Annotated in this window: 48 protein-coding genes and 10 pseudogenes (1 of these 58 running past the window's edge); 22 read left to right on the top strand and 36 right to left on the bottom strand. The window is 68.8% G+C overall.

Annotated features, from left to right (window positions below; all coding sequences use genetic code 11):
- The 4 genes from ACFT7S_RS00290 to ACFT7S_RS00275 all read right to left on the bottom strand — a co-directional run.
- A protein-coding gene (locus tag ACFT7S_RS00290) for a PhoPQ-activated protein PqaA family protein (RefSeq protein WP_382724954.1) crosses the window boundary here: on the bottom strand, positions 1-1,231 show its 5' portion. Its footprint begins 122 nt before the window's first position; 1,231 of the gene's 1,353 nt are visible here — the first part of the coding sequence; its start codon is at positions 1,229-1,231; its stop codon lies off the left edge, out of view.
- On the bottom strand, positions 1,228-2,658 hold the full coding sequence (locus ACFT7S_RS00285) for an MFS transporter (RefSeq protein ID WP_382724952.1): 1,431 nt from the start codon (positions 2,656-2,658) through the stop codon (positions 1,228-1,230). The genes ACFT7S_RS00290 and ACFT7S_RS00285 overlap by 4 nt, the downstream gene beginning before the upstream one ends.
- A gap of 104 nt (positions 2,659-2,762) precedes the next feature.
- Positions 2,763-3,980, bottom strand: a complete 1,218-nt coding sequence (locus ACFT7S_RS00280) for an acyl-CoA dehydrogenase family protein (protein WP_382724950.1) — start codon at positions 3,978-3,980, stop codon at positions 2,763-2,765.
- Positions 3,981-4,003: 23 nt separating this feature from the next.
- Positions 4,004-5,563 (bottom strand): long-chain fatty acid--CoA ligase, encoded by a 1,560-nt coding sequence (locus ACFT7S_RS00275; RefSeq protein WP_382724948.1) that lies wholly within the window; start codon positions 5,561-5,563, stop codon positions 4,004-4,006.
- A 152-nt stretch (positions 5,564-5,715) separates the two neighbouring features.
- Between ACFT7S_RS00275 and ACFT7S_RS00270 the strand changes: the two genes are divergently transcribed.
- Positions 5,716-6,357: a TetR/AcrR family transcriptional regulator gene (locus tag ACFT7S_RS00270; RefSeq protein ID WP_382724946.1), complete on the top strand. Its 642-nt coding sequence runs from the start codon at positions 5,716-5,718 to the stop codon at positions 6,355-6,357.
- Between the two features lie 24 nt (positions 6,358-6,381).
- Here ACFT7S_RS00270 and ACFT7S_RS00265 read toward each other — a convergent pair whose 3' ends face one another.
- Positions 6,382-7,683, bottom strand: coding sequence for a PucR family transcriptional regulator (locus ACFT7S_RS00265; protein ID WP_382724944.1), 1,302 nt, complete (start codon positions 7,681-7,683; stop codon positions 6,382-6,384).
- A 169-nt stretch (positions 7,684-7,852) separates the two neighbouring features.
- Between ACFT7S_RS00265 and ACFT7S_RS00260 the strand changes: the two genes are divergently transcribed.
- Positions 7,853-9,280, top strand: a complete 1,428-nt coding sequence (locus tag ACFT7S_RS00260) for an alkyl sulfatase dimerization domain-containing protein (RefSeq protein ID WP_382724942.1) — start codon at positions 7,853-7,855, stop codon at positions 9,278-9,280.
- Positions 9,268-10,608, top strand: a complete 1,341-nt coding sequence (locus ACFT7S_RS00255; RefSeq protein ID WP_382724940.1) for an MFS transporter — start codon at positions 9,268-9,270, stop codon at positions 10,606-10,608. The genes ACFT7S_RS00260 and ACFT7S_RS00255 overlap by 13 nt, the downstream gene beginning before the upstream one ends.
- An 818-nt stretch (positions 10,609-11,426) precedes the next feature.
- Here the strand turns inward: ACFT7S_RS00255 and ACFT7S_RS00250 are convergent.
- The 18 genes and pseudogenes from ACFT7S_RS00250 to ACFT7S_RS00165 form a co-directional block, all read right to left on the bottom strand.
- Positions 11,427-12,230 (bottom strand): HEAT repeat domain-containing protein, encoded by an 804-nt coding sequence (locus ACFT7S_RS00250; protein WP_382725861.1) that lies wholly within the window; start codon positions 12,228-12,230, stop codon positions 11,427-11,429.
- Positions 12,231-12,280: 50 nt separating this feature from the next.
- Positions 12,281-12,719, bottom strand: a pseudogene (locus tag ACFT7S_RS00245) (GntR family transcriptional regulator); the annotation flags it as partial.
- Between the two features lie 562 nt (positions 12,720-13,281).
- Positions 13,282-13,702: pseudogene (locus ACFT7S_RS00240) on the bottom strand (ATP-binding cassette domain-containing protein); the annotation flags it as partial.
- Positions 13,703-13,717: 15 nt separating this feature from the next.
- The gene (locus ACFT7S_RS00235; RefSeq protein ID WP_382724938.1) at positions 13,718-14,824 is read right to left on the bottom strand and encodes an ABC transporter substrate-binding protein; all 1,107 of its coding nucleotides are present in this window, start codon (positions 14,822-14,824) and stop codon (positions 13,718-13,720) included.
- A gap of 229 nt (positions 14,825-15,053) precedes the next feature.
- Positions 15,054-15,155: a putative leader peptide gene (locus tag ACFT7S_RS00230; protein WP_382724936.1), complete on the bottom strand. Its 102-nt coding sequence runs from the start codon at positions 15,153-15,155 to the stop codon at positions 15,054-15,056.
- A 139-nt stretch (positions 15,156-15,294) separates the two neighbouring features.
- Positions 15,295-15,753: an RrF2 family transcriptional regulator gene (locus ACFT7S_RS00225; RefSeq protein ID WP_382724934.1), complete on the bottom strand. Its 459-nt coding sequence runs from the start codon at positions 15,751-15,753 to the stop codon at positions 15,295-15,297.
- Between the two features lie 82 nt (positions 15,754-15,835).
- Positions 15,836-16,735 carry a TauD/TfdA dioxygenase family protein gene (locus tag ACFT7S_RS00220; RefSeq protein WP_382724932.1) on the bottom strand — a complete coding sequence of 300 codons (900 nt, stop codon included), beginning with the start codon at positions 16,733-16,735 and terminating at the stop codon, positions 15,836-15,838.
- Between the two features lie 53 nt (positions 16,736-16,788).
- Positions 16,789-17,157, bottom strand: a complete 369-nt coding sequence (locus tag ACFT7S_RS00215) for a 4Fe-4S dicluster domain-containing protein (protein ID WP_382724930.1) — start codon at positions 17,155-17,157, stop codon at positions 16,789-16,791.
- Entirely contained in the window at positions 17,154-18,572 is a 1,419-nt protein-coding gene (locus tag ACFT7S_RS00210; protein WP_382724929.1) for an FAD-binding protein, read from the bottom strand. Before ACFT7S_RS00210 ends, ACFT7S_RS00215 begins: the two co-directional genes overlap by 4 nt.
- A gap of 82 nt (positions 18,573-18,654) precedes the next feature.
- A pseudogene (locus tag ACFT7S_RS00205) lies at positions 18,655-18,741 on the bottom strand (hypothetical protein); the annotation flags it as partial.
- Between the two features lie 29 nt (positions 18,742-18,770).
- The gene (locus ACFT7S_RS00200; protein WP_382724927.1) at positions 18,771-20,126 is read right to left on the bottom strand and encodes an LLM class flavin-dependent oxidoreductase; all 1,356 of its coding nucleotides are present in this window, start codon (positions 20,124-20,126) and stop codon (positions 18,771-18,773) included.
- A gap of 85 nt (positions 20,127-20,211) precedes the next feature.
- The gene (locus ACFT7S_RS00195) at positions 20,212-21,162 is read right to left on the bottom strand and encodes an ABC transporter permease (RefSeq protein ID WP_382724925.1); all 951 of its coding nucleotides are present in this window, start codon (positions 21,160-21,162) and stop codon (positions 20,212-20,214) included.
- Positions 21,159-22,007 (bottom strand): ABC transporter ATP-binding protein, encoded by an 849-nt coding sequence (locus ACFT7S_RS00190; protein ID WP_382724923.1) that lies wholly within the window; start codon positions 22,005-22,007, stop codon positions 21,159-21,161. The genes ACFT7S_RS00195 and ACFT7S_RS00190 overlap by 4 nt, the downstream gene beginning before the upstream one ends.
- Positions 22,008-22,011: 4 nt before the next feature.
- The gene (locus ACFT7S_RS00185; RefSeq protein ID WP_382724921.1) at positions 22,012-23,055 is read right to left on the bottom strand and encodes an ABC transporter substrate-binding protein; all 1,044 of its coding nucleotides are present in this window, start codon (positions 23,053-23,055) and stop codon (positions 22,012-22,014) included.
- 210 nt (positions 23,056-23,265) lie between these two features.
- Positions 23,266-23,349: a putative leader peptide gene (locus ACFT7S_RS00180; protein ID WP_106972604.1), complete on the bottom strand. Its 84-nt coding sequence runs from the start codon at positions 23,347-23,349 to the stop codon at positions 23,266-23,268.
- A gap of 180 nt (positions 23,350-23,529) precedes the next feature.
- A complete protein-coding gene (locus ACFT7S_RS00175) occupies positions 23,530-24,759 on the bottom strand; it encodes an acyl-CoA dehydrogenase family protein (RefSeq protein ID WP_382724919.1) in 1,230 nt (409 codons plus the stop codon).
- Positions 24,760-24,772: 13 nt separating this feature from the next.
- Positions 24,773-25,348, bottom strand: coding sequence for a winged helix-turn-helix domain-containing protein (locus ACFT7S_RS00170; RefSeq protein ID WP_382724917.1), 576 nt, complete (start codon positions 25,346-25,348; stop codon positions 24,773-24,775).
- Between the two features lie 251 nt (positions 25,349-25,599).
- A pseudogene (locus ACFT7S_RS00165) lies at positions 25,600-26,200 on the bottom strand (amino acid ABC transporter permease); the annotation flags it as partial.
- Between the two features lie 791 nt (positions 26,201-26,991).
- On the opposite strand from ACFT7S_RS00165, the pseudogene ACFT7S_RS00160 reads away from it, so the two are divergent.
- The 3 genes and pseudogenes from ACFT7S_RS00160 (at position 26,992) to ACFT7S_RS00150 (ending at position 28,872) form a co-directional block, all read left to right on the top strand.
- Positions 26,992-28,127 (top strand): annotated as a pseudogene (locus ACFT7S_RS00160) (LLM class flavin-dependent oxidoreductase).
- Complete coding sequence (locus ACFT7S_RS00155; protein WP_382724915.1) at positions 28,124-28,660, top strand: GNAT family N-acetyltransferase; 537 nt, start codon at positions 28,124-28,126, stop codon at positions 28,658-28,660. The pseudogene ACFT7S_RS00160 and the gene ACFT7S_RS00155 overlap by 4 nt, the downstream one beginning before the upstream one ends.
- A complete protein-coding gene (locus ACFT7S_RS00150) occupies positions 28,657-28,872 on the top strand; it encodes a hypothetical protein (RefSeq protein ID WP_382724913.1) in 216 nt (71 codons plus the stop codon). The genes ACFT7S_RS00155 and ACFT7S_RS00150 overlap by 4 nt, the downstream gene beginning before the upstream one ends.
- Before the next feature lie 117 nt (positions 28,873-28,989).
- Here the strand turns inward: ACFT7S_RS00150 and ACFT7S_RS00145 are convergent, their stop codons facing one another.
- Complete coding sequence (locus ACFT7S_RS00145; RefSeq protein WP_382724911.1) at positions 28,990-29,271, bottom strand: hypothetical protein; 282 nt, start codon at positions 29,269-29,271, stop codon at positions 28,990-28,992.
- A 424-nt stretch (positions 29,272-29,695) separates the two neighbouring features.
- On the opposite strand from ACFT7S_RS00145, the gene ACFT7S_RS00140 reads away from it, so the two are divergent.
- The 7 genes and pseudogenes from ACFT7S_RS00140 (at position 29,696) to ACFT7S_RS00110 (ending at position 35,578) form a co-directional block, all read left to right on the top strand.
- Positions 29,696-29,914 (top strand): hypothetical protein, encoded by a 219-nt coding sequence (locus ACFT7S_RS00140; RefSeq protein WP_382724909.1) that lies wholly within the window; start codon positions 29,696-29,698, stop codon positions 29,912-29,914.
- A gap of 367 nt (positions 29,915-30,281) precedes the next feature.
- Positions 30,282-31,241: a glutathione S-transferase C-terminal domain-containing protein gene (locus tag ACFT7S_RS00135; RefSeq protein ID WP_382724908.1), complete on the top strand. Its 960-nt coding sequence runs from the start codon at positions 30,282-30,284 to the stop codon at positions 31,239-31,241.
- A gap of 24 nt (positions 31,242-31,265) precedes the next feature.
- Positions 31,266-31,457, top strand: coding sequence for a putative leader peptide (locus ACFT7S_RS00130; RefSeq protein ID WP_382724907.1), 192 nt, complete (start codon positions 31,266-31,268; stop codon positions 31,455-31,457).
- Between the two features lie 74 nt (positions 31,458-31,531).
- Entirely contained in the window at positions 31,532-32,851 is a 1,320-nt protein-coding gene (locus ACFT7S_RS00125) for an LLM class flavin-dependent oxidoreductase (RefSeq protein ID WP_382724905.1), read from the top strand.
- Positions 32,848-33,969 carry an LLM class flavin-dependent oxidoreductase gene (locus ACFT7S_RS00120; protein WP_382724903.1) on the top strand — a complete coding sequence of 374 codons (1,122 nt, stop codon included), beginning with the start codon at positions 32,848-32,850 and terminating at the stop codon, positions 33,967-33,969. The genes ACFT7S_RS00125 and ACFT7S_RS00120 overlap by 4 nt, the downstream gene beginning before the upstream one ends.
- 16 nt (positions 33,970-33,985) lie before the next feature.
- Positions 33,986-34,537 (top strand): annotated as a pseudogene (locus tag ACFT7S_RS00115) (LLM class flavin-dependent oxidoreductase); the annotation flags it as partial.
- A gap of 258 nt (positions 34,538-34,795) precedes the next feature.
- Positions 34,796-35,578, top strand: coding sequence for a TSUP family transporter (locus tag ACFT7S_RS00110; protein WP_382724901.1), 783 nt, complete (start codon positions 34,796-34,798; stop codon positions 35,576-35,578).
- A gap of 854 nt (positions 35,579-36,432) precedes the next feature.
- On the opposite strand, the pseudogene ACFT7S_RS00105 reads toward ACFT7S_RS00110, so the two are convergent.
- Together ACFT7S_RS00105 and ACFT7S_RS00100 are read right to left on the bottom strand one after the other, a co-directional pair.
- A pseudogene (locus tag ACFT7S_RS00105) lies at positions 36,433-36,717 on the bottom strand (nucleotidyl transferase AbiEii/AbiGii toxin family protein); the annotation flags it as partial.
- A 78-nt stretch (positions 36,718-36,795) separates the two neighbouring features.
- The gene (locus ACFT7S_RS00100; RefSeq protein WP_382724899.1) at positions 36,796-37,044 is read right to left on the bottom strand and encodes a hypothetical protein; all 249 of its coding nucleotides are present in this window, start codon (positions 37,042-37,044) and stop codon (positions 36,796-36,798) included.
- A gap of 29 nt (positions 37,045-37,073) precedes the next feature.
- Here ACFT7S_RS00100 and ACFT7S_RS00095 point away from each other — a divergent pair, with 29 nt between their 5' ends.
- The gene (locus tag ACFT7S_RS00095) at positions 37,074-38,312 is read left to right on the top strand and encodes a SpoIIE family protein phosphatase (RefSeq protein WP_382724897.1); all 1,239 of its coding nucleotides are present in this window, start codon (positions 37,074-37,076) and stop codon (positions 38,310-38,312) included.
- A gap of 197 nt (positions 38,313-38,509) precedes the next feature.
- Here ACFT7S_RS00095 and ACFT7S_RS00090 read toward each other — a convergent pair.
- From ACFT7S_RS00090 to ACFT7S_RS00075, 4 genes and pseudogenes are all read right to left on the bottom strand, one after another.
- Positions 38,510-38,847: pseudogene (locus tag ACFT7S_RS00090) on the bottom strand (transposase); the annotation flags it as partial.
- A 59-nt stretch (positions 38,848-38,906) separates the two neighbouring features.
- Positions 38,907-39,146, bottom strand: a pseudogene (locus tag ACFT7S_RS00085) (CorA family divalent cation transporter); the annotation flags it as partial.
- A 1,043-nt stretch (positions 39,147-40,189) separates the two neighbouring features.
- Positions 40,190-40,969 (bottom strand): class I SAM-dependent methyltransferase, encoded by a 780-nt coding sequence (locus tag ACFT7S_RS00080; protein ID WP_382724895.1) that lies wholly within the window; start codon positions 40,967-40,969, stop codon positions 40,190-40,192.
- Positions 40,970-41,290: 321 nt separating this feature from the next.
- Positions 41,291-42,112 (bottom strand): polysaccharide deacetylase family protein, encoded by an 822-nt coding sequence (locus ACFT7S_RS00075; protein WP_382724893.1) that lies wholly within the window; start codon positions 42,110-42,112, stop codon positions 41,291-41,293.
- Positions 42,113-42,394: 282 nt separating this feature from the next.
- Between ACFT7S_RS00075 and ACFT7S_RS00070 the strand changes: the two genes are divergently transcribed.
- On the top strand, positions 42,395-43,561 hold the full coding sequence (locus ACFT7S_RS00070; RefSeq protein ID WP_382724891.1) for a sensor histidine kinase: 1,167 nt from the start codon (positions 42,395-42,397) through the stop codon (positions 43,559-43,561).
- Entirely contained in the window at positions 43,558-44,202 is a 645-nt protein-coding gene (locus ACFT7S_RS00065; RefSeq protein ID WP_382724889.1) for a response regulator, read from the top strand. The genes ACFT7S_RS00070 and ACFT7S_RS00065 overlap by 4 nt, the downstream gene beginning before the upstream one ends.
- A 100-nt stretch (positions 44,203-44,302) precedes the next feature.
- Here ACFT7S_RS00065 and ACFT7S_RS00060 read toward each other — a convergent pair whose 3' ends face one another.
- Entirely contained in the window at positions 44,303-44,743 is a 441-nt protein-coding gene (locus ACFT7S_RS00060; protein WP_382725915.1) for a hypothetical protein, read from the bottom strand.
- On the opposite strand from ACFT7S_RS00060, the gene ACFT7S_RS00055 reads away from it, so the two are divergent.
- Together ACFT7S_RS00055 and ACFT7S_RS00050 are read left to right on the top strand one after the other, a co-directional pair.
- Entirely contained in the window at positions 44,627-45,202 is a 576-nt protein-coding gene (locus tag ACFT7S_RS00055; RefSeq protein ID WP_382725857.1) for a DUF6300 family protein, read from the top strand. The genes ACFT7S_RS00060 and ACFT7S_RS00055 overlap by 117 nt on opposite strands.
- Before the next feature lie 452 nt (positions 45,203-45,654).
- Positions 45,655-46,023 carry a hypothetical protein gene (locus ACFT7S_RS00050; protein ID WP_382724887.1) on the top strand — a complete coding sequence of 123 codons (369 nt, stop codon included), beginning with the start codon at positions 45,655-45,657 and terminating at the stop codon, positions 46,021-46,023.
- Positions 46,024-46,466: 443 nt separating this feature from the next.
- Here ACFT7S_RS00050 and ACFT7S_RS00045 read toward each other — a convergent pair whose 3' ends face one another.
- Positions 46,467-47,447, bottom strand: a complete 981-nt coding sequence (locus tag ACFT7S_RS00045; protein ID WP_382724885.1) for a GNAT family N-acetyltransferase — start codon at positions 47,445-47,447, stop codon at positions 46,467-46,469.
- 964 nt (positions 47,448-48,411) lie between these two features.
- On the opposite strand from ACFT7S_RS00045, the gene ACFT7S_RS00040 reads away from it, so the two are divergent.
- A complete protein-coding gene (locus ACFT7S_RS00040; protein ID WP_382724883.1) occupies positions 48,412-50,376 on the top strand; it encodes a HelD family protein in 1,965 nt (654 codons plus the stop codon).
- A gap of 107 nt (positions 50,377-50,483) precedes the next feature.
- On the opposite strand, the gene ACFT7S_RS00035 is transcribed toward ACFT7S_RS00040, so the two are convergent.
- The 3 genes from ACFT7S_RS00035 to ACFT7S_RS00025 form a co-directional block, all read right to left on the bottom strand.
- Complete coding sequence (locus ACFT7S_RS00035) at positions 50,484-52,214, bottom strand: Tn3 family transposase (RefSeq protein WP_382724882.1); 1,731 nt, start codon at positions 52,212-52,214, stop codon at positions 50,484-50,486.
- 702 nt (positions 52,215-52,916) lie between these two features.
- Positions 52,917-53,357 carry a DUF1877 family protein gene (locus ACFT7S_RS00030; RefSeq protein WP_382724880.1) on the bottom strand — a complete coding sequence of 147 codons (441 nt, stop codon included), beginning with the start codon at positions 53,355-53,357 and terminating at the stop codon, positions 52,917-52,919.
- A gap of 182 nt (positions 53,358-53,539) precedes the next feature.
- Entirely contained in the window at positions 53,540-54,025 is a 486-nt protein-coding gene (locus ACFT7S_RS00025; RefSeq protein WP_382724878.1) for a hypothetical protein, read from the bottom strand.
- Between the two features lie 508 nt (positions 54,026-54,533).
- Between ACFT7S_RS00025 and ACFT7S_RS00020 the strand changes: the two are divergent.
- A pseudogene (locus ACFT7S_RS00020) lies at positions 54,534-54,951 on the top strand (IS5 family transposase); the annotation flags it as partial.
- 50 nt (positions 54,952-55,001) lie between these two features.
- On the opposite strand, the gene ACFT7S_RS00015 reads toward ACFT7S_RS00020, so the two are convergent.
- Positions 55,002-55,517: an MmpS family transport accessory protein gene (locus ACFT7S_RS00015; protein WP_382724876.1), complete on the bottom strand. Its 516-nt coding sequence runs from the start codon at positions 55,515-55,517 to the stop codon at positions 55,002-55,004.
- Between the two features lie 345 nt (positions 55,518-55,862).
- Here ACFT7S_RS00015 and ACFT7S_RS00010 point away from each other — a divergent pair, with 345 nt between their 5' ends.
- Together ACFT7S_RS00010 and ACFT7S_RS00005 are read left to right on the top strand one after the other, a co-directional pair.
- On the top strand, positions 55,863-56,300 hold the full coding sequence (locus tag ACFT7S_RS00010) for a hypothetical protein (RefSeq protein ID WP_382724874.1): 438 nt from the start codon (positions 55,863-55,865) through the stop codon (positions 56,298-56,300).
- A gap of 55 nt (positions 56,301-56,355) precedes the next feature.
- Positions 56,356-57,275 (top strand): DNRLRE domain-containing protein (locus ACFT7S_RS00005; RefSeq protein ID WP_382724872.1); only part of this gene is annotated, 920 nt, incomplete at its 3' end.

The following is a 57,275-nucleotide window of genomic DNA, read 5'->3' as shown; positions in this document are numbered from 1 at the left end:
GGTATGTCCCGTCGGCTGTCGGTGTCATGGCGGTCAGGGACCACTTGGCCTGGCGCCAGTCCGTACCTGGGATGCGGGCAGTGGCGAGGTGGGCTGCCGTGATCGGAATGTCTGTGCGTGTGGTCACGGTGAGGTGCTCGGCGGAACGGTCGACTGGCAGGTCGTCGAGGGTGGGGAGGGGGTGTCCGTGGGCGAGGTGGTCCAGCCACATCCGCCAGGCAGCGAGGATCTTCTGCGAAACCCAGGTGTGGGCGAGGTTTTCGACGGCGAGGAGGGTGGTCGGTCCCTTCGCGTGCCGCATGCTCTGTGCGACGTCCACGGCGAAGAACGGGTCGTTCGTGCCGTTGACGACGAGCCATGGCGTCGTGATGGAGTCGCGCCAGAAGTACGGGTCGAATCGCTTGAGCGCCTCGAAGCCGAGCGGGGTGTTGAACATTCTCAACTGTGCGTCGGCGGGGAGGAATCCGAGGCCCTCCCTGCGCGTCGAGGGGCCGGCGATGTCCATGCCGAGCTGGCCGATCTTGCGGGCGGTGGCCTCCAGCATGTTCATCCCGTTGGTGCCCGTCGTCACGATGCCTGCGAGGCGGTCGGGGTCCACGCCTGTTGCGATGCTCGAGCCGATGCCGCGTTTGGAGTGGCCGAACAGTACGGCCTTGCGGACGCCGAGTCCCGGGAGGGTCGTCAGGAGGGTGATGGCGCGCAGATAGGACGTGGCGACGGGGTAGTAGCCGTACCAGGTGAAGTCGCCCGTCTCGAAGAACTTTCGGTTGCTGTAGCCGTTGAGGTCCGACTCGTTCATGTCGATGGGGAGTTCGGGAGGGGTTGCGAAGATCATGACTGGGATGCCGAGATCGACGGCGACACCTTCCGCGTACTCCCTCTCCGTCTCCTGGCCGGTCTCGGGGATGACGCGGCGCTCGTGGCCGGGAGCGTTCCAGAAGTCGGCCTCGGTACCGATGATGCCCGCGATTCCGTGGTCCGGGGGGTACTCAAGGGTGTGGGCAGGGGCGTAGACGTGGACAGGGTGACGCCAGGTCATGCCGTGCCATCGCTGGCTGGTGAAGGCGAGGACGATCTTGCGCACGTGGGCGCCGGGCCGGGCGGTGCTCTTCTCGACCGCGTCCTTCTCGATCACTACGTCGAGGCTCTTGGTGTCGTACAGCTCGCCGAGGTCGAAGAGGCCGGCGGGACCGACGTGCTTCCAGGCGTTGGCACTGGCCGAGGCGGTCATACGTTCTCCATTGTGGTGTCGGTACGAGTAGGGCATGTGGCCGGGGCTGGTGTCGTGTTCCCGCCGGAGGCGGCGTCCTCCAGGCTGACGCCCGTGGAGCGCGGCCCGAAGAGGTACACGGCGCATCCGCCCGTCGCGGCCAGGGCGGCGAGGAGAACGAAGACGGCCGTGTAGCCGAGACCTGCGTAGACGGCGGTCACCAGGACGGGGCTTGCGAAGTTGACGATCCGGGAGAGTGCGTTGGCGGTGCCGGAGCCGACGGCGCGGATCCGGGTGGGGAACACCTCGGCGGAGTAGACCTGCATGAAGGGCACGGCCATCTGGAACAGCATGCTGACGGCGAATCCGAAGACGAGGATCGTCGCGTGGGATCGGGCCACGCTGAACAGCAGCAGCACCGTCGCGCTCAGGGCGCCGAGGACCAGTTGCGTCGTGCGTCGGTCCCAGCGGTCGATGAGCGGTGCGGCGACGAGCGCGCCGATGGGGGCCGCCGTGGCGAGGACGGCGGACAGCAGCAGGGTGTCGTCGAGTGTGAGGCCGTTGTCCGTGAGGAGGGTGGGGGTCCAGGTGTTGAAGGAGGAGTACGCGAGAAGGCCGGTGGTCCACAGGGTCGTCACGATGAGGAACCTGCGCCGGTACGCGCCGGTGATCAGGTCGCCCGCGCGGACGCGGGGCCTTGCTCCGGCAGCGGACCGGGCGCCCTCCGGAGGCAGTGAGGGTGCCGGGTCCGACGGTCTCACCCCACAGGCGCGTTCGATGTCGCAGACGATCTCATGGGCGCGCTCCGTCTGTCCTTGAGCGGCCAGCCAGCGCGGGCTCTCAGGCACCCATCGCCACACGAGCACGGCGAAGACGGCCCCGCACGCTCCCAGCCCGAACAGCACGCGCCATCCCCAACTCCACTGGGGCAGCAGGAAATACCCCGACCAGGCGGCGATCGGGATGCCGAGTGACCCGAGAGCCACCTTGTACGTCTGCATGCGTCCGCGAGCGGTGGCGGGCACGAACTCGGAGAGGACGACGATGGCGACCACGGCCGTGCCCTGCGCGCCGAACTGCACGGCGGTGCGTGCCACCAGAAGCTGTTCCGGCGACTGCACCAGCGTGGCCGACAGGGCGGCCAGGCAGTAGACGACGGCGAAGGCGAGGAGCGTGCGCCGTCGCCCGACCCGGTCGGCCAGCCAGCCGCCCAGGACGCCGCCGGTGAACGCGCCGAGTGAGCTGACCGCGACGACTGCCGCGAGCCCGGAGATCGGCAGGTCCCACTGTTCGCGCAGAATCGGTGCGGCGAATGCGAAGGAGTGGGTTTCGATCCACTCGAAGAGGATCATTCCGGCCAGCGCGACGACGAGTCTGCGGTGGAACGAGGTGAGAGGGAGCCGGTCGAGCCGGTCTCCCACGCTGAGGGCGGGGACGACACTGTCCACGGTGTGCTGACCTCCGGTGCGGCGGGGGCGGGGTGGTGTGAGGACGGAGCTGGGTGGATCGGGCCTTTCATGTACCGGAGCCGGGCCGGTCGGGACGTGGAGGGTCAGCCGCGTGGCCGGTCGCCGAGAAGCAGCGAGCCCGCGATGGCGTTCCGCTGGATCTCGGAGGACCCGGTGAGGATCCGGAACATCCGCAACTGCCGGAACAGCAGCTCCACTTCGGAGCCGCGTACGAGCCCGGCCTTGCCGTGGATCTGTACGGCCTCGTCCGCGATCCGGAATGCGCTCTCGGCGACCTGGAGCTTGCACATGAACGCCTCCGTCTGCGGCTCGGCGCCGGCATCCAGGGCGGCCAGCGCGTCGTACGTCATGGAGCGCGCCGCGTAGTAGGCGGTGGCCATGTCAGCGAGCTTGTGCTGGATGGACTGCAGGGCGCCGAGCGGGGCGCCGAAGACCTGCCGGGTACGGGCGAAATCGACGCTGAGCGCGAGGGCACGGCGGGCGCCACCGAGGGCGGTCGGGCAGTGCAGGAGGCGGTTGGTGGTGACGCGGCCCAGACCGATGCGCAGGCCGTCACCGACGTTGCCGAGGAGCTGTCCGGGGCCGACGTAGCAGTCGTCGAGGATGATGTCGCTCTCGATGTGCTCGCCGGACATCGGGGTCTCGCCCGCTTCGACGGTGACGCCGGGCGCGTCGAGGTCGACGAGGAACGCGGAGAACCTCGGCTTGCCCGGCGGGGTGCCGTCCTCGGCCGCCGCCTCGGCCATGCGCGCGATGAGGACGGAGAAGTCGGCGAAGGGCCCTGCGGAGGAAAACACCTTGTGGCCGGTGATGCGCCAGCCCTCGCCGTCCGGGGTTGCGGTGGTGCGCATGGCGCGTACGTCGGAGCCCGCATCGGTCTCGGTGAGCGAGAAACAGCAGGCTCGCTCGCCACGGATGACCGGCAGCAGGTACCTCCCCAACTGCTCGTCGGTGGCGTACTGAAGGATGGAGCCGGCCCGCAGCGGCCCGCCCATGTCGCCGAGCACGCTGTGCTGAAGCACCCGCCCGGAGGCACCCACCTCCTCCTTCAGGGCGGCAAGTTCGGTGAAGGTCAGGCCCTGGCCGCCTTGCTCCGCGGGCAGATGGATGCCGTAGAAACCGAGCTCGCGGCTGCGCTTCCAGACGGGTTCGAGCACCGAGCGGGTGTAGACGGACTCGTGGGTCAGGCCCAGGTCGGATTCGTAGGCGGCGAGTTCACCGTCGAGGTACTCGCGCAGGCGGCCGACGAGATCGGCCAGACGGGGATTGTCGTCGTAGGCGGGGGTCAGAGAGAAGGGCATGAGTGATCGGCTCCGGTGGTAGGTCAGTGGACGTTGCGGGCACTGCCGGACCAGTAGCGGTCGCGTACGGCGCGGCGGTCGGTCTTGCCGTTGCGGTTGACGGGGAGGGAGCCCACGAAGTCGACCGACTTGGGCTTTTTGATACGGGCCAGTCGCTCGACGCAGAACTCGATGAGTTCACCCTCGGACAGCGCCGCGCCCTCGCTCCGTACGACGACCGCCTTGACGGCCTCGCCCCACTCCTCGTCGGGCACACCCACCACGCATGCCTCGGCTACGGCTGGGTGCTCGTAGAGCGCGGCTTCGACCTCGCTGCAGTAGATGTTGAAACCGCCGGAAATGATCATGTCTTTCTTGCGGTCGACGATGAACAGGTAGCCGTCTTCGCGCAGGTAGCCGATGTCGCCGGTGTGCACCCAGCCGTCGCGGAAGGTCTCGGCGGACAGCTCCGGCTCTTTCCAGTACGCGCGCACGCAGTCCGGTCCGCGCGCGACGATCTCGCCGTGGCTCCCGGCCGGTACGGGCTCGCCGCTGTCGTCGACGACTCGCACCTCCGTGTCGAAGACGGGACGCCCGCACGACATCAGCAGGTCGGGGTCGGTGGTGATACCGGCCGCCACGTCCTCGGGGGTCAGCACGGTGATGCCGCTGGTGGTCTCCCCGAGTCCGTACCCCTGCATGAGCACTGGCCCGAACGCGTCGACCGCCTGACGCAGCCGCTGTGGTGACACCGGAGCGCCCCCGACGCGCACAGAGGTCAGGGACGACAGGTCGTGCCCGGCGAGATGCGGGTGGGCCAGGACCATGTTCAGCATGGTGGGCACCAGGAAGGTCGTCGTGATCCGTTCGGCCTCGATGGTGCGCAGGAACAGCTCCGCGTCCCACTTGGGCAGGACGACGACGGTGGAGCCCCGGGACAGGGACGCGAGCAGCCCCATGCCGGTGGCGTGTGTGATGGGTCCGGCGGCGAGATAGCGCTCGGCCGTGGAGGGACCGCCGCCCGGGGTCATCAGGAGCTTGCGCATGTTGGCGAGCCGGTTGCCCTGGGTCTGCACGGCGGCCTTGAGCTTGCCGGTCGAGCCCGAGGTGAAGTTCAGTACGGCGGGATCGTCCTCGCGCACGTCGACGGCGACAGGCTCGGAGGCAGTGCCCTCGGCCAGCAGGGCGCTGTAGTGCGTGACACCTTCGACGCCGTTGTCGTAGTCGACGACCAGGCAGTCGGCGCCTGCGCGGGCGACGGCACGACGAGCGGTCTCGGCGTGCGCGCTGTCGGTGAACAGGACACGTACGGCGGCGTAGTCGAGGATGTGCTCGACCTCCTCGGCGGCGAGGCGCGAATTGATCGGCACGCGCAGGAAGCCGCCCTTGCACAGGGCCATCTCCGTCTCGACGAGCTGCCCGCAGTTGCCCGCGAAGGTCGCGACGGCCTGCCCCGGCCGGATGCCACGTACGAGCAGAGCGGACGCGAGCCGGTTGGTGGAGTCCTCCAACTCCCGGTAGGTCCATCGCTGTTCCTCGCAGACCAGAGCCTCATGCTCGGGCCAGAACGTACTGCTGCGGCTGAGGTAACTGCCCAGATTCACTGGCGAATCACATCCCTACTCTGCACTCGGTGCACTCATATGACCTGGCAGCTATTTGCCTTGACGGCCAATGCTGGACAGCGTGTCCAGAAACTGTCTGGGTGTCAATGGGGGTGTAGTCTGCAATCCGATCAAGACTGTGAGGAGGGCCGATGTCGCCAGAGGTGGGGGATCGCCGCGTACGACGCAGCCGACGTCTGCTCAGAGACGCGCTGGTGTCACTGGTGTTGGAACGGGGCTACGCGGACGTCAAGGTCGAGGACATCACCGAGCGCGCCGACCTGGGACGCGCGACGTTCTACAGCCACTACACGGACAAGGACGACCTGCTCGGCCAAGTCGTGGCCGATCTCCAGGAGGAGCTGGACCGCCGGCTCCGGCCACTCGTGCCCACCGACGCGCAGGGCTTCACCGGCAAACCGGTCCTGGAGATGTTCCGCCACGCCGACGAAGAACGAGACGCCTACCGGGTCGTGCTACGCGGTGAAGGCGACGGGCGGGCGCTGCGCCGGCTCGTGGAGGCACGGACACAGGCGGCGGCCGCGGTGTTCAGTGCCCGCGCCGAGCACTTCGGAGTGACACCCCGCATCGACGTCGAGGTCCTCGCCCGCGCCTGGGTCGGCGAGCAGATCTCCGTACTCCAGTGGTGGCTGGAGACCGATCCGCGCCCGCTGTCGCCCGAGGCGGTCACCGAGATGCTTCTCGACCTGTCGCTGAGGGGGCGGTACTGGGCGAACGGATTCGAGGGGCAACCACCGGCAGTCGGCGCGGAAGGCGGACAGGAGCGTCGGTAGCAGGGGCTGGTGAGACCGAGGCCGCTACGGCCTCCGCCGTGCGCCATCGTCTGTTTGCCCGGCATGATCCGGATGAGAGCCCCCGGTCCCCCCGGGCACGTTGCCACGCAGCAGCAGGGCGGCCAGTGCCAAGGCGCTTCCGCGCGCGGAGGCGATGTCGAGGCCGGTGAGCTCGGTGATTCTGGCCAGTCGGTTGTCCACGGTGTTGGGGTGCAGCCCGAGGTGGCGTGCGGTGCTGCGCCGGTCGTGCCGGTGTTCGAGGTGGACGCGCAGGGTCTCGATGAGTTCGGGCCGGTCGCCGACAGGGTCGAGGAGGGCGGCGATGCGGTCGCTGCTCTCGTCGTGGCGGGAGAGGTGGTATTCCAGCAGGACGTCGTCCATGCGGTGCAGGCCGGCGGGTCGTCCGCAGGCGCGGGCGACCCGGACGATGTCGGTGGCGGTGCGGGCGGCAGCCGGTACGTCCTGGGGAGTGGCAGCGGTGACCGCGGCCAGCCGGACGTTGTCCCCGCAGACCTGCCGGAGCCGGGTGGACAACTCCTCGCAGGTACGGACGCCGTCAGTGTCGTCGGCCGGCTGCGGAGCGATCACGTGACCTCCGCCGACGCCGAGCAGCGACACCGCCTCGGTGCCGAGTGAGCGGTCGAGAACGGTCTGGACGCGGCGGACCTGGCGGCGGTCCGCGACGTCCGAGGTCGCCAGGCCCTGCTCCTGCGCGACATGCAGGTGAACAACGAGGGAGTGGCCTTCGAGGCCCAGCTCCTCGAAGGCACGGGCGGGAGGCAGAGAGCCGTCCAGCAGCCCGCGTACCAGGGAGCGGTGGTGCTCGCGGCGTTCGGCGAAAAGTGCGGCCTGCTCATCGAGGTAGGTCTCGGCCACGGCGCCGATGATGGCTTCGTGGCCGCGCAGGAGGAAGTCGACGAGTTCGATGAGTGCGCCTTCCTCCCCGTCGGCGGCCTCGTCCCTGAGGGCTTGCCACAGGACATAGACGCCCGTGGAGTGGCTGCGCAGCAGCGTGTGCAGGGGCATGCCTTCGTCGGCGCGCTGGGCGGCGCGTTCGCGGAAGAGGCTGTAGTCCCCCGCGCGGCCCTGGGTGTCGCGCACACGGCGCAGGAAGAGGCGTAGCCCGTTGCGGACCGTCGCGGCGATCTCCACGTCCTTCACATCGGCGGGGAGCTCGGTGTATCCGGGCAGCCGTTCGAAGGTCTCGCGGGCCATGTGGCGGGCGAGCTCGTTGACGCGGCTCTCGCACCGGGCGGCGAGCGCCTGAGCGGCGGGTGACAGTGCCGGATGCGCGCCGTGGCGTTCGGGCGGCAGGTTGTTCGGCACCGGGGGCCCCTCCCTGAGGTTGTGACACATCACAGAGTACGTCGGCTTCGACTGTGAGGGCGGAGGGTGTCTCCCGGCCGGGCTCCGACGCAGACTCTACGGACATCAGCGGGCCACCGCAGCGGGCAGAGGGGTGGTCCCCAGCGTGACGCACGAGGAGCCGGACGTTATGACGGAAGACAATTCCAGCGGTTACATGGGGTACGCGGACCGGGTCTGGTCCGGCGAGGAGTCGCTGCTGGCCCATTTCACCGGGCAGTTCGCCGACGGCGGTCTTGTCCACGTCGGCGATCGGACCGGGTTCTTCCCGGCCTTCGCGAATGTGGCGGTGTTCGACACCGGGGACGGCTTGGTGCTGGTCGACTCGGGCGACTTCCGTACCGCGTCCCAGCTGCACGAGTCGGTGCGCAGCTACTCGTCGGCTCCGGTGAGCGCGATTGTGTACACCCATGGCCATGTGGATCACGTCTTCGGCGTGGGGCCCTTCGACAGGGAGGCCGCCGACGCCGGGACGGGGCGCCCCGAGGTCGTTGCGCACGAGGCGGTGGCTGCGCGCTTCGACCGCTACCGGGAGACGGCCGGTTACAACACGTGGATCAACCGGCGGCAGTTCGGCGTGCCCGCCCTGGAGTGGCCGACGGAGTACCGCTACCCGGACACAACCTACCGCGACCGGCTGACCGTGCGCAGGGGAGAGCTGACCTTCGAGCTGGTGCACGCCCGCGGCGAGACGGACGACCACACCTATGTGTGGATCCCGGAGCTACGGACCCTGTGCACGGGCGATCTGTTCATCTGGAACTCGCCCAACGCAGGCAACCCGCAGAAAGTGCAGCGCTACCCGGTGGAGTGGGCGCACGCGCTGCGTGACATGCAGGACCTCGGAGCCGAGGTGCTGCTCCCCGGTCACGGCGTGCCGATCCTGGGCAACGGCCGCATCCGTCAGGCCCTCGGCGACACGGCGGAGCTCCTCGAGTCCCTGTGCAACCAGACGCGCGACCTGATGAACGCGGGCGCGCGCCTCGACGAGGTGCTGCACGGTGTAAAGGTCCCGCCGGGACTCCTGGAGAAGCCGTATCTCCACCCGGCGTACGACGAGCCCGAGTTCGTTGTACGGAACCTCTGGCGGCTGTGGGGCGGCTGGTACGACCAGAACCCGGCGAACCTCAAGCCTGCCCCCGAAACCGCGCTGGCCGCCGAACTCGCCGAGGCGGCGGGCGGCGCGCGGGCGCTGGCGGGCCGGGCGGAGCAGTTGCTCGGCCGCGGGGAACTGCGCCTGGCGGCGCACCTGGCCGAGAACGCCGCGCTGGCTGCGCCGGCCGACCGCGACGTGGCCCGGATCCGGGCCGAGGTCTTCGCCCGCCGGGCCGAGCGCGAGACCTCGACGATGGCGCGCGGCGTCTTCAACTGGGCGGCCGCGGAATCCGCAGCCGTGGCGGCGGGCACGGACGTTGCCACCGAACTGACGCGCAGTGACGAGGGGCGGCGGCGGGCCTCAGGAGCCATCAGCGTGGGCATCGTCGACGAAGACAGCTGCGGATGCGGCGCACCCATGGACGACAGCGCACAGCAAGGGGTGCGCCCGTGGGAACAGTGACTGCCGCAACGGGGCGCACAGGGCCGACAGGCCCACCGGCCGGCGGCCGACAGGCATGGACGACCACCTGGCTCTTGCTGGCCTTCATGCTGGTGAACTTCGCCGACAAGGCCGTCCTGGGACTCGCCGGGCCGGAGATCATGAAGGAATTCGGTCTCAGCCGCCAGGAGTTCGGCACGGCCCAGGCCGCGTTCTTCAGTCTCTTCTCACTGTCCGCACTGGGCGTGTCGTTCCTGACCCGCAAGGTGCGCACATCGGTGCTGCTCCTGGTGATGGGCCTGCTGTGGTCGGCCACCCAGCTGCCGATGCTCTGGGGTGCGGCGGGCTTCGGGACACTGATCGCGACGAGGGTGCTGCTCGGCATCGCCGAGGGGCCCGCGGCGCCCGTGGCGGTCCACCATGTGCACGGCTGGTTCGAGCAGCGGGAGCGCACCCTGCCCACGGCAATCCTCATGGTGGGCGCGGCGGCGGGGGTCGCGGTGGCGGCGCCCGCCCTCGGGGCGGTGATCTCCCACTTCGGTTGGCGCTGGGCCTTCGGGGTGGCGGGTATCGCGGGACTGCTGTGGGCAGCGGTGTGGACGGTGAAAGGCAGAGAGGGGCCGCTGGCCCCGCCCGTGGGCCGTAGCGCACGCATCGCGGACGGCGGAGGCGGGGCCCCAGAGGTACCAATGCGTGCCGTCTTCCTTTCCGGCACGTTCATCACGGCGGCACTGGGCGCGTTCGCGGCCTACTGGGTGATGAGCGCAAAGCTCACCTGGCTGCCGGACTATCTCCAGACGGTGGTGGGCTGGGACCTCGGGCAGGCCAGTGCTGCGGTCGGCGGGGGTGCTGTGGCCAACGGTGTGGTCCTGCTGGCGCACGGGCTGCTGGCGCGCAGGGCCGCTCTGCGCGGCACTGGAGGAAGGCTGTCTGCCGGTGCCGGTCTGCTGCTGGTGGCCTCGGCGGGCGCGGTGACTGTGTTCGCCACCGTCGACGCACTATGGATCAAGGTCCTGATGATGTTCGGTCCGATGGCGGTCGCCCTGGTGATGATCACTGTCGCGCAGACGGCCATCGACCGGATCACACCGCCCTCCCAGCGCGGCGTCGTACTCGGCGCCCTCGTGGCGGTCTTCTCCCTGGGCGGCATCGTGTCGCCTCTGTTCCTCGGCTGGGTCGTGGACAGCGCGGAGTCGGCGACGTCCGGCTACGAGAAGGGCTGGCTCGTCACTGCTGCCCTGTTGCTGGTCACCGGCATCCTGGCGGCCCTGTTCATGCGGCCGGAAAAGGATGCCTTGCGCCTCGGCGTACCGGAGTCCCCGGGTACCGGGGTGCCTGTCAGCCACTGAGAGGCGTGCCGTGCCGCTCCGCGCGGTGGCAGCGGGGCGCGCGGACGATCCAGCCGGGGCAGGGACGTCAGGGGGTGACGACGGTTTTAGTGCTTTGAGGTTCGTGTACATGTGCTGCGCGCCTCATGTCTCGCCATTGAGTCGGACCGGAAAGCTGTAACGCTGAGACACGGGGAGAGACGCTGGGAGAGGTGGACCGGCGGCCGGGGGCAGGGGCCGCGGCAAGACGCGCCCAGCGCTCTGTCCGAGCTGGCGGTACCGGCTCGTCACGGCACCGACACCGCGTGGGAGGTGCGGTCGTTCGGACGGCCTCCGGACCGGCTCGCCGCGCTCGGCCACGCCTGAGGCACTGCGGTCGCGACTGAGGCGGGTGCAGCAAACAGCTGAGTGTCGACACTTCGCACGTAGCGCCCACTCCGCACGTAACGCACATCGGCCTTGTGCCCGGTTCGTGTCGAGCAGGCGTAGGACCTGCGGTTTCCTCTCACGTGTTTTCGATACACATGATTCGCGTGACCTCGCACGTGGAGTGCGCGGCGATTCGGGAGCCTGTCGATATAGGCCGCTGATCTGCGGTTTGATAGGTACGCATCGTGTGCGCCAAGAGTGACTTCTTGATGCTGGGATGATGCTCTCGACGGTTTCGTGACGCTCATCCGACGCTCGTCCTGATAGTGCGTCAGGGCCGTCCTTCGGGGGTTGAGCGGGATCGCGGTGCGAACGCGCGCTTCGGGGTCCTGGCCGCCGGGCCGGGGCGCCCCATGCCCTGACCTGCGTGGTGGAAATGGCGTCGGTCCTCGCCGTCGGAACCGCGGTGGTCAGGAGACCGCGCGGGACGCGTAGGCGCGGATGTCGGCGTCGGGATCGGTGGTGAGCGTTGCGAGGGCGGTGCGGGCTTCGGCGTCGGCGCGGTGGGGGATGAGGGAGAGGACAGCGGCCTTGCGGACGTCCGCGTTGGGGTCGGCCAGGGCTTTGGCGAGAGCGGGGACGGCCTGGGCGGTCGCGGCGCCGGCTCGGACCTGCCAGGCGGAATGGTCGAGGGCGGCCGCGGCCAGCGCGGCGTAGTGGGGCGGGCACCCGGTGGCGGCCAGCGCGGCCAGCGCGGCGCCTCGGACGAGCGAGTCGGCGTCGTCCAGCAGCGGGTCGAGCGGTGCCGGGGCCGGGGCATGCACAGCCGCAAGGCCGCGGGCCACCGCGACCCGGACCTCGCCGGCCGGGTCGGTGGCGGCCACCGCCAGTTCCGTGACTGAGTCCACCGAGACCAGGGACCGGACGGCGGTGATGCGGACTTCCATGTCGGTGTCGGCGAGTGCGGCGGCGTACACCCCGGCGTCGCCCAGCCGCAGGGCGCGGAGCACGTCGAGTACGGCGGCCCGGACGGCCGGGTCGGGGCCGCCCAGCGCCTCCCGCAGCCCCGCCCCCAAATCGGCCTCGGCGGGCAGCACTTCGACCAGCTCACGCAGGGCGGCCGCGGCGGCGGCCCGGACCTGCGGTGCGCTGTCCCGCAGGCGCTCGGCGAGCGCGGGCCCGGCGCCGGCCGGCACCGTCTCGCCGAGGGCGGCCACGGCGGCTGCCCGCACCGCCGGGTCGGCATCCACGAGGTAGGGGCGGAGCGCCTCCAGGTCGGGGGTCTCCTCGGTGAGGGAGAGGAGGCGGAGGAGGGCAGGGCTGGGCGCGGCCGCTCGATGCAGAGCACGTCGGTGTGCTCGGGCAGGCCCAGTCGATGCGCCACCGGGCCAGGGGAGGTGACCGGCCCGACGGTACGGACCTCGTTGGTGACCCGGCCGTGCTCGTGCAGGGTCTCGGCCAGGCCCTGGAGGCGGTCCAGTCCGTGCGGGTACTTCTCGCAGACCACCACGGTGCCGACACCCGGTTGCCGGTTGACGAGCTGCTCGTCGCGCAGCAGGTCCAGGGCCTGCCGGACGGTGTTGCGGTTGGCCCGGTAGTCGGCGGCGATGACGTCCTCGAGGGGCAGGATCCCGCCGGGGAAGCCCCCCCGCCAGGATCTGGTGCCGCAGCAGGTCTGCGATGTGCCGGGCCCGGTCCGCACGCAGCCGTCGGCGGCGCGCGGCGGCTACCGGGAGGGCGGCGGGGGCGGGTTCGGCTGGCATGACAGGGAACGTACAAGGAGATGCGCTCCGGTGGTGTTGCCGCAGTATTGCGCCACCTGACGCCCCCTGCACACCCATCTGAGCTGCGGTTTCATCAGCAGAGCGCCGAGATCCGCCACTCTGTCGCCCATATCGTGGACTCCACGTGTCCACGATGCAGCGGTGCCCTCGCCTCGCACACCGCAGGTGGAGTCCGCGCCGGACCGACTCGCCCGCCGACACGCTCTGGAAGCGGTTGCCCTGGCGCATACCGCGCTGTGCTCATGAACCCCGGGGTTGCAGTGAGGCATGGCTCTTCGCTGCCCGCCCGGCACCGGCACACACGACCACGCTCGGTCGATCGGCGCGCTTCACCACGGTGGCGTGCGAACTGACGGAGAACGCACTCGTGGTGCGCCTCCCTCCGAGGGGTGAAAGTCCCTGGAGCTGACCGAAGAGGGCGACCGCCGGTGGAGGATGCACCCGGTGAGAGTGGCGGCTGGACCCACAGTGCTCCCACCGTGTCCCGCAGGCCACGGGCCACGATCCGCGGATCGTGGCCATCCGCAACGGGGGTTACGCCCCGAGACTGGCCGCGTCGTCGCCGCACCCGCTTGCGGTATGCGCCTTGCAGCCGTACGAGTTCCAGCAGCCGTTCCGCCTCCTGCCTGCGCTCCTGCTTGGCGACCCCGCGCAGCTTCAGCGCGAGCTCGATGTTCTTGCCCACGGTCAGCCACGGGAACAGCGCGTGTTCCTGGAACATCAGGGCGGGCCGGCCGTCGCGATCGAGCCGGCGGACGGCCGGTCCAGTCCCGCGACCAGGTTGAGCAGGGTGGACTTGCCGCAGCCCGAGGCCCCCAGGAGGGTGACGAACTCACCCGGCGCGACATCGCGGGGAAGGACTTCGAGACGTGCTCGATACGGGCGGCGTGCGTCACCGCCGTGGCGTCCTCGGCAGCCTTGGCGATCGTGGTGGCCATGGTCGTCACCTCCTGGGAACTCATCGTGTCCGGTTGTGGTTACTCGGCGCCGAGACCGGCGTCGTCGACCTCGTCCTTGCCCGCGGCCTTGAGGACCTTGTTGAGCGGCGCGAGGTCGTAGATGCCCTTCAGATCGGGCTCCTCCACCAGACCGGCCTTCACCGCGTGCTCCGCCTCCGTGCTGAGGGTGGCGGCCAGCGGGTCGTCGAGGAAGGTGATGGACTTCCAGGCCGGGTCGATGACCTCGGCGGGCAGGGCCTTGCCGGACTCCTCCTTCAGCGCCTCGTTGGCGGACGCCTTGGCCTTCTCCGGGTTGGCGTTGATCCACTCGTTGGTCTTCACCGAGCCGCGCAGTACGGCCTCGACGACGTCCGGGTGCTCCTTCAGGAACGACTGCGACACGATGATGTTCGTGATCACGAACTTCTTGTCCGGCCACAGATCGGCCTCGTCCAGCAGCACCTTGCCGCCCCCCGCCACCAGCTTGGACGCGGTCGGCTCCGGCACCCAGGCGCCGTCGATGGAGCCGGATTTGTAGGCGTCCGGGGTGATCTTGTTGTCCGTGCGGACGACCGAGACATCGCCCTTGCCGCTCTGTGCGTCGACCTTCCAGCCCTTCTCCGCGATCCAGTTGAGGAACGCGACGTCCTGGGTGTTGCCGAGCTGCGGTGTGGCGATCTTCTTGCCCTTGAGGTCGTCCAGGGACTTGATCTTGTCCGGATTGACGACGAGCTTCACGCCGCCGGAGGCGGAACCGCTGATGATGCGCAGGTTCTTGCCCTCGGACTTGGTGTAGCCGTTGATGGCAGGGGAGGGGCCGATCCAGCCGATGTCGATGGAGCCGGCGTTCAGCGCCTCGATCTCGGAGGGGCCGGCGTTGAAGGTCGAGGGCTTGATCTTGGTGCCGCCGAGCTCCTTCTGGAGCAGACCCTCCTGGACTCCCACCAGAGCGGTGGCGTGCGTGAGGTTGGGGAAGTAGCCGATCTTCACTTCGTCGGCGGAGAGCTTCTTGGCGTCCGCCGCGACCTCGGTCTGCTTGTCGTCGTCAGCGGAATCGGAACCGTAGCCGCAGGCGGTGAGTACGAGAGGAAGCGCGGCTATGACGGCGAGGGTGCGCAGGGCGCTGAGCGGTCTTGCGGCAGACACGGAGGTGTCCTTTCCGGGGATGGGCGATCAGGGAGGTACGAAAATGCGGAGGCGTACTGCTTCTCGGCACGCACCAACACTCCACTCCTCGGCCGTCGACGGCGGGCACGCCGTCGCGGGCCGAGAAGGGGAATCTGGGGGCGTAGTCAGCCGAGGGATGTCCGATCCGCCGGCAGAGGTAGGGCGGTGGGAGACAGCGTTGGTTCGGCGAGAGTCAGGTTCTGTGGCGTCAGAGGGGTCGACAGATGGCACTGGACGTACGGCCGAGGTCGATGTGACGACGCGAGGTCAGAAGGAGCAGCAACTGGTCTGCGCGGTCGAGCGCTCTCATGGCCACCCCCACAGATCCCTAGTTTTCCTACCTGGTTGCTAGGGATCGTGGCAGAAGGTGGCGTCCACCCCAAGGGGTTGTTCGCATTCTGGATGCCGCTATCTCGCTTTTTGAGACGTGCGGCGAGTGGCCCAGCGTGTCAGGGGTTTACCCAGGCGCCCGGGACGTCGGTCAACGCGGACACGGCGGCGGGCAGTTGGGCCGACGCGACGTCGGCGAGCGACACGCCATCCAGGATCTCGCGGACATTGGACCGCAGTGCGACCCACAGGGGGAGCAGCGACTCGGCGGGGCCGGTGTAGGACAGCTCTGGGGGGCGTACCCCGCGTACCGAGACCAGTGGTCCGTCCACGACGCGGATGACGTCGGCGATGCTGATGGACCCGGCGGGCTTGGCCAGCCGGTAGCCGCCGTTGCCGCCGCGCTGGCTGAGCACGAGACCACCCCGGCGCATGTCGTTCAGGATGCTTTCGAGGAATTTGTGCGGGATGTCCTGGGCGTCGGCGATGGCCTCGGCCTTCAGTGGCCCGTCATCCCGTGACGCGGCGAGCTGCAGCGCGGCACGTACCGCGTAGTCCGCCCTGGCTGAGATCCTCATGTGCCCATTATCCCGCGTAGCTCGGTCGGTGTCCGGGGCGGGGGCCGCAGGGCAGGGTGCTCCTGCCCTGCGGCCCCGGGGCTCAGGCCGCGGCGGGGGTGTAGTGGGCGGCGTCGTCGCCCTCGATGACGTGGCTGAGGGTGCCGTCGACACCGGCGGGGGCGTCGCCCGCGACGGTAACCCGGTGGAGCAGGCGCGGCAGGTCGCCGTAGTCGTCTGGGGCGTAGTGCTGGGTGATGCGGTTGTCGAAGAGGACGAGGTCGCCCGGTGTCCAGGCCACGCGCACGATGTTCTCGGGGCGGGTGACGTAGGACTGGAAGATGCGCAGCAGGTCCCGGGAGTCGGAGGGGCTGAGGCCGACGATGCTCTGGGCGAAGCCGCCGATGAACAGCCCGCGCTCCCCGGTCTCGGGGTGGACGCGGACGACCGGGTGGGCGGTGCGGTACTTGCGGGAGACGAACCGCTTGCGGTGCTCGGCCGCCTTCTCGTTCTTCGGGGCGGCGTAGTCGTAGTCGTTGGTGTGTACGGCCCAGAGCTTGTCGGCCAGCTCGCGCAGCGGCTCGGGAAGGTCCCGGTAGGCGGCGGCCGAGTTGGCGATGAGGGTGTTTCCGCCGTACGGCGGGACCACGATGCTGCGCAGCGTGGACGCCTTCGGGGGAGTACGGACGAAGGTGACGTCGGTGTGCCAGTGGTTGGCGCGGATGCCCTCGTCGCCGTCGACAGGCAGGATGTGGGACTGGCCGTCGACGGACGCCACGGTGGGGTGAGCGGTGGTGAGCTCGCCGAAGAGGGAGGCGAAACGGAGCTGGCTCGCGTCGTCGAGGTTCTGGTCGCGGAAGACGAGCGCCTTGTGTTCCAGGAGCGCAGAGTTGATCTCCGTGACGACGGCGGGGTCGAGTTCGGTGGACAAGTCCACGCCGAGGATCTCGGCGCCGATACGGCCGCCGATCCTGCGGATGTCGAAGCCGGTGCTGGTGCTCATGTGCGGGTGTTCCCTTCAAGAGGTGATCAGCGGGGAGGTGATCAGTCGGGTCATCAGGAGGTGATGGGCAGGGAGGTTCCCTTGGACCCTGGTGGTCCGAGGGGAGGGCCGACGGCCCGCAGTGCGCCAGGTGTGCGGCCTCGTCCCCAGCCGATGTGCCGGCGGTAACTGCCGAGCAGGCCGGTGAGGTCCAGATGCTCCTCGTCCCGGGCGGTGGGGTCGTCGGGCAGTGGGCGGGTGAGGGGTGCGACGTAGAGCGCGTCGGCTGGGCAGTTCGCCTCGCACTGGAAGCAGGTCTGGCAGTCGTCGCGGCGGGCGAGCACCGGGATGCCGTCCTCGCCGCGGTCGAAGACGTTGGTCGGGCAGACCTTGATGCACTTGTCGCAGGTGATGCAGCGTTCCGCCGAGACAATTTCGATCACGAAGCCACCTCCAGTGGTGCGGCCGGTGCCGTCGATGCGGTTGGCGCGGTCGTCAGGGGCTCGGTGCGGGTCCACACCTGGTCGAGGCCGCCCGTCACGATGCGGTGGTGCTGCCCGGGATCCTGCGCCGGGAAGTCGAGTCGTTTGGCCATGCCTCGGGTCTCGGTGCGCGCGAGAGCTGAGGTGTACATCCAGCGGGCGTGCGCCGTCATCGCCACAGCCTGCCGGGCCCGTTCGGTGTTTCCCCCTCCGTGCAGTGAGGCGCGCGACTCCTTCCAGAGGCTGTCGAGCACCTCCAGCGCTGCGGCGAGCCGGTCGCCGTGGCGCAGATAGTTCTTCTCGTACGGCAGCACCTCGCCCTGGACCGCGGCGACGACTTCGCGAAAGCCGTCGGCCGGACCGGGTGTCCCGGTGGGCCGGAGCCCGGCGCCGCCCGCTGCCGTCAGGCGCCTCGTAGCGGCGCGGGCGCCGAGTGAGCGGGCGTGGCGGACCGCGCCCCCGCCCGCCCAGGTGCCGGACGAGATGGCCCAGGCGGCGTTGTGGCTGCCCCCGCCGGTGAAGCCGCCGCAGATCAGCTCACGGGTTGCCGCGTCCCCGGCCGCGTACAGCCCGGGGACGGTGGTGGAGCAGTCGTCGCCAGTGATGCGGATGCCGCCGGTGCCGCGCACGGTGCCCTCGGCGAGGAGCGTGACGGCGAAGCGCTGGGTGAAGGGGTTGATGCCGAGCCGGTCGAAGGTGAGGAAGAAGTTGGGCTGGGCCAGCCGCATGGCCTGCCGGGCAGCAGAGCCCGCCCGGTCCAGGCGGCAGTACACCTTCTCGTTGAGCAGCGTACGAGCGATGACGGACCGGCCGCCCTGGCTGGCCGCTCCCTCAAGGACCGTGCCGTCCTCGCGGTAGAAGGTCGCGAAGGAATAGAACGCGGTCTTGGTGACGGAGGTGCCCTCGGGTGCGATGCCGTACGCGTTGGAGAACTCCATCCCGGACAGCTCCGCGCCCACCTCGGCGGCGAACAGCGCACCGTCGCCGGTGTTGACGTTGCAGCCGAGCGCGCCGCTGAGGAACGCGCAGCCGCCGGTGGCCAGGACGACCGCCCCGGCGCGCACCCGGTACGACTGACCGGCTTGCCGCCGGTGGCCTCTGGCCCCGGCGACCGCTCCGGAGGGGGCGGTGAGCAGTTCGGTGACCGGACTGTGGTCGAGGATGCGTACCCCTGCCCGCTGGACGCGGATCCGCATCCTGCGCATGTACTCCGGTCCCTGCAGGCCGTTCCTGAGCTGCTTTCCGTCCGGCCCTGTGGGGAAGGGGTAGCGTCCGGCCGCCGCCAGCTCGTTCATGCCCGCGTACGTCTGGTCCAGCACCCGGGTCATCCAGCGCCGGTCGGCCAGGAAACCGCCCAGTGCCTCCCGGCTCGCCATGGCGGCCTCCCGCGCGGCGGGCCTCCGGGGGGACGTACCAGACGCCGGTGCCGGCGGAGGCGGTGGCGCCGCTGGTGCCGCAGTACCCCTTGTCGGCGAGGACCACGTCCGCTCCGTCCTGGGCCGCCTTGAGCGCGGCCCATGTGGCGGCGGGGCCGCCGCCGACCACCAGGACGTCCGCGGTGAGTTCCAGCCCGGTCACGCGGGCCCTCCCGCTACTGCGCCCGCCGGGGCCAGCCGGTTGGCGGGGCGGGCCAGGCCGTAGTTCTCGCGCAGGGTGCGGCCGGTGTACTCGGTGCGGAAGAGGCCGCGCCGTTGCAGGATCGGAACGACGTGGTCGACGAAGTCCTCCAGGCCGCCCGGCAGATGGGGCGGCATGATGTTGAAGCCGTCGGCGGCACCCTGGGTGAACCACTCCTCGAGCTGGTCGGCTATCTGCTCGGGGGTGCCGGCGAACACCCGGTGGCCGCGGCCGGCCCCGAGGCGGGCGATGAGCTCGCGCAGGGTGAGGCCGTCGCGGCGGGCGAGGTCGGCGACAAGCGTGAAGCGGCTCTTGTTGCCGTTGATGTCCCGCTCCTCGGGCAGTTCGGGCAGTGGCCCGTCCAGTGGCAGCCCGGTCAGGTCGGTGCCGAGCATCCCGGAGAGCTGGGCGAGCCCATACTCGGGTACCTGGAGGTCCGTCAACTCCTGCTCCAGCGCGCGGGCCTCGGCCGCGGTCGACCCGATGACGGGGGCGATGCCGGGCAGTACCAGCAACTCATCCTCGGCGCGGCCGTAGCGGGCGAGCCGTGACTTGAGGTCCTTGTAGAAGGCTTGGCCGTCGGCGAGGGTCTGCTGGGCGGTGAAGACGGCCTCGGCGTACTGGGCGGCGAACTTTTTGCCGTCCTCCGAAGAACCGGCCTGCACCAGCAGCGGGTATCCCTGGGGGGTGCGCGGTACGTTCAGGGGTCCCTGCACCCCGAAGTACTCTCCGCGGTGGTTGATCTCCCGCACCTTGTCGGTGTCGGCGTAGACGCCGCGTTCACGGTCGAGCAGGATCGCGTTGTCCTCCCAGCTGTCCCACAGCTTGGTGGTGACATCGACGAACTCCCGTGCCCGCTCGTAGCGCAGTCGGTGCTCCAGTTGCTCGTCCTGCCTGAAGTTGCGGGCCTCGTTCACGGTGCTGGAGGTGACGATGTTCCAGCCGGCCCGGCCGCCACTGATGTGGTCCAGGGAGGCGAACTTACGAGCGGTGTGGAAGGGCTCGTTGAAGGTGGTGGAGACGGTGGCGATCAGGCCCACGTGCTCGGTGACCGCCGCGAGGGCGGACAGCAGGGTGAGTGGTTCAAAGCCGCCGAGCGCGTTGTGGCGGACCTTGCCCCACAGGGCGAGGCCGTCGGCGAGGAAGACCGAGTCGAGCAGGCCGCGCTCGGCGGTCTGCGCGAGCTGCTGGAAGTAGCGCAGATCGGTGACGCGATCGGGCTGGGTGCGGGGGTGGCGCCAGGCGGCGTCGTGGTGCCCGGCGTTCATGAGGAAGGCGTTGAGGTGGAGCCGACGGGGGCTGGTCGCGGTCATGAGGTTCCTCGGATCGGGGGGCAGCGAGACGATCGGGAGAAGGAAGAACTCGGGGAAGACAGTGGAACGAGAGGGCGGCCGGGAGTCAGCCGCCGACTGGTAGGCGCCAGGAGCTGAGCCGCCGCTCGACGGCCACCAGGATCTGGTTGAAGGTCACGCCGATGGCGGAGATCGTGATGATGCCCGCGTACATCTGCGGGATCGCGAAGTTGTACTGCGAGGCGTTGATCAGATAGCCGAGGCCGGCCTTGGCGCCGATCATCTCGGCGGCGACCAGCACCAGGATGGACACCGCTCCCGCCAGCCGGATGCCGGTGAACATCACCGGCACCGAGGAGGGCAGGATGACCTTCTGGAACAGCCGGGGCGCGGACAGGTCCATCGACTTCGCCAGCTTCAGCAGGGTCGGGTCGACGTTGCGGACCGCGCTGATGGTGTTGAGCAGGATCGGCCAGGTGCACGCGTACACGACGATGGAGATCTTCGAGGTCTCGCCGATCCCCAGCAGCAGTACGAACACCGGCAGCAGGGCCAGCGCTGCGGTGTTGCGGAACACCTCAAGGAGCGGTCCGAGGAGGTCGGCGACCGGCCGGTACCAGCCGATCAGCAGGCCGAGCGGCACGGCGACGGCCACCGCGAGTCCGAATCCGCTGAACGAGCGGACCAGGCTGGCGCCCGCGTTGTCGGCGAGTTGACCGTCGACGGCCAGCCCCCACCAGGCACGGGCGACCTCGCTGAACGGCGGCAGGAAGATCCGGTCGACCAGGCCGAGTCGCGGTGCGGTCTCCCACAGCAGCAGCAGCGCTACGATCGCCGCGGACTTGGTCGCCCCCTTGACCAGCAGGTGCGGCAGTCGGCGGACCGCCCGGCGGACCCGGGCCGCCGTGGAGGGGACTTGGCGCACTCTCGACGGCGATGCGTCATGTGGCGGGGACGCGGCGGACGTAGCAGAGGAAGGGGCCGGGACGGGCTCGGCGGCGCTCACCGAGTCCGGCGCCGTGGTCTTCTCGGTGGCCGTGCCGGTTATGGGGCTCATACGGAAGCCTCCTCCTTCTCCAACTGCTGGGCCCTGGCCACCTCGTCGTGCAGCAGCGACCAGATCTCGTGCCGGTGTCGTGCGAACTCGGGACTGGAGCGGAGGTCGTCCGTCGCCGTACGGGAGTCGAAGGCGACCGGCACGATCTGTTTGATGCGGCCCGGCCGGGACGTCATGACGGCGACGCGCTGTCCCAGGTAGACGGCCTCCTCGATGCCGTGCGTGATGAAGACCACGGTCTTGCCGGTGCGCTGCCAGATGCGCAGCAGTTCGTCCTGCAACGACTCCCGGGTCTGGGCGTCCAGCGCGGCGAACGGCTCGTCCATCAGGAGTACATCGGGGTCGTAGGCGAGGCTGCGGGCGATCGCCACCCGCTGCCGCATCCCGCCGGACAGCTCATGCGGATGGCGGTTCTCGAACCCGGTCAGGCCGACCAGATCCAGGAACTCCCGGGCACGTGCGGCCCGTTGATGCCGTGGGACGCCGGTGGCCTCCAGGCCGAACTCGACATTGCCCTGCGCCGTGCGCCACGGCAGCAGCGCGTACTGCTGGAACACGATGCCCCGGTCCAGGCCCGGGCCGGTGACGGGTTGGCCGTCCAGCAGGATCCGTCCGGTGGTGGGTTGGGCGAGGCCGCCGAGCAGCTCCAGCAGCGTCGACTTTCCGCAACCGCTGGGACCGACCAGGACGATGAACTCGCCGGCCGCTATCTCCAGATCGATGCCGTCGAGAGCGGTGAAACGGGTGGTTTGCCGATCCCCCCTGCGGTTCTTGACAGTGAAGTCCTTCCGTACGTCCTCAAACACGATCTTGGGCGTCGTGAATTGCGTGGTGGATTCCGGCATGGGATCAGCTCCCGCTCTTCGTAGCGGAGGAGGACTCCCGGTTGCCGTTGAACTCATTGGTGTAGAGGTCCGACAACGTGACCTGACCCTTCTTGATGTCACCGCGGTCGGCCAGCCAGTCGATCCACAGCTGGAGTTCCTTGCCGGTGATCAGGCCCGCCTGCTCGGCGACGCCGTAGGAGCGCCAGTACTTCAGGGCTGCGGTGTCCTCGGTGCGGCCGCGCTTCTTCACGATGTCCGTCATCCGGGCGATGACCTCTTCGTGTGGAGTGGAACGGGACCACTCGATGGCCCGCCCCACGGCGGTGACGAAGATCCGGGCCGTGTCGGGGTTCTGCTTCAGGAAGCGGTCCGTCATCACGTAGCTGCCTGCGCTGAATGCGCCGAGCAGTTCATAGTCGGTGAACAGCGGGCGGATGCCCCCGGTCGCCAGTGCCTTGTCGCGCAGAATGCCGCCGAGTACGGCCACGTCGATCTGCTTCTGCCGCAGCGTCTGCTCGGTGTTGACCGGTGGAACCACGAGTGGCTCGACTTTGCCGATCTCCGCCCGGGACAGGCCGCCTCGCTCCAGATAGATGTCGAGCATGGCTTCGGAGTGGGCTCCGAGTGTGTTCATCCCGACCTTCTTGCCGTTCAGATCCCTGGCCGAGCGGATCGGGCTGTCCTTAAGGACGTAGAAGCCGTTGTAGGCGTACTTGTCGGCTCCGTAGTAGCTGATGACGGCCTTGATGGGGGCGTTGTTCGCGGCCAGTTTGACGACCGCGCCGTTGAACGCGCCGCCGAAATCGACCTGGCCCGTGGCCGCGGACTGGATGTCCTGCGGTCCGCTGATGGTGTTGCCGACCCACTTCAGTTTCACGTCCTCCAGATGGCCGAGATCCTCGGCCAACTCCGGCAAGGTCACCTGACCCGCCCAGCCCTGGTACCGGAGCGTCTTGATCTGGCCCTTGCCGGAAGTGGCTCCGGCGGTCGTGCCGCAGCTCACGGCCACCGCCGAAAGACCGAGCAGGGAAAGGAACTGGCGTCGGGTCGATGCCGTAGTGGCCATGGAAAGGTCCTGTTCACACGAATGGGGATCGATGGCGTGAAGAAGCCATAAGCGAGAGGGGTGCTTGGCAATTGGGCGCAAGCAAGGCGGACACCGAAAGGGGAATGAGACCCACTAGCAATGCCTTCTAGGAATCAGCCGTCTACGCCGACAACGGTCGTGGTGGCCGACTGTGAAAATGGAGCGGGAGAGTGGCGCCCGTCAGCGCGTTCAGCGGCCGACGGCACAGATGGCGCTGGCCTGACGTCGCAGATCGACGTGCAGGCGCGCGGCGAGGTTCTCGGACTTGCTCACAGCCAAGAGAGTTGCAGCGAAATTCGGCCAAGTCAATGTCGCCTGCTCGAGCGTCTCGTATTCTCAACCGCCCGACATGTGAGTGAAGTGCAGCGTTCACAATTGTCTGGATGCCGGGTTGCGTGGCGAATACCGATCATGACGAGTCCGCCGGGAAAAAGACGAGCGGGCATCGCAGGGTCAGACAGGCAGGACGAACGGAGGGTGCGCACCGTTGAGGAAATAGTCCCCGACATCGCGGAGCCGGTGAGCGACGGGCTCGTACAAGCTGTGGGTCCTGGCATTGCGCCAGAAGCGGTCGAAGCCCAGCCGCGAGGACGCGGAGCGGGAGCCGATGATGTCGAGGGCGCGGGTGGTGGATTCCTGCGCAGCCCTGGAAGCGGCGGCTTCGGCCATTGTCACGAGGACAGAGATGTCCGCGTACTCGTCGTAGGTGAGGTCTTCGCCGTGTGCCAGCCCGCCGTGCACGGCTTGTAGTGCTTGATCGGCGAGTGCGGACGCGGAGCGGGCGAGGACGGTGAGTTCTCCGTAGGCGGTCAGCACCTGAGGGTCCTGGGGAGAGCCGAGCGGCCAGTCCGGGTGCCAGGGTGAGTGGCCCGCCCTGCTGTACTCACGGGCTTCGGCGAGCACTCCCTCAGCCATGCCGAGAAGGAGCTGGACCGAGAGAAGACGCCCGACCGGCGATGCCAGAGCGGCCAGGGGTGACAGAACGTCCTCGTCCGCGGACAGGGAGCCGAGTACGTCGTCCGCAGCGACCGGTACGGCGTCGAACTCCACGCTCCCACCGGCCGCGAGCCGCTGGCCGAAGGTGTCGGCGTCGCCGTCGATTCCCACGCCGTGATGGGCGGAGTCGACGACGACGGCGAGTGGTTCGCCGGTGTCGGCCCGCTCGGCCCGCACGGCGAGGCGGTCGGCGACCAGGACCCCGGTGAAGTAGCTCTGCCGACCGTCGAGCACATAGCCACTGGCTTTCCTGGCCAGCGTCAGAGGCAGTTCCTGACGGGCGAAACCACCACCCCAGCACCACTGCTCCGCCGCGGACTTCCGCTCGACCTGAGCGGCGAGGGCGGGCTCGGCGAACAACCGGGCGCTCCACGACAGGAAGTAGTGACAGCCGAGCAGTTGACCGATCGCGCCGTCGGCGGCGGCGATCTCCCGGACGACGGCATAGGCCGTGGGCCAGTCCGCGCCGCCTCCCCCGAGCTCGGCCGGTATGAGGAGCGTCAGCAGTCCCGCCTCACGCAGTCGGGACACCTCGTCGAACGGGGCCTTCCCTGCCTGCTCCCTGCCCGCCGCGTCCGTGGCCAGGTCATCCGCCGTCTCGCGAGACACGCGTAGCCAGTGCGCACGGCCGGGCCCGATCCGGTCGGAATCCGAGGTGGGTCCGGACGGCGCAGTGGCAACGCCCATGGCGGTGGTCTCCTCAAGCTCGGCGGCAAGGTGCGGTGTTGGGGCCCTCTTGCTGGTCGGGCACGTACTTGTAGCCCACGCGCCGTACGGTGACGATCCGGTGCCGGTGATCCGTGCCCAACTTGCGGCGCAGCCGCGCGATGTGGACATCCACGGTTCGGCCGTCGCCGATGTGGTCGTAGCCCCAGATGCCGGCCATCAACTGCTCGCGCGAATGCGCATGGTGGGGACGCAGTACGAGATGGGCCAGCAGCCCGAACTCCAGGTAGGTGAGGTCGAGTTCGCGTCCGTCTACCTCTGCGACATGTCGCGCGGGATCGATGCGCACGACACTGCCTCCCGCTTCCGCCTGCTGCACGGGCGGCGAGTCCGTGTAGGCGACCGGTCGGATCTCCGGCCGTGTCACGTCCTTGGCGAAGAGCTGGGCGGGATCAGTGCCCTCGGGGACGAGCACGAGGTAGCCGACGAGGGGTGCGGAACCGTTTCCCTCGTCGCCGATCTGCGCGGTGTCGCCCACGAGGCGGAGATGGGGAATGTCGGGGAGTGGCGAATCCGATGCAGTGGCCTGGGCCGGAAGTGCCGTGGTCATGGCGGTCGTCCTTCAGAAGTGCGTCGGGTCATCAGGCGCAGTGGGTGGGTGCGCCTGACCACCTGGGATGAGAGAGAAGGAGCGGAGTGGCACGCGCAACGTGTGAGCCGCGTGCCTACACGCGACAGCAGGCGGCGCTGACGACGTGACCAAAGTCGACATGCCGACGACGAACGAGTCGCTGCTGCGTGTGGGACATGTGCATCATCCTGCGCACCCGCTGGGCGGAACGTCAATGCTTTCCTAGTAAATCAATAGGAAATGCAGGGAAGGCAACGCCGCGGGTGGGCACACCGATCACCGTCGACTGCCGGGCGGGCGTCGGGCACCGTCGCCCTGTCCAGCCGGGCAACGCAGCGCGGCCAGACGGACCCTGAGCCTCTGCAGAGGAGTGGGCGGCAGCGCGCGGGCGGAGCCACGCGCGTAGTGGCGCTCGACGTAGAACTGTCCCGCGATGAGTACGGTCGTGACAGCGATGTACCAGAGGGTGGCGACCATCAGCAGCGGGATGGCCTGGTAGGTCTGGTTGTAGACCAGTTGCACCGAGTGCAGCAGGTCGTGCACGGCCAGCACGCTGACGATGCTGGTGCCCTTCAAGGTGCCGATCAGCATGTTCCCCGCGGTCGGGACGATGGAGCGCATCGCCTGCGGGATGACGATCCGGCGCAGGGTGCGCCGTCTGCCGATGCCGAGGGCCTGGGCGGCCTCTGTCTGGCCGGCGTCCACCGAGAGGATGCCGCCGCGCACCACCTCGGCGGCGTAGGCGGCTTCGTGCAGGGTCAGGCCGATGACGGCGGTGCGGGTGGGGCCGAGCAGGTTGACCGTCTTGATCGTCGTCGGGGCCTGGGGGCCCGGGGCGTAGCCGGAGGCTTTGAGGTGTCTTTCGGGTGGGACGGATTCGGTGACGCGGGAGGGATCTGTGATGCCGGATGGCGAGACCATCAGAAGGATCTCCAGGGGAGGGAGGCGCGGGCGTCGGTGACCACCGGCGGCGCACGCTCGTGGACTCCGAGCAGGCACAGTGCGGGCACGGGGTGGTGGGGCCGGGTTTCGGCGTCATCGCGCTCGCCGCGTCCCTCAACGCGGCCGGTACGGCTGCCGCGCGCGGCGTAGCCGGTCCGTCCTCGATCGTTTGGGCGCACCACGCGCACGTGTCAACCACGCACAGGAACTGCTCAACGCCAGTCCGGCATCCGGGCCGTAGTTGACGAGAAGCGAGATGTACTGCTCAATTAATCGCATGAATGCCGAGCAGCGCCTGGTCACCCGTGACCACATCGACTTCGGTCGGGTGTGGTCCGCCGCGTGTTGCGCCTGACGCGGCAGCGGGCAGTCTGACCGGCCCTTCCCTCCCTCGGTGACCCCGTCGCGGGCTGAGTTCCTCCCTTCGCAGCACCGTCGTACGCATGCGCTGAACACACGCTGAATCCGCGTATGGACGGTCCTGCGAGACCTGACACGCGCTGCCGCCGCCCTACCTCGCCCGAGGCCCATGCCCCGGCGTCATCACACCTGCTCACCACCTGGCTCCCAGCACCTTGAAGCGCAGTCACACCCGGCCGCACCGAGGGCTGCTCCGCCGTGCCCGCCTGCTGCCCACGGAACGGCCCGGCCCCAGAGGACTTGAGGAAAGGCCATCTCCCATGCCAGTGGAATTCCTTGGCATCGCCGCCACCAACGACGGCTCCGAAACGATCCCGCGCTCTGGCGCCGCCTTCGACAAGGAGTTCACACTCCGGCTCGCCCGGGCGCATGAGGACCACGGCTGGGACCGCGTGTTGTTCGCGTACGGTTCCGGATCGCCGGACCCTGCGCTCGCCGCCGCGTACATCGCGAGCAGGCTGGACCGCCTCCAGATCCTGCTGGCCCACCGGCCGAACGTCTCCTACCCGACGTTCGCCGCGAAGACCTTCGCCACCCTCGACCAGATCAGCGATGGCAGGCTGACCGTGCACTTCATCACCGGCGGCAACGACCGCGAGCAGGGCCGCGAGGGCGACACCCTCACCAAGGACGAGCGCTACGCCCGCACCCGCGAGTACATCCGGATCGTCAAGAAGATCTGGACCAGCCACGAGTCCTTCGACCACGAGGGCGAGCACTACCGCTTCCACGACTTCGTAAGCGACGTCTTCCCGGCCCAACAGCCCCGCCCGAACGTGTCGTTCGGTGGCTCGTCGCCTGCCGCGTACGCCGCGGGGGGCGCCGAGGCCGACATCTACTGCCTGTGGGGCGAGCCCCTGGCCAAGACCGCTGAGCAGATCGAGAACGTGAAGGCCGCAGCCAAGGCCGCGGGCCGCACCGACGTACCGCGCATCCAGGTGGCGTTCCGCCCGATCATCCCCCGACCGAGGAACTGGCCTGGGAGAAGGCCCACCACACGGTCGGCGCGATCAAGGCCCGCAAGGCGAAGGGCGAGGCGATCACCAAGCGCCACAACGGGCATACACAACCGCAGAACACCGGCTCGCAGCGACTGCTGGCCATCGCCGAGGCGGGGGAGCGCTACGACCGGGCCCTGTGGACCCCGACGGCCGCCGCCACCGGTGGCGCGGGCAACTCCAACGCCTTGGTCGGCACCCCCGAGACGGTCGCCCAAGCCCTCCTGGACTACTACGACCTCGGAGTGGACACCCTCTCCGCCCGTGGCTACGACCTGCTGGGCGACGCGATCGACTTCGGCCGGTACGTGATCCCGATCGTCCGCGAGGAGGTCGCCAAGCGCGACGCCGAGCGGGCGGCCCGCGGCACGCAAACCCTCGCGGCGGTGAACGGATGACCTCCCTCGAACAACCTCCCTCAGCCGCAGCCGAGCTGGCGGTCATTCAAGTGACCGTGTCCGACCCGCGGGTGAGACCGCTGCTGCGCGAACTCGGCGACGAGTACTCGACGCGCTACGGCAAGGACGCCCACGCCGAACTCGCCCGCTATCCCGACGAGGAGTTCACCGCCCCGCACGGCGGGGCGCTGCTCCTGCTCCTCGAACACGGCGAGCCTGTCGCGGGCGGCGCCTTCCGCCGGTACGACGAGACCACGGCCGAGCTGAAGCGGATCTGGACGCACTCCGCCCACCGGCGGCGCGGACTGGCCCGACGCGTCGTCGCCGACTTGGAGCACGAGGCGAGCGCCCGCGGCTACCGGCGGATCTACCTGACCACCGGCCCGCGCCAGCCCGAGGCCCGCGGCCTGTACCTGACGACTGGCTACACTCCGCTCTTCGACACCGAGGCCGACCCGGAAACCATCGGCCCCCTGCCTTTCCAAAAGCACCTGCCGGCCGCACCAAACCAGGGAAAGGCAGCAAACCTGTGAGTGTCCGTGGCATCAGAACACGTCTGCGCATCGCCGCCCTGCTGCTCGCCGACGCCCGCAAGGCGGGCACGCTGCGGGTCGGCAGCTCGATCGGATTCCCGCCCGGGGCGTACTACCCGAACGGGCAGGACAAGGCGCCCGCCGGCCAGGACATCGACATCGCGGACGCGGTGGTCAAGGTCCTCGCAACGACGGCCAGGGCTTCGCGGTGAAGAAGGGCAACACCATACTCAAGACGAAGGTCACGGACCTCACCCAGCTGTGCGGGCTGACCATCGGCACCGGAGTCGGCACCACCTTCGAGCATCAACGGCCTGAGCTACCAGGCGTCATAGCCCGCGTAGCAGACCGCCTTCCTCGGTGAGTACCACCGCCTCGACGTCGGCTTCGCCTTCAGGAAGGGCTCCCCGCTCACCAAGGCGTTCCAGGCCGCCGTCAACGAGCTGATCAAGGACGGCACGTACGCCCGGATCCTCAAGTGGGGTACCTCCCCCTCCGCGATCGAGACGTCGCGGATCAACCCGCCCACCGTGCAGCCCGGCCGCAAGACCCGGTTCACCGCCCACGGCGCCCAATTGCTGGAAGAAGCACGGCTGATCGTCGGTGCGCACGACGCCGCTGTCCGACGCCTCCTGGGCGAAGAAGGGGGGCAACAGTCGCAACCGTCGTCATCGGTGCCACCGAACACGGCGCCGCAGATCCTCCCGGCGCTTACCGAAGCCGTCCGCGAGAGGTCCGGCCGGACGCCAGGATACGGGTGCGGATCGACCGCTCGGCGCGGCTGACCCGAGGCGGTCGAACGCGGTGAGCTCGAACTCGCCGTCTACGTCACCGAGGAGACTGCCACCGAGGGCGTTCCTGCGGGTGACCTCCTGCTGCGCTGGTACGCCGCCCCAGGCTGGAAGCCGCCCGTCACCGGCCCGCTGCCGCTGGTCGCCGTCAACGCGCCGTGCGTCATCCGCTGTCGCGCCCTCACCGAACTGGCTGCCCGTCGAACCCCGGACACCGTGGTCGCCGAGGCCGGATACCTCGGGAGTGTCCTGGACGCGGCCCGGGCCGGGCTCGGCGCCGCGCTGCTCGCCGTCCCCGGCGGGCAGGACCCCGACGGCTCACCCCGCGCCGGGACTTCCCGCGGTTCCGCCAGTCCGGCTCAGCGCCCTCGCGCGACGGGGCTCCGGCCTCTCCCTGACCGGTGCCGCCGTCGAGGCCGTGCGCGCCCTGCTCGCCTCCCGCGAGACGGACCGGGCGGCGTAGCGCCCTCCCATCATGTGAGACGGCGGGCGAGACATGGCAAGGCCCTCTTGACGTGGCACCAGGGCCGCCTGACACTCCAGAGCAGAGATCCCTAGTGAATCGGTAGGAAATCATGGAGCGTCTGGAGTCGCCCGCCAACCGCGCCATGCGCGCGGGCCGGTCGTCTCTCCTCCTGACGTCCCGCCGCCACATCGATCTCCTGCGTGTCTGCAGCGCGGCGAGCCCTCTGCGCTGAACCGGCGGTGCCCACCCGCACCGCATCCCCGCCGCGTACGGGTAGGCGCCGACGCCGCGCGCCCCTCACCCCACGTGCGCCGCCCGCCGCACCTCTGAGAACCAGAAGCCGGACCCGGACCCAGGGAGACACATGCCCGCCGCACCCACGACCACCGTGCCGTCCCTCCCGTCCCCGCCGTCGTTCCGAGGCAGGATCGGCTGTGACGCGAGCAGCGGCTACTACGCCGCGTCGCGCCGCTACCGCCTCCACCTCTCGCTGTCCTGCCCCGACTGTCTGAGGATCGCCATCACCCACAGCCTGCTCGGGTTGGAGCAGACCCTCCCGGTGGTGCTGCTCCCGGCAGTCCCCGACAGGCCCGACGGCGGACACTCCGCTCTGCGCCCGTTGTACGAGGCCAGTTCGCACCGGCATCCCGGACCGGCCGTCGCGCCGGTGCTGAGCGACACCTGGACGGGACGGATCGTCAGCACGCACACCCCGGACATCCTGAGCGACCTGGCCCGGCGCTTCGGCGGTGACGACCCCGACCGGCCGGCGCTGTGCCAGAACGGCACGGAGGCGGAGATCGAGGCCATCGAGCACCTCTGCGAGTACCGCATCAGCGAAACCGCCCAGCGCGCCGGGCAGGCCGACACCCACGCCGGGGCGCGCGACACCGCCCTCACTTCCCTGCTCCGCGTCCTGGGCTCGCTGGAGTGGCGGCTCGCCCACCAGGACTTCATCCTGGGCGACGAAATGGCCGGCGCCGACGTGCAGTTGTGGGTGACCCTGGTGCAGCTCGACACCGTGCACCGACTGCACCTGGACGCCGCCGCGGTGCACCGCATCGCCGAGCATCCGCACCTGTGGACCTACGCGCGGCGACTGGCCGCCCACCCCGCCTTCGGCCGACACCTCGACCTGGACGGCATCGCCCGCAGGCACCATGCCCACTGCCGAGGGCTGGAGGCCGCAGGGGCGGCCGTGCAGATCCTGGACTGGGCGGTTCACATCGCGGACGGGGCCGCCGCCCAGCCCTGCCAGGAGCCTCTGGACGGTTTCATGGAACCGCAACACGCTCTCCACCTTCGTCCGTCCAGCTCCGCCTAGCCTGCGACGACATGGGGGCCCGCCATGCCGGAGCATCCGCAGGCCCCATTCCGAGCAGGACAAGCAGCCGGAAGAGGGGAGGCGACGGTGTTGTCCCCCGTTTCCCGCGTACTCGTCCCGGCTGTCGGGGTTCTCGTCGCGCGCGGCTGCGTCCGCCTGTCCTCCCGGCCCCACATCGATCTGCAGCGGGTTGCCGGCGCCCTCTGTTGTTCCTGACCTGTTCCCCGCCATCGAGCCCTCTGCACGAGGGCTGGTGATCACATACGGTCGACCAGGAAGGCACCCTTTTCGTGTCCACGCCTCCCCCTCTTCACCTTGCCGTGGCGCTGGACGGCACCGGCTGGCACCCGGCTGCATGGCGTGAGCCGGGCGCCCGGCCCCACGACCTGTTCACCGCCCGTTACTGGGCCGACCTCGTGAACGAGGCCGAACGCGGCCTGCTCGACTTCGTGACATTCGAGGACGCGCTCGGGCTGCAGTCCTCGCACCTCACGGAGCCGGACGAGCGCACCGACCAGGTGCGGGGCCGGCTGGACGCCGTGCTGGTCGCCGCCCGGGTCGCACCGCTGACCCGGCACATCGGGCTGGTGCCGACCGTGGTCGCCACCCACACCGAGCCGTTCCACATGTCCAAGGCGATCGCCACCCTGGACTACGTCAGCGCCGGTCGCGCGGGCCTGCGCGTCCAGGTGTCGGCACGGCAGAACGAGGCTGCGCACTTTGGCCGCCGTACCTTCCCACGTCTCCGCTTCGACGACAGGGACACCCCGGACGGCCGCGAACTGATCGCTGATCTCTTCGAGGAGGCCGCCGACTACATCGAGGTGGTGCGCCGCCTGTGGGACAGCTGGGAGGAGGACGCGGAGATCCGCGATGTCGCCACCGGGCAGTTCATCGACCGCGACAAGCTGCACTACATCGACTTCGGGGGCAGGCACTTCAGCGTCAAGGGACCCTCCATCACCCCTCGGCCGCCGCAGGGACAGCCCATCGTCAGCGCGCTCGCGCACCAGAGCGTGCCGTATCAACTGGTGGGCCGTTCGGCCGACATCGGTTACGTCACCCCGCACGACACCGACCAGGCCCGCGCCGTCATCGCCGAAATCCGTGCCGCCCAGGCTGAGGCAGGGCGGGCGGAGGAGCCACTGCACATCTTCGGTGACCTGGTCGTGTTCCTGGACGACGATCCCGCGGCGGCGGAGGACCGCAAGGCCCGCCTGGACGGCCTTGCGGGCTACGCCTACACCAGCGACGCCAAGGTGTTCACGGGTACACCCGGGCAACTATGGCGCGAGTGCGCCGCCGCGGAGAACCTGTCGATCCGCGAACTGGTCATCGAGACCACCGGCCGCCAGTCGTTCATCGGCTCCCCGGCCACTGTCGCCGAGACCATCAACGCCTTCGTCCAGGCGGACGCCGCCGACGGCTTCATCCTGGTCCCGCACATCACCCCAGGCGGCCTGGACGAGTTCGCCGACATCGTCGTCCCGCTGCTCCAGGAACGCGGTGTGTTTCGCCACGACTACACAGGCACCACGCTCCGCGACCACCTCGGCCTGGCACACCCCGACGCACGCGCGGAGCCGGAGACCCGGCGGGCGGAGTCGTGAAGTTCCTGGCCATCACCCTCATCGTGCACGCCCCGGATCCGGTGACCGGCGTCCAGAAGTCCACCAACGAGCGCTTCCGCGAGGTGATCGACAACGCGCTGCTGGCCGAGGAACTCGGATTCGACGGCTTCGGCGTCGGCGAACGCCACGAGCGGCCGTTCATCTCCTCCTCACCACCGGTCGTACTGAGCCACATCGCCGCGCTCACCTCCCGGATCCGGCTGTTCACCGCCGTCACCACCCTCAGCTTGCTCGACCCGGTACGCGCGTACGAGGACTACGCGACCCTGGATCACCTGTCCGCGGGCCGTCTCGACCTGATCATCGGCAAGGGCAACGGCACCGCCCAACGCGAGCTGTTCCACGTCACACCCGAGGACCAGTGGGACCGCAACGCCGAGAGCTACGAGCTGTTCCGCCGGATCTGGCGGCAGGACAAGGTGAGCGCCTCCCCGCGTTTCCGCCCCGAGCTGGCCGACGCCGAGGTTTGGCCGAGACCGCTCCAGCAGCCCATCCGGGTCTGGCACGGCAGCGCGACCAGCCGGGAGTCGGTCGATCTTGCCGCCCGCTTCGGAGATCCGCTCTTCTCGGCCAACGTCACCCACCCGATCGAGCCGTACGCCGAACTCATCCGCTACTACCGGGAGCGGTGGGAGCACTACGGCCACGACCCGGCATGGGCCGTCGTCGGCGCGGGAACGGCCGGCTACTACGCGGCCCGCACCTCACAGGAAGCGATCGCCGCATACCGGCCGGTGTTCGAGGGCTATCTCGCGTTCCAGAAACGCCTGGGCGTCGAGCCGGTGTTCACCACCCTGGAGGACTTCGTCGAACGCAGCTCGGCGCTGATCGGCAGCCCGCAGCAAGTGATCGACAAAGTGCACCGCTACCACGAGCAGTTCGGACACAGCGTGCTCCACCTGCACGCCGACGCGGGCGGGCTCACCCACGCCCAGCACCGGGCCTCGCTCGAACTCTTCCAGTCCGACATCGCCCCCGTTCTGCGACGCGACATCCCCGACCCGCCGTTCCCCTGGACTCCGGTCCTTGCCGAGCCCGAGCCCGAGCCCGAGCCCGAGCCCGCGTCCACACCCGCATCCGGGCCCACTGACCGCTGAGGAGCAACACCAGATCATGTCCGGCATCCGTCTCGGAGTCCTCGATCTCGTCCCCATCTCGTCCGGCTCCACCGCTGCAGAGGCGCTGCGCAACACCATCGATCTGGCCCAGCAGACCGAGCGGTTCGGCTACACCCGTTACTGGTTCGCCGAGCACCACCTCAACCCGGGCGTGGCCGGGACCTCTCCCGCCGTCGTGCTGGCCCTGACCGCCTCCGCGACCTCCACGATCAGGATCGGCTCCCGGGCCGTACAGCTCGGTCACCGCACCGCCCTGTCCACCGTCGAGGAGTTCGGACTGATCGACGCCCTGCACCCCGGGCGACTCGACCTGGGCCTCGGCCGCTCGGGCGGACGTGCCCCCGGACAGACGGCAGGGCCCCGGCCGACCACGACCCCCGTCGTCGACGGGCGCGCCCCCAACGGTCTGAAGATCCCGCCACGGTTCTCTCCTGAACACCTGATCGGTTCGCCGCGTTTCCTGCTCCAGCAGCAACTGTTGCACCAGCCGGGCGCGCGCCCCCAGGACTACGGCGAGCAGGTCGACGACACACTCGCGCTCCTACGCCGTGCGGCAGTCCCGCCCGTGTGCCTCCCCCCGGCCGTCCCGGGTAGGCACGCAAAGTCCCGCCAGCCCGGTCTACGACACCTTCCCGGGCGGCCGTCGACACCGTCGAAGTGCTGACGCACAGGAAGCAGATCGACTGCGCCTCCCATCCATCACCACCGCGGCACCCTGCTCCCGCTCGGTAGTAGGAAACCCTTTGACGAGGCGCCGGTGCGAGATGGCGATACGGGGCGCACGTTCGAACGACCGGAGGCTGAAGTGGCAGGGTCGGCGGAACTGTACGGGCTGGCCGTCGGTCTGATGATCGCGGTGGTGACTGCGCCCGTGGGGGTCTCGGGTGCGGTGTTCCTTCTGCCCGTGCAGCTGAGCGTGTTCGGCGTGCCCAGTCCGGCGGTCACCCCCACCAACCTGTTGTTCAACGTGGTGGCCGGGCCTGGCGCCCTGCTGCGCTATCGCCGAGCGGGCCTGCTGAACAGCCCGCTGACCCGCCGCTTGGTGATCGGCACCCTGCCCGGCGTTGTCATCGGAGCAGTGGTAAGGGCCTTCGCCGTCCCCGGCCCCACCGCCTTCCGCCCACTCGTCGCCGGATTGCTGATGCCACTGGGCCTATGGCTGATCGCCCGCACCCTCCGGCCCGCCCCGCCCGCCCCGGCGGCGGAGCCCTCCCCCCGCACCATCACCGGCCTGGCCCTGGCCGTCGGCATCGTCGGAGGGATCTACGGAATCGGCGGCGGCTCCATCCTCGGCCCCGTCCTGGTCGGCCGGGGCATGCCCGTGAGCCAGGTCGCCCCGGCAGCCCTCGCCTCCACCTTCGCCACCTCCGTGGCCGGGGCCGCGACCTTCGCACTGCTGTCCCTGACCGGCTCCGGGGACGTCGCCCCCGACTGGTACCTCGGGCTGGCCTGCGGCTTGGGCGGGCTGATTGGTGGATACCTTGGGGCACACCTGCAGCCCCGTCTACCCGAGACCGCCCTGCGCCTGCTGCTCGGCACCCTTGCCGCAGCCTTCGGGGCCCTCTACGCCGTTCAGTCCGTGCGATGACGCAACAGATCCCGGCTCCTGAATCCGGAAGGGAGCCGACGTGAACACGTCTGCGGAGTCATCCCCGAAAGGGCGGGGCGATCAAGCGTCCTGCTTGTCCAGAATTCTCTTCGCTCCTCCACGCATTCTTGAGTGGCTCTTGGGCTCGTGTGGAGTCATGTATCTGCTTGACGTCAATTCACAGCGGCTCGGAGTGCGCGTGCCGACTGTGGTGTTTGCTGCTGCGTGTACTGTCACCGCGGCCCTCGCCTTCACCGCCACCGCGTGTGGCGACTCCTCCACGGAGGACACGTCGCCACGGCCGTGATCAAGGAGCTGGCACAGAGGGGCCGGAAGCAGGGGCGGGACGAGCCGGATGGGACGACCCAGTCCATCGTCCTGGAGACCCTGAAGGTGCTCGCCGCTCTGGGCCGTATCCACCTCGGAGCGTTGACGGCCAAGCGCCTGGGACGCCTCCTTTTGGACGAGTCAGGGCTGAGCGCGCGGCCCGTGTGCGCCGTCGAGCGCTCTGACACGTACATCCGGTGTCGGCCGGTCGATCGCCGACCGGGTCCCGGGCAGCCGCCGCGACGTGGCACTCGCCTGAGCAGCAGCGTGCGACCAGGCCGAGAAGGGCCGTCCGGCCGTACATCTGAGCCTTGCCGACGACCAGGTGCGGCGCGACCGGGAAGCGGCGGGGGCCGAACGCGAACGACGGCTCAGGGAACTCGGAAGCGAGGTGGACCAACGCCGTACCGCGACCAAGGCGCAAGTCGGCACAGCGGTCGGTACCTCACGGACCGCGGTGATCCTTTTGCCTGTCCCAGCACACCGCCTCCCGCGACGGGACAGTCAGTCCCGCCTGTGCCCCCGGCGACCTCGCATTCCTGCCCTGCCGCCGGGTCGGACACGGTGAAGCGGGCGGACAGCGGGGCGGTCTCCAGCGCCTGCACCTGCCACCCCAGCGCTTCGAGACCGCTACGGAGCGCGGCCGCGATATCGGCCATGGGCGCCGGGTTCGCCGTGGCGACATCGAGGTCCTGGCTGGTGCGGTTCACGAGGCGGTGCGCCCGCACGGCATACCCGCCGGTGAGAACCAGGGGATACGGGGAGCCGAGCGCGATCACATCCGCCAAGAGCCGCGTGTGCTGCTCCGGCATGTCCGTCACGCGGCTACTCAAGTGCCCGTCATTGAGTACCAGGAAGAAGAGGCTCAGCACTGAGCCCGGGCAGCCGCCTCAGGCTGCATGGTCGCTCCGCTCAACGAGAGGCACGTCGGGGCTGTCGATGTCGGCCTCGGGAAGCCCGAGGTGGGCCCGAACGGCCGCGTTGTCGCCCGTGGCGTCGGCGAGCCGGGCGGCGGCCTCGAAGGCCCGTGCCCGGATGCGTTCGATCTCCTGCTGCGCGTCCTCGATGGGGTGCCCAGGCGTCTTGATCCTCTCTCGAGCCCGGCCGCTGGATCGCGCGTAGATTGGAAGTGCAGGCAATGGCGCTCACAGGCCACGGAGAGCGCGTGATGACAGCGGACATTGATTTCACGGCGTTCTTCGACGCCACACCAAGCCCGTACCTCGTGCTGGACACGGACCTGGTGATCCGCTACGTCAACACGGCATACCTGCAGACCACTGGCCGGACCAGAGACCAGTTGATCGGGAAGTACTTCTTCGACGCCCTGCCGGAACGTCTCGGCACCCCCGACCACACACAACAGAACCTGAAGGCGTCACTGCACCTGGTCCTGGACACCGGGAAACCGGACACCTTGGTGCTGCAGCGGTACGACATCCCCGCCCTCGACCAGCCAGGCGGGTTCGAGGAGCGATGGTGGTCCAAGATCCATACCCCGATTCCCGGGCCTGACGGCAAGGTGAAGTGGATCGTCCAACGGGCCGAGGACGTCACCGCCTTCGTCCACTCACGCCTGGCACGCCAGCTCACCGAGGAGTTCACCGAGCGGGAGAAGGGCATGGCAGCCGGGCTGTACGCGCGGGCCGGCGAGCTGCACCGGCTGAACCAGGAACTGAGCCAGGCCCACGCCCGCGAACGGCAGGTCGCCGTCACCCTGCAGGAGGCCATGCTCTCCGTCCCCGACCTGGACCACCACACCGACAACATCGCCGTGCGCTACCTGCCGGCGACCACATCACTGAACGTGTGCGGCGACTGGTACGACGTCGTTGACCTGGCACCCGACCGCTACGCCGCGGCGGTCGGAGACGTTGTCGGCCACGGCCTGCACGCCGCCGCCGTCATGGGCATGCTCCGCAGCGCCCTGAGCGCAGTCATCCGTGCCATTCCCAGTCCCGCCCAGGCCCTGGAAGTCCTCGGTCTGTACGCCCGCTCCCTGGACGGCGCGACGGCCGCAACCGCGGTCAAGGTCCTCATCGACACCCGCAGCAGACTGATCATTTACAGCAGCGCCGGACACCCGCCGCCCGTCCTGCTCCACTCCGACGGGACGTGTGAGCTGCTGGACCAGGCGACCGATCCGCCGCTCGGCGCCCGTCTCCACCATGTCCCCCGCCCCCAGGCCGGCCTGCCCTATACCCGTGGGGACACCCTTGTGATGTACACCGACGGCCTCATCGAGCGCCGCGACGAGGACATCGACGCCAGCCTGGCACGCTTGACCGCAGCCCTGGCCCAGGGCAGCACCCTCACCCCTGACCAGCTGGCCGACGCGCTACTGGCCCGCCTCGACGTCGCGGAGGGCGCCGCCGACGACATTGCCCTCGTCGTCATCCGCCTATAACCTGCGCGGCCTCTCGACAGCTCATGGCATGCGGCGGATTCGTTTAACCTCGCCGTTTCGGTTGGGCTGAGGCGGCTGCGTTGATCATCAACTGTTGGGTGGTCGAGGCGATTCTGTTGCCTGGGCATGGTGGAGTCCCGGCGCAATGGTCGGGTTCTCCGGGTCCTTCGGATCGTGGGTGGGCGGGGGGCCGCAGGTCAGTCAACCGGTCGGGGCAGTGCGGCAAGGCGGTGGAAAGCCGTGGCCAGTTCGTGTCTCCAGGGCCAGGTCGCCGAGATCCGCAGGCGGAGGCGGCGTCCACCGCGGGTGAGGCGGGCGGCAACGTGTAGCAGCCGGTGGCGAAGTTTCTTGGGTTCGGTGGCGGCGAGTTCGCCATCCAGCAGGAGGACGCGGGCCCAGGCGAGGAGATCGATCGCCGTGAGGCTGAGTTCAAGCCAGGTGGCGTTGACGTCGAATGGCGGGAGGGGAAGCGGCCGAAGCCAGTGTTCTTGCCGCACCGGATGTGGTCCTCGACGGTGGCGTGTCCGCGGTGGCGGACTGACGGACGGTGATCGCGTAGCCGGGCCCGGCGAACACCATGATCTCGCCGGTGTCGACGATCTCGCTGGTCGCGGTGACCTTCTCGTGGTCGACGTAGACGATCGTCTTCAGGACGAGGAACAGCATGTCGCCGTAGCGTTCCAGCTTGGGCCGCTGATGGGCGTGGACGGCGTCCTCGACCGCCAGGGGGTGCAGGCCAAAGACCTCGGCGATCTCCTGCAACTGCTCCGCGGTCGGCTCGTACAGGCCGATCCACGCGAACCGCCCGGCCTCCGGGTCGTCGATCCCTCGCACCGGGCGACCTACCCGCCGGTCACCAGACACAGGTATGGCTCGCCACCCACCACGTGACCCCGGGCTCTGGCGGTTACTGGTACCACCAGCAGCCCCAGACAGGCCTGGCACTCCCGCCTGGGCCCGCACGGAACCCACGACACCGTGCTGCGCTGGCAGCGGTTCACCCTCTGGCTCGCAGGAAGGGCGGGATGCTGGGCCCGCGAGAAATGCAGAAGCACTTGTTCGGCGTCAGCTCGTCAGGGCGCGATTGTACGCCGACATCCGCACCCGACACGGGGTTGGTGAACCACCCACTCGCGAAGCCCGGTCAGGGTCCGGAGGGGCAGGTCCGGAGCGAAAGGAGCGCCAACCCGGCCCCGCGCGGCTGATGAGACTGGGAATTCCAGGCGTCCGAGTACTGGACAGGCCGAGCCGGTCCAGATCTGCGGTACAGCACACTCACGCGCACGGGCGGGCCCTCACGCGGGCTCCGCGATCCTCACCTGCCCCACTTCCTCCACCGCTCAACCAAGTGAGGAACCCGAGTAGCCCTGAGGGAAATCGCTGATCCCCGTCAACGCCAAGGAGCAGCCCATCTCCCCGCCACGATGGGACCACTGCTGATCTGGGCGCTGCGCATACGCCGCGCTCGCCGGCAGAGCCGCTTTCGGTGCCACGGTCGCCTTCGCGCGCTCGGCGATCGGCTGACCTGTCCGAAGGCAGGCAGAACCGCGGGCAAGCCGAGCCACGAGAAGCAGGGCCCCGGGGCACCCTCCACGAGGGCACCCCGGGCAGGCCCGGCCCCATCCGCCACGGAGAGCAGCCCCTCGCCCCAACCTCCTCGGCGTTACCGACCGTCATCACAACCGGCCCTTCACGAACGAGATTGGATCTCGGCGAGCAGGCCGCGGATGCGCGACTCGATCCCGTCGCGGATCGGGCGGACGGCGTCGACGACCTGCCCGGTCGAGTCGACACGAACAGACCCTGGCCGTCAGGGAGCGCAAAGACCTTCAGTACCGCCCGAGCGCACTCCTGACTGGGGAAGCCTCAGCAGCCTGTCATTCCGGGCTGCTGACGCGGATCTTGGACTGGCCGTGCCTGCGCTTCTCCCAGTCGTCCATGAGGCGGGCGCACAGGCCGTGCTTCGCGGCGAGGGCGATCAGTGTCTCCGTGCGGTAGTAGAAGTCCTCGCGCAGCACCTGGTGTTCGGTGCCCACGGTACGGTCGAAGGTGAAGTCGAAGAAGCCGCAGGGCGCCAGCACGCGGCCGACGTGCGCGAAGCATTCGTCGATGACCTCGATGGGCGAGTGCGAGAAGACGCTGTGCGCGTGGACCACGTCGAAGTGGCGGTCCGGGAGGAAGTCCAGCTTCAGGTCCTGGGTGATGGTGAGGTGCGGGAGCTTGCCCTGGAGCCCGTACTTCGTCAGCGTCTCCTTGGCGGACATGAGGATTTCCGGCGAGATGTCGATGCCGTAGTAGTTGCCGGTATCGAGGTATTCGATGAAGCGCCAGCCGGCGCGCAGGTTGCCGCAGCCGACGTCGAGCATGCGGTGCTGCGGCGTCAGCCCGTGCTCCTTGAGGTAGTCGAACTGCATCTTGCCGAGGGCGAGCCAGCGGTCGTGGGTCTGGCTGCCGACAGCGGCCTCGGGGCTGCGGCTGGTATCGGAGGCCATAACGGCGCGGTAGTAGTCGACGTGGTTGGGGTGCTTGAGGCGGAGCCAGCTGTCACGTGCGGTGCGCTTCACGTACGGGGCGATACGGGCTGGATTGCACATTGCGTAACTGACTTTGTGGGTGAGGCTGGTGCGGTTCGCGGTGAGATTCTTCTTGGTGGCCATGGATACCTCCGTCATCGGCCGTGTACGAGCAAAGGAAGAAAGGAATAAGCCCTTTGAATGTCTCTGGTGGAAGCCACTCGCGCGCTGCGGTGTGGCGCACCAAAGCGGTAACGCCGTTTTGATGAACGGCATCCCGAGGCCACGTTCCGCTCCGGGCGCGTAGTGTTGAGTGATGCTGATCATTTAGCAGCATCCGCGCCGTTGACCTGCAACGATGCTGCCACTGGCAGGCTCTGGAAGACCGTAAAGTCAGCGGCATTGTGCCTAGCCCGGCACCGGCAGAGACTGGCAACACAGGCGGGGGACGGGGCCGGGACGATCTCAGGGTTTGTACACCTTGCCCGGTTCCGGGACAGCCGGAGCGAGAAGCTGGGACACGGTCACAAACGTGTAGCTGCGCGCCTTGAGCTCCGTGATGATGCCCGGCACGGCCGGCACGGTTCCGTCGTAGATGTCGTGCAGCAGGATGATGCCGTCGCGGTCTGCGGCGTCGAGGATCCTACGTGTGATGAGGGCCGAGTCAGTCGTGGAGTAATCCTTCGCGGTGGCGCTCCACAGTACCTGCGCGAGCCCCAGCTCCCGGCTGATGCGCGAGACTTCCTCGTTCGTATGCCCTTGAGGGGGGCGCATCAGGGAGGGCGTGCGTCCGGTGAGCCTTTCGATGGCGTTCTGGGTCCGGGACAGTTCCGTGCGTATGCCGTCCGCGTCCAGGTCGGTGAGGATTCTGTGCGACCACGTGTGGTTGGCGACCTCGTGGCCTTCGGCTGCGATCCGCTGCGCGGTGTCCGGGTAGCGGTCGACGTGTTTCTTCCCGAGCAGGAAGAAGGTCGCGGGCACCTCTTCTCTCTTCAGCAGGTTCAGCAGGCGGGGAGTGTCCTTGCCGGGGCCCGCGTCGAACGTCAGGGCGATACATCGTGTGTTGCGGCAGTCGACCGGGCCGGTCGCGGTCCTGCCCTGGGACACCGCCGCGTTCCGGGCCTCGCTCGGAGAAATGCGCTCCGGCCAGAGGCTGGTGATGCCCAGGGAGACCAGCACGAGGCCGGCCGCAGCGGCGCTCAGCCAGATGGCTCTCCGCTTCCGCGATCCGCTGCGGGGGTTCTCGGGCCGGTCGCCCGACTCATCCCGGGACCTGTTCGCAGGCATGGAAGATCTCACTCTCATCAAGGGAAAGGCGTGGAAGGAGAGGGGACGCGCGATCGGTGGGAGCTCGTCAGGAGGCTGCGGCGGTGGAAGCCTGGCGGGAGATCCGAACGAGTGCGCTGTGCACGGCCTCGACGCTATGCATGCCGGCCGGGCAGGCCATCGGGAGAAGGATCAGGCGGCTGTAGCCGGAAGTCGTATCTCGCTCCGGGCCGGCACCTACCAAAGTTTGATTCCGCGTCCCGACCCGCACTGAACGGAACCGGCTCGCATAGCGTGTGGGGAATGCGTCCCCCACTCCGTTCGAGAGCTCTCGACCTGCTGGTCGTCCTGTTGGCTGCTGGTCTGTCCCTCGCATTGATCTCTGCGACGGGCGACGGTCCGGCGCTGATTCCGCAGTTCTCGTTCTGGCCGCTGCTGTACACACTGCGGCTCATCGGACTGTCCGAGCCCTGGATGATCTGCGTCCTCGCCTGCGGGACGCTGTGGTGGCGGCGCCGATGCCCGACGGCGCTGGCGGTCGGGCTGACCGCTGCCGGTCTGGTCCTGCCCCTGGTAATTCCGGCGACGGTGGCTGTGTTCTCCGTAGCCGTGTACCGGCCCCTGCGGACGACGGTGTGGGCGTCTGGGGTGGCCGTCGCCCCCGTACCCCTGTACTACGGCCTGCGGGCGCACTATTCCCTGACGGTCGAGTCCCTGGTTCCCGGGCTGGCCGGACTGGCACTCGTCGCCGTCGCGGTGGGCTGGGGGCTGTTCGTGCGGTCCCTGCACGAGCGTGCGGAACGCGCCGAGGCGGAGGCGGCTCTGCGGGCCGAGCAGGCGCAAAGGGCGGTGCGGGAGGAGATCGCCCGGGAGATGCACGATGTGCTGGCGCACCGGCTGTCGCTGCTGAGCGTGCATGCCGGGGCGCTGGAGTTCAACCCAGGCGCCCCCGCCGACCAGGTCGAGCACGCCGCGGGGGTGATCCGGGAGAGCGCGCACCGGGCTCTCCAGGAGCTGCGGACCGTCATTGGTGTCCTAAGGGCGCCCACACTCGAGGAGTACGGCGCAACCGGTCCCACGCCTTCGCTCGGGGATCTCGAGCGGTTGGTGCGGGAGTCCCGTGAGGCGGGAATGCGTGTCCGGGCCGATGAGCTGATCCTGGAGCCTGACTCCGTCCCCGCGCTGACCGGTCGTACGGTCTACCGGATCGCCCAGGAAGGTCTGACCAACGCCCGCAAGCACGCCCCCGGAGCAGTGGTTCGGATCGCGGTCACCGGCAGTCCGTTGGAGGGGCTCACGGTCGAACTCCGTAACCGCGCCCCGCAGAACAATCCGCGGGCCGTGATTCCGGGGAGCGGTCAGGGGCTGATCGGCCTGGCGGAGCGTGCCGCGCTGGCCGGCGGCCGGCTGGAGCACGGCCGCACCGGCGGCGACTACCACCTGCGGGCCTGGCTACCGTGGGCCGCATGATTCGCCTGCTGCTCGTCGACGACGATCCCCTGGTCCGATCCGGTCTGCGTCTGCTCTTCGCCGGTGCTCCCGACATCTCTGTCGTCGCCGAGGCAGCCGACGGCAGCGAGGTCATGTCACTGGTTCGCGAGCTGGCCCCCGACCTCGTGCTGATGGACATCCGCATGCCGACCATGGACGGGCTCGCCGCCACACAGATGCTGCGCAGCCGCACGCCCTCGCCGGAGATCGTGATGCTGACGACCTTCCACTCCGACGACAACGTCCTACGGGCCCTGCGCGCCGGGGCGGCCGGATTCCTGCTCAAGGACACCCCACCACGCGAGATCGTCGAAGCCGTGCGCAGGGTCGCAGCGGGGGACCCTGTGCTCTCCCCCACAGTGATCCAGCAGCTGATCACGGCGGTGACCGCAGACACGGGCGTCAAACGGCAGTCGGCCCGCGCGCGTCTCGCCCTCCTCGGGGTCCGTGAGCGTCAGGTGGCCGCAGAAGTCGCGGAGGGGCGAGCCAACGCCGAGATCGCCGCCGAGCTGTTCATCAGCATCGCAACGGTGAAGGCGCACGTCTCCAGCATCCTCACAAAGCTCGACCTCAACAACCGGGTCCAGATCGCGATCCTCATACACGACGCGGAGCTTTGACCCCGATCCTGCGACCCGCCACTTGCGCCCCGCTGTTCGGGATCTCGAGAGGGACGGCCGACCGGCCAGCTCTGAGCCCCCACTACAGAACGTCATGAACCTACGGACCTGAGTCCCACAATTGCTCACATTGAGCCGACACTGCGAGTGCGCCTTGAGCACGGACTCGTACGTTTCCGCAGGAACCAGTGCGCACCGAATCGCGGAACCGGCGGATCGTGGGGTCGTCGTCGGCCACGGCCGGGATGTTCTCCAGGACCTTGGCGTAGCCCGGCCACTGGCCGTTGGGCTTGAGCCAGCCGGAGTTCGCGAAGGCCAGGCCGCGGATGAGGGTGTCCCACGCGTTGGCAGCCAGGGCCTGGGCTCCGCTGAACATGCCGTGCTCAGCCATGCGCACGCACTCTTCGAGCAGTGCCTTCTGCTCATAGAACTGTGTGTCGGTGACGGCTGCGAGAGCTGCCTCGCAGGAGGTGAGGATGGCCGGGCGGCAGTCGTCGATGACCTGCGCACGGGAGGCTGCGTCATCCGCGTCGGCAACCATGACGGCAGCATCGAGACCGTCAGCGCCGAACAACTCGCCCGGCTGTACCCCGACCGGGACGAAGACCAACAGCCGGCCCGGCCCTGCTCCCGCTGCGGCACCGACCTCCTCCTGCACTGGTACGGCCCGCTGATGACCGGCATCTGGATGGAACTCTGCCCGGCCTGCGACACCCGCCGTCTCGCCGCCCGCGCGTTCATCCAGTGGTACCGAGACCCAGACCGCGATCCGAAGGCGCTGCCGAAGCTCTTCGAGGACTGGGACGAGACCATGCACGCCCACGGCTGGCCCCGCGCCCCGCAGCCCGAAGCACCACCCAGCCCACCCAGCCCACCTGACCCTCGTACCGCGCGGGCAAGGCTGAGGCAGGTCCGGACACAGCACGGCCCCCGGGGATCAGCCATGACATCCCCGGGGTCCGCCGCATGCTCCAACGTCAACGAAATGCGGGCCGCGTAGGTGTCGTCAACGGGGCGTTCGCCCAAGCGATTCAGGCCCTGGTCGTCTACGAAGCCCAGGCCCTGCGCGAGGTGCTTCCCGCCATGGCGCAGGAAGAGGACACACGGGTTGGTGCCGAGTTCCCCAAGTCCCCAGCCGCAGGTCCCCGGTTGGCGGATCTCGCGGGCACCGGGACCCTAGAACATCCACATGTCCAGATCGCACATGCCGTCGTCGCTGATTCCGATCGCCGACGCGTGAGCGTCCTCGTGCCCGGCTCCAACTCGCAGCGCACAGTGGAGCGAACCTCCGGGGTGAGCATCTCGTCGAAGCAGACCCCGAAGCGTTGAGTTGATCGCCCGAGTGCCGTCTGAGGTGCACTCGGATATCCACGACCTCGCACGCCGGGAGAGGGCTTCGGTGCGGGTGAACTGGAGCGGCGATCCGGAAGTCGCGGCATGGGGGGGGTATCCATGGGTGCGGCGCTGGAGCTGGGCTTGTCGCCCGAGGTTGAGGGGTACTGGCAGCGCCAGGACACGATGATTACCGATGCTCTGTTCGTCAGCGCCGAGCTGGCCGATGACCCTTATGGGGCCAAGCCGGTCCTTCAGTGGCGAGATGTCCGCGAGGAAGAGCCGAATGCCGGGATATGGCCGATGAAGGCCGAACAGGACCGGCTCCGTTTGGGCTGGACACCTCTGGAGAGCATCGGTCCGCTCCGGTTCGGCATGAACCCGCAGCAGGTTGCGGCCACGCTGAACGAAGTACCAGCTGCCCGTCACGGCCGGTACCCCTTTGGACAGTCATGGGAAGGCATCGGAGCGTGGATGCTGCCTCGCTGATTACCGAGTCGCCGGCTCTGGTGGCCCGTACGTACATGTTGAGACCGTCCGGCCCCAGATCTCCGCCGCAGCCGAAGACCAGGCCCGTCTCGTGCTCTTCGGTGTGCTGGATCAGGGCCGCGTCAACAGCGGAGACAGGCATGCCGATCAGCCGGATGCCCTCGTACTCGACCTGTGGCCGGTGCGGCCGTGCACGGTGACGGCGCCCAGGGTGGGCGGCGTGCTGAAGCCGCAGGAGTAGTGGGCGGTCACGCCGGCGGCATCGAACCGCTCCTGGTGCCCGGTTCTGCAAAGCGGAGTGGGAAGACCACGGCTGACACACAAGATGGCTCGATCACAGACCGAGCCAAATATCACCCAGCGTGGCCGCGTCACAGAACTTGAGCCAGAACCCGAGTTCGGGCAGCTCCGGGCCTTCTTCGCGGGCCGAGTGCGGCGGGGTCTCAGCGCCAGTCGTCGATCACGTACGCGTCGGGGTGGCTGTAGCCGGGTTCGTTGGGCCTGTGCATGGCCACGCCCTGCAACCAGGTGCGGAAACCGCGGTCGACCATTCGCCGGTAGGCATCCTGGCGGGCCAGGTTCATTCCGGCGTCCAGTTGCCCCAGGCCGCGCTCGGCGGCGAGCCGCTCGCACGCGGTGAGAAGTTGTTCGAACCGGTCGGCCGCCTCCCGGCCAGGGCGCACAGCGCCGAATTTGACGAAGCACACGTCCTCTCCGGCCTCCGACCCGGCTCCGCAGTGGCAGACGGCCAGGCCATCGAGCTCGGAGCCGGCCCCCTGGAGCAGGATGGTGTCACCGAGTCCCTGCGCGTGCGTGGCCACGATCTCGCGTTCCACGCTCAGACCCTCGAACACGGAACCGGTCAGTGTGCGACAGAGGCTGAGGGCGTCGAGCCGCTCGGCGGCGGGAAGCTCGCCGTACAGCACTCGGCCGGGGACCGCAGCACTGCCTGCGACCTGCTTCTTCATGATGGCTGTGAGGAATCGGGGCCAGAAACCGTACCGGCGGTAGAGCTCAAGGTGCTTCGGACTGTGCGAGAAGGTGAACAGGCCCAGGTGGCGGTTCTCCCAGGTGTCGAAGCAGTCCATGACCGGCTTCATGAGGCGCCTGCCGATGCCCTGGTCCCACAGGTCCGGACGTACGGTCAGCGGGCCGAAGTACCCGACGCTGCCCCAGTTGACGGCGAAGTTCGATGCAACGACTTCGCCATCGACCGTCGCTACGAAGGCCGCCTGTGGATCGGCCGTCCATCGAGTGCGGACGTAGTCGGCGGTCCCGAAAAACGTCTTCGGCTCGGGAGCCCCGAGGAACGTCCCGAAGGCGACCCTGAAGATCTCGTCGGCCCGATCCAGGTCCGCCTCACCCAGCGGGCGGACCGACACTGGGCCCGTGCCACTCTTGTGCTCCCCTGCCGGTGGCATCATCGCTCTCTCCTTCCCGACCCCCCTGTTTCATCGCACCACGGACGTGCGCCGCAGGCGAGGCGAAAGGCCCACCGATACCCAGGGACCGAGGACCCGGCCGGTCTGCCTTGCCTGTCCCCCGCCCGGGACGGGGAGTCAGTCGACGGGTGCTGTCCACTCTTGGGTCGGCACACATTCCGCGAACGATCCCGATTCCGGCTCCATCGGGCCCGTGCGGTCTTCGATCCGCGCTGGTAGCGCGCCTCGCTCCTCACTTGACGCACGGGCCAGGAAGATCGTTCACGGAATGTGTGCCAGAACCCACAACTCGTGAATAAGGCCAGCGGATCCAGGTTGGGCGGGGCCGGGTCGGATGGTCCGGGCACGGACGGGCCTGCCGCCGGGCGTCGCGGCGGCGAACGGGGTGAGAGTTCACCGATCCGTTCTCTGGGTCGGCCGCGACCGACGGCGGCGTGGTGCTGCGGTCCTGAGATGGGGCCGTCGGCACGGGTCGGGCAGTGGTGGACCGGTCGAGGGCTTAACCCATTCTGTGCTCGTCTCCTCGGTCGGGTCGCCAGACGAAGCGACCAGATGCCGCCTGGCAGTGAGCTCGATGGCGCCGGTCGCCTCGCCGGATCTTCCCCCTTTTCCCGAGCGCGGCAAACATCGCCGGCATCCAAGGGCGGGCTCGCCATAAGGCAGGCGGGCATCGGGAGCGCAATTAGCGATATACGGAACGGCGGAATGCATGATACGCCATACGGGCAGCCGTCATGGATTCGTAGGGCCATGGCTTACCAAGTAAGTCAAGACTTATCTTTAGGGAACTTTGACCGTATGGTGTGGCTCGAATCGAAGGAGCCCCCTGTTGTCGAAAATGAATGATCCCGCTGTGCGTGCGGTTGAATCGGAGCGGGATTATGTGTCCTCCTTATATGAGTTGCTCACCGAGCGGCTTTCCGAGGCGCGAGTACACCGAGCGAGTGTGCTGAAGGCCCCGGCGGAAAGCGCCGGTGAGGCATACGAGAGAGAAATCGCCGCCGAGCGTCTGGCCAAGGAAATCGGCCGGCTGGAGGGCGCCGAAAAGGGGCTGGTCTTCGGGCGCATCGACTGGACGGATGGCACGGCCCTGCGCATCGGGCGGATCGGACTGCATACGGAGGAGGATGACCTGCCTCTGCTCGTGGACTGGCGCGCGAACGCGGCGCGGCCCTTCTACGAGGCGACACCGGTCCACCCGATGGACCTGCGGCGGCGCCGGCACCTGCGCCTCGAGGAGCGCACGGTCATCTCGGTGAGCGACGAACTGCTGGACGGGACCACCCCGACCGACGAGGACGTCGTGGGGGACGGCCCGTTGACCGAGGCTCTGTCGGCACGGCGTACGGGCAGGATGCACGCGGCCGTCGCGACGCTGCAGGCCGAGCAGGACGAGATCGTCCGCTCCGCCCACCGCGGGGTGACCGCGGTGCAGGGCGGGCCCGGCACCGGCAAGACGGTGGTCGCCCTGCACCGGGCGGCCTATGTCCTGTACGCGTTCCCGCGCGCCGCGGAGGAGGGTGTCCTGGTGGTGGGCCCGAACGCCCGGTTCCTCGACTACATCTCCCAGGTGCTTCCCTCGCTCGGAGAGAACGACGTCGTTCTGGCGACCTGCCGGGAACTGGCCGGAGTGTCCACGGACACGGTGGACCCGTTCGATACGGCGCGTCTCAAGGGCAGCTCCGACCTCGCCGACGCCTTGGCCGGCCTGCTGCGCGTCCACCAAGCCCCCGCCGGTGACTTCACCGTGCGGGTCGGACAGGAACTGGTTCACCTGTCCGGCGAGGAAGTCGCCACGGCACGCGACGCCGCCGTGGCAGCCGCACCGGGGCACAATCCCGCGCGCCAGGTGTTCAGGGAGCTCTTGGTCGACGCCGTCACCGACGCGATGCAACGAGACATGGGCGACCTCCTGGAGCAGATCGACGCCGATGCCGCCAGGATGACGGGCATGGACCTCGACCGGTTCACGGGAGCCGCCCAGCGCCGTGCCGAAGGTGCGGCCGACTCGGGTCCGGTCCACGAGCTGGACCTGGACGCCATCCGAGCCGATCTCCTCGACGACGCCGACGTCGACCGAGCGGTCGAGGTGTTGTGGCCGCGGCTGGTACCCGGTGACCTCGTGAAGGCGCTCCTGACGAACGCCGGCGCTCTCGCCGAGCGCCTGCCCCGCCTGACCGCGCAGGAGCGGTCCCTTCTGCTGCGTGGTCCGGACGACCCGTGGACCGATGCCGATGTGCCGTTGCTGGACGAGGCGGCGAGCCTGGTCGACGGCCCCCCCGAGCAGACGTACGGGCACGTCGTCGTCGACGAGGCGCAGGAACTGACCGCCATGCAGTGGCGGATGATCGTCCGCCGCTGCCCGGCAAGGGCGATGACGCTGGTGGGTGACTTCGCCCAGGCAGGCCCGGTCGCGACAGCACGCGACTGGAAGGAAGCACTGAGCTCCCACGTCGGACCGCGGTTCAAACTGCACAACCTGACCGTCAGCTACCGCACCACGCAGGAGATCCTGGAGAGCGTCCGGGACCTGCTCACGCGGATCGCCCCGGACCAGAAGCCCACACGGTCACTGCGAAGCGGTGAGAGCCCTCGCACCGTGACCACACCTCCGGACGGGTTGGTCACCGCCGTCGTTCAGGAACTCCGCGCCCAGAGCACCGCGCACCCGGGCGAGCTTCTGGGAGTGATCTGCGCGGACACCAGGGTGAGCGAGCTGACGGCCCAAGGCATCGCTCACCACGCACGCATAGTGCCGGCGTCCGAAGCACGCGGCCTGGAATTCGACGGGGTCGTCGTCATGAACCCCGAGGAAATCATCACGGCCCGCCCCGGTGGGGAAAGGGACTTGTACGTAGCCCTGACCCGGGCCACCAAGCGCCTCTGCACAATCACCGTCCAGCCCGCCTGACGACTCGGCGCCCGCGTCGTCGCCGCGGGCGCACCCGGCGCGGTACAGACACCGGCCCGCGCGCACGGGGCTGCTCGCCGCCTCACCGCTCGTGGCCGCACCCGGCATCACGCGGCCTGGTCCAAGCCGACGACGTTCAGATCCCCTTCGCGCAGCAGGGCGAAGTCGACGTCGAGCTTCGGGTCGTACGAGTAGGGTTCGATGCCGAGTTCGTGCGTGCCCGCCTCGCCGAACAGGGCGTCGATGTGCACGTACTCGGTGGTCTTGCTGGGCCGGTAGAAGGTCAGGCCCTTCCAGTTCCTGATCCTGGGCATGAGGTCGAAGCCCAGCAGGTGTGCCAGGGTGAAGACAGGCAGTGACTGGCCCTGGGTGTCCGCATGCACGGTGGTGGGCTTGACCTCGGAGGCCTTCTTGAGCATGCCCTCGATGATGTAGACGGCCTCCCATACCCCGCACGGGATGAAGTGTGTGAACAGCGCGATGTAGGTGTCCGAGATGTGGTGGTAGGCGATGCCGCCCGGCTTGCCGTGCCGCACCGAGGTCTCGGCGAGCAGGTTGTTGAGGTAGGTGTCCATGTGGGTGCCGTCCGCCGCCACGGCGGTGCCGTCGCCCCATGCCTGGGAGATGTCGAGGCGGGCGTGCGCGTTGACCAGGTCGGCGACGGCCTCGTTCAGCAGCGCGATGGAGAAGTGCCGGTTCGCCACGTACGACAGCTCATGCCCGGACACCCCGGGGATGTGCTTGGCCGCCTCGTACGGGCCCATGTTGGTGCCCTTGACGAAGGTGGTGAGCACGTAGCTGCCGAACGGATCGTCAAGTTTCGGGTCGTTGCCCGAGGGTGGGCCGACGCGTCGCCACCATTCCACCCAGTACGCGGTGCGGGCCACGATCCCCATCAGGGTGCGCTCCGGCATCCGGGCCTTGACCTCCTGCTCCAGCCGCTTCACGGAGGGCCGCTGCCCCTCGGAGCGGTGTGCCTTGAGTGAGGGGATGCCGGTTTCCGGGTCGATGACCAGGCCCTCGTTGTCGGGATACCCGGCGTCCGCCGCCGCGGCGGACCGCAGGTTGTCCTCCAGCTGCCGGCGGAAGGACGCGGCATCGAAGCCGCCGGTCTCGCCCTTCTCGCACAGCCCGATTTCCACCAGGTAGTCGGCGAGCTTGTCCTGCACGTCCTCCCACGCGAGCAACTGCTCGGACCAGTCCGCGTACTCCTCCGAGCCGACCACCGCGACGTCCCCGGTGCGCAGCTCCTCGGCGAGGTGGGTGAAGACCATCGCCTCGAAGTGCTTGCGGACGAACCGCCCCGGCCGTGTCTTGTCGAGCACGGCCTTGCGCCAGTTCTGCGTGGCGAAGGATATGTCGACCGTCTTGCCGTCCTCGCCGAGCGCGCTGATGTACTCGCCGCGGGCGCTCTCGTGCCGCATCGCGTGCGCGAGCGCGGACCGCACCCGTCCGTCCTCGGATGTCGCGGTGAACTTCAGCTTCTCCGCGAGGTCGAACATCACCGACCGGTCCCGGCCGAGCTGCCCGTACAGCAGTACCTCCCAGAAGTTGCCGTGATGCGCGGAGACCTTCTCGATCTGCTCGTATTGCCCGGCGAACCCACCGAAGCCCTCCACCGCCTTGGTGACCGCTCCCAGGCCCCCGGCCTGCACCAGCTGGGCCTGCACCAGGGTGAGCACGGCCAGGGAGACGTCCCCGCCCAGCCGGCGGGCGAGCTCCTCCACCGGTGCCGCCTCGTCCAGCCCGTCCAGGGCCTTGACCGCGTCGGCGGTCATCCCCGCCGCCCGCTCAAGCGCCGCCTGGGCCGGGCCGTCGGCGTCGATGTTCTTGAGCACGGTGCGGTAGTTCCCGATCGTGCTGGGACACCTCGGGCAGTGATCCAGCAATAGGAGATCTCAGCCGTGGCCTTGCCGTGGACTGGGACTCGTACGTCACTTCGGCGGTTGGCACTCGCCGGACCGGCGGACGTTTGGTTCCACGCAGGGCACCCCGTCCAGGGTCTCTTGGCGGCCAGGAATCGACCCACATCTCCAGGATGTCCGCACTCGCCATCGAGGTTGATCTCGACGCCGCGATGCAGGCAGGACGACGATGCCTTCGCGGAGCTTCAGGACGGCTTCGGTCACGACGACGGCGCAGACGCGGCCCAGTAACCGGTAGCACACAAGTCGTCGAGTTCCGCGCTGATGATGCCACGCTGGAGACCCGAACGCGGAACTCCATCAGGGTGTCCCAGAAGAGCCGCGCGACGAATGCTGACGCGGAGAAGGGAGGGTTCAGCGACAGCTGGAAGTCGGAATCCGTGAGGACGGTCGCCCGGTTTGCTGGATTCCCACAGCAGCGCGCCGTCATCGGCGCTGCAACCAGGAGACCATGCCGGAGGGCTGTGGGTGGAGCAAGCTCGAAGTCCTCGAGGACGACCTGCCCGCGCGTCGTCCGGCTGCTCCGGGGGCGTTGAGGCGGAGCAGCCGGACGACGCCAGGATGATTCATGTGTTCCCCCTGAACGGCGGCGGCCGTGGGCGGGCCGTCGGACGGTCAGCCGTATACGCGCTTCGTCACCGCTTGCCCCGCGGCCGACGCGTCGAGATAGAACTTTTTCATCGCGTCGATATGCCCCACTAGCTGGATGACCATCCAGTCCGGAGCGCCACCCACGACACGCATTTTTCCCTTGTTCTGCTCAAGTAGAGCGTCGGTGTCCACTCCCTGAAGGAACTCGGACGCGACCCGGACCAGCTCGGGTTTCAGTATCAGCAGCACATCGAAAGGGCTCCCCAGGGTCGCCGCGTGCTCCCCACCGAGGACGGGCAGACACTCGGGTCCCGTTGCCGGGAAGTCTTCTCCGGTGAGTAGCACATTGACCTTTTGCCAGTCCTCACCCAGATTACACAGAACCCCGGCCTCCAATTCCTGAAGGAATGTATCGTTCTCCAGAGTCTCCGTGAACCGACTCTCCAGATACTCCGTGCCCTTCACGACCTCATCGGGCCCAACCCGACGCATTCTCAATGACGTACCCACAACGGACTCCTGCCTCGCTGAAACCTTGCCACCCGATCAACAACCGGCCGTAGCATGCCGCCTCGCTGAAATGCCGTCCCATTAGGACGTGTTGGCCGGGCGGCCTTGCAGGCCGCCCGGCCAACTTTCCTACCTTCTTAGAAGGCCATGGCGCCTCCTGCTATCAGCCCTCCGGCCACCGGGAACAGAATCGGGTCGTCGGCGACGCCGATCCCGGTGACATCGTCCGCGGCTGCTACGGCTCCGACTACAATCCCTGCGCCGATCATCAGGGTGCCGGTCAGCCAGCTGGGCCTGGTGGCAGGCTCCTCGGCCGGCTCCGTCTCAGGGAGTTTCTTGGTCTCGATCTTCTTCATCGAATAGGCGATCACGGAGGATGACCTCGCGGACGGCCACGCCGTCACCCATTCCGCCCCCTTCTTCCAGTTCACACCGGACTGTTCAGGGAATGCGAATCCGGCCTTAACGGTGCGGTTGTCCCCATTGCCCTTCAAATGCTTCTGAAGGGCGTCGACCTTGTTCTGGACGTCCTTCTTGCCGCCCGCTTCCGCGGAACCTCCGGCATGCTTGGCGTCCCAGATGTAGACGGGACGGCGATCCTGGACGCCACCCCCGAGGGCCACACCGAAACCGCCGACGGAATCACCAACCTTGCCCGTACCCTGGGCACCACCCTCGGCCCGGCCTGGCGGCGCTGGGCTCCGGTGGTACGAGCAGCTTCCGGGCCGGCGTGTGGGCCCTCACTGTCCTGACCCTGGCGGCCATCGCAGCTCTGCTAGCAGCTGGCCGACGCAGGCACCCAGCGAACTCCCCGGCTCCCTGAGCCGCCGACCCACCGCAACGGCCCCGAGCACAGGGCCATCACCAACCGCTGGGGCACCACCCACTACGGTCGGCTCTCCGGCCTGGTCGGCGCACCCACCCACAGCACCGCCGCCCTAGCCCCCTTCGCCGGCGCCGCACTTGCCGGACCGCTGGGCGGTTACCCAGTGCTCTTCCTCTTCCTCGCCGCACTCTCCATCACCGCAGCAACAACAGCACTCGGAAGCACGCTCCCGCGCGGGCAGCGGCAACCGCGCAGATGGAATCACGCTCCCCGCCAGCTCTGACTGATGGTTCGTTGTACCCGGCATGAGGCGGGGCGATCCGGCGAATGCAGAGTGGGTCCGGCTGGAGCCGCACCTGCCGACGGCAGGGCACGTGGTGGACGGTGGAACGATCACCGGATGGTGATCAACGGGATCCTGTTCCGCGTTGGAACCGGCATACCGTGGCGAGACCTTCCTGAGCGTTCGGCTGTTGGAAGACTGTTTACGAACGGCACCGACGCTGGTCGGCGGACGGCACGTGGGAGCGGATCCTGCGGGCTGTCCAGGCGGACGCCGATCTGTGCGGACGGATTGACTGGAGCTTGGTGAGCGTCGACTCGACGTCCCGCCGGGCCCATCAGCACGCTGCCGGAGCCCGCAAGAAAAGGCCACGTGTCCGAAATGGGACGACGCCCCGGCATCACCGCCCCGACGAAGGGCTTGGGCGATCCCGGGGAGGTGAGGTCGAGGGTCGCGAGAGAGTGGCTGACCACGAAGGAGGAGTCCGGGATCACTGGGCTCTTTCAGGAGATGTAGACGCTTCGGGGGTGGGCAGTTCGCTGGTGCAGGTGCTGCGTCCGAAGGCCCCTGATGCGGTGGCGCGTTGGACGTGTTTGCCGCCGATGGCGAGTGTGCAGCTGGCCTCGCCGCCCTTTTCGCCGAGGGTGATGTTGACGACGGGGGAGGTGCCGAGTGGCACGTTCACCGTCTTCTTCCAGGGCAGTTCGGCGTTCTTTACGACGGTGGCCCGGTCGCCCTTGCCGTCCCCGCGGTAGGAGATGTCGGCCGCGCCGTCGCCGAGTACCTCGTAGGTCACGGCAGCGGTGGGCACCGCGGACTCCTTGTCGGCCTGTTCGTTGCCGGTGTCGAGGATTCCGTAGGTGATGAGTGCGCCGCAGGCGAGCAGCAGTGCCGCGGCGACGGCGATGCCCCGGCGGTCGGGACTCCGGGACATCTTCCCGACGACTTCAGACTCGTCCGGCTGTTCGGGCTGTTCCGGGTCGGTTGGTTCCTGCGTTGTGGGCATGGCCGCGCTTTCGGTCGAAGCGAGTTGCCTGGGTTATACACCATCCGAATCGGCGCCTGCCAGGGTGCGGAAGAAACGGGTGAATTGGGACACTCGTTCCCTTCCGTTTCTCTTCGGGTTTCTCGTCTGGGGAGTCAAATATCCGAATTATGAATTCCCTTGACTGGGGTTCGAGGAATCCGTTAGACAGCGTCCGACCTTGATCGATACGTGACCGGCGAGGCCGCCTTTTCCCATGCGATGGGAGGGTGGTCCGGTCGTCATGCCCGGAGTCGGGGCGGTCGGGTCGGTATTCAGTGCGACCGGCAAGGGGGCCCTCGCCGGCGTGCCGATGAAGGGAATGGCGTGAAAGTCAGATTCGGGCGGGCTGTGGCCTGCCTCGTGGTTTCGGCGGTCGCTTCCACTCTCCTGCCGCAGGTTGCTTATGCGGCTGAGGTTTCGGGTGATGACGGCGAGGGAATTATTGATGCCTTCACGGGCTGGTTCTCCGACGACGAGGGTGACGGGAATAAGCCGGAGGGGGCGTCGACCGGCGGGAATCCTGCGCCGACGAGCCGGGAGAAATTGCCGGCCGGAAAGGCGGCTCCGAAGGCGAAGCGTATTGCCGAGCTGACGGGCAGGCGCACGGCGAACGAACGGTTCTGGCAGCTGTCGGACGGCCGGGTCCAGGCCGAGGTGTCGGTGACACCGACCGGGCAAGTCGTTCAAGGACATCGACCCGACGGTCACCAAGACCGATGCCAAGGGCTTCGCCCTGGCGAACACGACGAACGCGGCGCGTAGTTGGTTCGGTACGGACGCGGACAGGCTGCTGCGGTTCGAGGCCGACGGCCACACGGTGACCCTGGGCCTGGAGGGCGCGGGCAAGCTCGCCCCCGTGGCCAAGGGCAACACCGTGACGTACAAGAACGCGGTGGGCGGCGCAGATCTGTCCTATGTGGTGGGCCCGGGGCGGGTGAAGGAGAACATCGTCCTGGCCCAACGTCCCACCGGCCCGGTGTCGTTCACGTTCACCCTGGACGCCGGGGGTCTGACGCCGAAGGCGGGCAAGGACGGCTCGGTCAAGTTCTACGGCGAGGCACCCAACCCGGTGCTCGTGATCCCCGCCGCGTTCATGACGGACGCGAAGAAGGATGCCGCCGCCCCGTACGGTGCCGGCTACAGCCCTGCTGTCGAGCAAAAGCTCACCAAGGCGGGCAAGGGCTGGAAGCTGACCGTTACACCGGATGCGAAGTGGCTGGCCGCGAAGGAGCGGCAGTACCCGGTCACGGTCGACCCGACGATCACGATCGCGCCGACGCCGACGACCGCCCAGGACGTGATGATCTCCTCGGACGGCCCCGCGTCGAACTACGACGACAACTGGCGTCTGTCGGTCGGAAACACGAGCACGGGCTCCTCGCGTGCCCTGCTGCGCTTCCCCCTCGGCATCGTCCCGGCAGGCACCAAGCTGGACTCGGCCGACCTCAAGCTGTACTACGACCAGACGCACACCGCGGGTGACACCGAGGTGCAGCTGGAGGCGCACCGGGCCACGCAGGCGTGGACCGAGGACGGTGCGACGTGGAACAACGCCAACACCTTCACCGGTGAACTCTCCGGGACTTCCGTCCTCGTGGATGACGGTGACGCCGGGCGTACCGCGGCGGTGGGTGCCTGGCCCGCGTCGGGGAACACCGCGTACACCCAGTACGCCACGAACCTGGACTACCTGTACAACAAGGACTCGGTCGCCGGGGACACCTACACCTGGCAGCC

Source organism: Streptomyces sp. NPDC057136, from assembly GCF_042670885.1.
Lineage (GTDB): Bacteria > Actinomycetota > Actinomycetes > Streptomycetales > Streptomycetaceae > Streptomyces.
The sequence above is the reverse complement of the archived record's forward strand: the minus strand, read 5'-3'. Positions and strand labels throughout refer to the sequence as shown.

Bases quoted from the DNA above. Each gene is read 5' to 3' on its own strand.
- ACFT7S_RS00280 (WP_382724950.1), bottom strand. From the start codon at position 3,980: ATGCCCTTCTCTCTGACCCCCGCCTACGACGACAATCCCCGTCTGGCC.
- ACFT7S_RS00270 (WP_382724946.1), top strand. From the start codon at position 5,716: ATGTCGCCAGAGGTGGGGGATCGCCGCGTACGACGCAGCCGACGTCTG.
- ACFT7S_RS00260 (WP_382724942.1), top strand. From the start codon at position 7,853: ATGACGGAAGACAATTCCAGCGGTTACATGGGGTACGCGGACCGGGTC.
- ACFT7S_RS00230 (WP_382724936.1), bottom strand. From the start codon at position 15,155: ATGAGAGCGCTCGACCGCGCAGACCAGTTGCTGCTCCTTCTGACCTCG.
- ACFT7S_RS00225 (WP_382724934.1), bottom strand. From the start codon at position 15,753: ATGAGGATCTCAGCCAGGGCGGACTACGCGGTACGTGCCGCGCTGCAG.
- ACFT7S_RS00220 (WP_382724932.1), bottom strand. From the start codon at position 16,735: ATGAGCACCAGCACCGGCTTCGACATCCGCAGGATCGGCGGCCGTATC.
- ACFT7S_RS00210 (WP_382724929.1), bottom strand. From the start codon at position 18,572: ATGGCGAGCCGGGAGGCACTGGGCGGTTTCCTGGCCGACCGGCGCTGG.
- ACFT7S_RS00200 (WP_382724927.1), bottom strand. From the start codon at position 20,126: ATGACCGCGACCAGCCCCCGTCGGCTCCACCTCAACGCCTTCCTCATG.
- ACFT7S_RS00195 (WP_382724925.1), bottom strand. From the start codon at position 21,162: ATGAGCCCCATAACCGGCACGGCCACCGAGAAGACCACGGCGCCGGAC.
- ACFT7S_RS00190 (WP_382724923.1), bottom strand. From the start codon at position 22,007: ATGCCGGAATCCACCACGCAATTCACGACGCCCAAGATCGTGTTTGAG.
- ACFT7S_RS00185 (WP_382724921.1), bottom strand. From the start codon at position 23,055: ATGGCCACTACGGCATCGACCCGACGCCAGTTCCTTTCCCTGCTCGGT.
- ACFT7S_RS00175 (WP_382724919.1), bottom strand. From the start codon at position 24,759: ATGGGCGTTGCCACTGCGCCGTCCGGACCCACCTCGGATTCCGACCGG.
- ACFT7S_RS00170 (WP_382724917.1), bottom strand. From the start codon at position 25,348: ATGACCACGGCACTTCCGGCCCAGGCCACTGCATCGGATTCGCCACTC.
- ACFT7S_RS00155 (WP_382724915.1), top strand. From the start codon at position 28,124: ATGACCTCCCTCGAACAACCTCCCTCAGCCGCAGCCGAGCTGGCGGTC.
- ACFT7S_RS00135 (WP_382724908.1), top strand. From the start codon at position 30,282: ATGCCCGCCGCACCCACGACCACCGTGCCGTCCCTCCCGTCCCCGCCG.
- ACFT7S_RS00130 (WP_382724907.1), top strand. From the start codon at position 31,266: ATGCCGGAGCATCCGCAGGCCCCATTCCGAGCAGGACAAGCAGCCGGA.
- ACFT7S_RS00095 (WP_382724897.1), top strand. From the start codon at position 37,074: ATGACAGCGGACATTGATTTCACGGCGTTCTTCGACGCCACACCAAGC.
- ACFT7S_RS00080 (WP_382724895.1), bottom strand. From the start codon at position 40,969: ATGGCCACCAAGAAGAATCTCACCGCGAACCGCACCAGCCTCACCCAC.
- ACFT7S_RS00075 (WP_382724893.1), bottom strand. From the start codon at position 42,112: ATGCCTGCGAACAGGTCCCGGGATGAGTCGGGCGACCGGCCCGAGAAC.
- ACFT7S_RS00070 (WP_382724891.1), top strand. From the start codon at position 42,395: ATGCGTCCCCCACTCCGTTCGAGAGCTCTCGACCTGCTGGTCGTCCTG.
- ACFT7S_RS00065 (WP_382724889.1), top strand. From the start codon at position 43,558: ATGATTCGCCTGCTGCTCGTCGACGACGATCCCCTGGTCCGATCCGGT.
- ACFT7S_RS00060 (WP_382725915.1), bottom strand. From the start codon at position 44,743: ATGGTTGCCGACGCGGATGACGCAGCCTCCCGTGCGCAGGTCATCGAC.
- ACFT7S_RS00050 (WP_382724887.1), top strand. From the start codon at position 45,655: ATGGGTGCGGCGCTGGAGCTGGGCTTGTCGCCCGAGGTTGAGGGGTAC.
- ACFT7S_RS00045 (WP_382724885.1), bottom strand. From the start codon at position 47,447: ATGATGCCACCGGCAGGGGAGCACAAGAGTGGCACGGGCCCAGTGTCG.
- ACFT7S_RS00015 (WP_382724876.1), bottom strand. From the start codon at position 55,517: ATGCCCACAACGCAGGAACCAACCGACCCGGAACAGCCCGAACAGCCG.